Source organism: Paraburkholderia mimosarum LMG 23256 = NBRC 106338 (genome assembly GCF_000739815.1).
Classification (GTDB): domain Bacteria; phylum Pseudomonadota; class Gammaproteobacteria; order Burkholderiales; family Burkholderiaceae; genus Paraburkholderia; species Paraburkholderia mimosarum.
Window position 1 is genome coordinate 1 of record NZ_BBJJ01000001.1, and the last position, 56,002, is coordinate 56,002.

The following is a 56,002-nucleotide window of genomic DNA, read 5'->3' on the forward strand; positions in this document are numbered from 1 at the left end:
CAGCGGCCGCAGCGGTCCCAGCGGGCGCACTGGCCGGCACGCCCACGGAGGCCGGCGCGGCGAGCGCGCCGGCGGCGGCGATGGCGCGCAGCGTATCTTCTACGCGGCTGCGCTGCACAGGGTCGTCGAGAACCTGCAGGGCCGCTTGCGCCTGGCTGGGCGTCAGCGCCACGGGCGCGGCGGCGTTGTCCGGGTGCGCGGCGGGCTGAGCGGGGTGTGCCGCACTCGCGGCGGGCTTGAGCGCTTCGGCGATGGTGGCCGGCGTCGCCGCCGTGACGCTCGACGCGCCGAACGCGAGCGTCGCGCAAGCGAAGACGGTGAGCAGGGCATGTAGCCGCGGCGTTCGTCTGGCGCGCGGCAATCGAAAGGCGAAAGAAAGCAACATCCTTGTCATTGGCATACGGGCCGCGACAGCGGCGACCCATCAGTGGCGTCGGGAGAGAAGACAGCGGGACGAGACGCGCGGCTGGGGAAGCACGCTGGACGCGGCAGTGTCGCCGCCCGATTCGTCGGAACGTTTGACGCGCTACCGCATGTTTTGTGCCCCAGGCTTTGCGGTGCCGGGCAACTGGGCGTTTGCGGTGCCGCCAACGACGCGGCGCGCGAAACGTGAGAGCTGGCTATGCCCGGCAGTATGCCGTCTTTTGACGGCAGACGCGGGCGGGGCGCGCAGGATCCCGCGCTGATAATGGGGACGCTTCACGCATCCCCGATGCCGCTTTAGCCGTTCAGCAAAGGATCAGGAACGCGCTGCGCGCGCCGCCTCGAGATTGGCATTGAGCTGGCGCGCGAGGCCATAGAGCATGCCGAGCGACGGCGCCGCGACGCCCACACGCCGCGCCAGTTCATGCGGCGCACCGAGCAGCGCTTCGACCTCGAGCGAGCGGCCGGCTTCCACGTCTTGCAGCATGGAAGTCTTGAAGGCGCCGAGCTTGCGCGTGATCGCGTTGCGCGCCTCGATCGTCATTTCGATGCGAATGCCGAGCGCTTCGCCTATCTCGCGCGCCTCGGCCATGATCGTGCTCACGAGCCCTGCCGTGAGCGGATCGTCGAGAATCACGTCGGCGGTCGAGCGCGTGAGCGCGCTGATGGGGTTCATCGTCATGTTGCCCCAGAGCTTCGCCCAGATGTCGGCCTGTATGGGCGCGGCTTTGGTGACTTCGAAGCCGGCCCTGGCGAGCAGGTCGCGCGCCTCTTGCGCCCGCGCGGCCATTTGCGGCGCGCCCTCGCCGACGATCAGATGATTGCCGTTGCCCTTGCGGATCACGCCGGGCCCAGCGATCGACGACGACAGATGCACGACGCAGCCCGAGGCCTGCGCGGGCGGCAACGCAGCCGATACGGCGCCGCCGGGATCGACCGCTTCGAGGCGGCCGTCCGCATGGGCGCCGCCGAACGCGTGGAGAAACCACCAGGGCACGCCGTTCATCGCCGAGACGATATGCGTGTGCGGACCGACGAGCGGGGCGAGCGAAGGCGCCGCCTGCACGAGTGCCTGGCCTTTCAGGCAGACGAAGACGAGGTCTTGCGCGCCGAGCGCGGCGGCGTTGTCGGTCGCGTTGATGGCTTGCGTGTAGCGGGTGTCGCTTTCGATGACCGTGAGACCGTCGCGACGGATGGCCTTCAGATGCGCGCCGCGCGCGAGCAGGCTCACCGCGATGCCCGAGCGCGCAAGACGCGCCGCGATCAGGCCGCCGATCGCACCGCCGCCCACGACGGTGATCTTTGGATGCGGGGTACTCAAGCTGGTACTCCTGTTTGATCGTGGTTGGTCAAGGCTAATCCTGGTAAGAAGGATCGATGCGTGCCACGCGCCGGATCAGCGCATCGAGCACGTTCTGTCCCGCGCCGTGCGCGGGCGAGAACTGCAGCGAGTCGCGCGTGGCGCGCTCGGTAATGGCCGGCGCGATGGGCAGCGTCTGGCCGCGCATGGAGTCGGTCACGACCTGCACTTCGCACGCGCGATTGAGCGTCCAGAGCAGCGCAAAAGCATGCGCGAGGCTCACGCCATGCGAGAGCAGCCCGTGATTGCGCAGGATGAGCAGCCGCTTGTCACCCATCGACTGCAGAATGCGCGATTTTTCGTCCGCGTGCACCGTGATGCCCTCGAAATCGTGATAGGCGACCATGTCGTGCAGCTGTGCCGAATAGAAGTTCGTGTACGCGAGGCCGCCCTCCATGCACGCCACCGCGAGCCCCGCCGTGGTGTGCGTGTGCATCACGCAATGGGCGTCTTCCACGTTTGCGTGGATCGCGCTATGAATCACGAAGCCCGCCGGGTTGATCGGATAATCGCTCGGGCTGAGGATGTTGCCGTCGACGTCGACCTTGACGAGATTCGAGGCCTTGACCTCGTCATACGTGAGCCCGAACGGGTTGATGAGGAAGTGCTTGTGCGGCCCTGGCACGCGTAGCGTAATGTGATTGAAGATGAGCTCGGTCCAACCCATGAGATGAAACACGCGATACACGGCAGCAAGCTGCACGCGAGTTTCCCACTCCACGGGATCGCACCATTCGGGGCGCGAGCGCCCGATGTTTTCATTCATGAAAGTCTCCTCGTTTTCAGGCTCTGATTACGCCGATCCTACGCCCAAATAAATGCGTGCGCAAGCATCAAATTGTTCGTAAAAGGCCTGCAAAAAAAGGTCTTCTGACGATGCTATGCTGGCGGCGTTGCCGCACTGCCGCGGCTGGTGAAAAAAGGCGGGAAGACAAATGACGGGGAAGTACGACATCGAAGCGCTGTTCACGTACCGGCTTCATGTGCTCAAGAAGCAAACCGACCGCACGATGAGCGACGCGTTCGAGTCGGCGCTCTCGCTCTCGCTCACGGAGGCGAGGCTGCTGCTCAGCGTGGGTGCGTTCGGACCGTTGTCGGTGTCGGACCTCGGGCGTGTGTCGAATCTCGACCGCAGCCAGGCGAGCCGCGCCACCGACGTGCTCGAACGAAAGGGCCTGCTCGCCAAGACGTCGAACGAGGCGGATGCGCGCGGCGTGCTCGTCGCGCTCACGGCGCAGGGCCGCGGCACCTACCGGCGCGCGGCGACCCTTTCGAAGGCGACGAATGAAGCGATCCTCGCCACGTTGAGCGAACACGAGCGCGAGGTGTTGGCGGCCGTGCTCGCGAAGCTGGTGGCGAGCCGGCAAGATGACGAATAAGAAGCGCGCCGAGTTGAATAGAAGGGGTTCAGCCGCGAGGCGCAGGCTGGCGGAATTTCGCGGCGAGTTCGCTGGCGCTGCGCGCCAGAAGCGAAACATCGCTGCCCACGGCGACGAAAGTCGCGCCCGCTGCGAGATATTCGTTCGCGATTGCGGGGTCCGCCGCGAGTACGCCCGCGCCTTTGCCTTGCGCGCGCACGGTGCGGATGCCTTCGCAGATCGCCTCGCGCACCTGCGGCGCGCCCGGTTGGCCGAGGAGGCCCATCGAAGCGCTCAGGTCCGCGGGGCCGAAGAACACGCCGTCCACGCCTTCCACGTTCGCGATCTCGTCGAGTTGCGCGAGCGCGCCCGTCGTCTCCACCTGCACGAGCACGCATAGTTCGTCGGCGGCGTGGTGCAGATAATCGGGCGAGCCGTTCCAGCGCGAGGCGCGCGCGAGCGCACTGCCCACGCCACGCACGCCGTGCGGCGGATAACGCGTCGCAGCCACGGCGGCGCGCGCCTCGATGCCGTTCTCGATCATCGGTACGAGCAGCGTTTGCGCGCCGATGTCGAGCAGTTGCTTGATGATCGCGGTGTCGTTGCGCACCGGCCGGACGATCGGGTGCGCAGGGTAGGGCGCGACGGCTTGCAACTGCGCGAGCGTGCTGCGCAGATCGTTGGGCGCGTGTTCGCCGTCGATGAGCAGCCAGTCGAAGCCCGTGTTCGCGAGCAGTTCGGTCACGTACGAGTCGGCCAGCGCGGCCCACAGGCCGATCTGCGGGCGGCCTTGCGCGAGCGCGCGCTTGAACGGGTTGGCGGGTGCGGACATGCCTTCCGGACTCCTGATCAGATGAAATTGAAGCCGATGCCGCCAAGCGGGCCGTAGTCGGCATGGAACGTATCGCCGGCGCGCGCCGGAATCGGAGCCGTGAACGAGCCGCTCAGAATGACGTCGCCGGCTTCGAGGCGCTCGTCGTGGCGCGCGATCTTGTTCGCGAGCCACGCCACGCCCGTGGCCGGATGATTCAGCACGGCAGCGGCGAGCCCGCTTTCCTCAACGGCGCCGTTCTTGTAGAGCAGGGCGCCGACCCAGCGCAGGTCCACGTCGAGCGGCTTCACCGGGCGGCCGCCCAGCACCACCCCCGCGTTGGCCGCGAAATCGGAGATCGTATCGAACACCTTGCGCGGCGCCTTGGTCTCGCGGTCGAATTGCTCGATGCGCGCGTCGATGATCTCGATGGCCGGCGTCACGTACGCGGTGGCGTCGAGCACGTCGAAGAGCGTGACATCCGGTCCTTGCAGCGGCCGGTTGAGCACGAACGCCAGTTCCACTTCCACGCGCGGCGCGATGAAACGATCGGCGCGAATATCGCTGCCGGAGGGAATGAACATGCTGTCGAGCAGCGGCGCGTAGTCGGGTTCGTCGATCTGCGAGCTGCGCTGCATGGCGCGCGACGTGAGGCCGATCTTGCGTCCCTTGATCGTGTGCCCGGCGGCGAGCTTGAGCTTGACCCACTCTCGCTGGATCGCGTAGCCGTCGTCGATCGTCATGCCGGGATGCGCGCGCGAAAAGTGGCGCAGCTGCGTGCGCGTGCGTTCCGCTTCGTCGAGCTGCGCAGCCAGTTCGCGGATGGTTTGCTGATCTAGCATCATGAACTCACGTTTTTGATCCGGGCATGCAGGTTGTTATGCTTCCACGTGCCTTCCTCGCTGAACTCGACGATTTCGAGCGAGAGCGCGAGGCCGCGCGTGGCGAAGGCCTGCTCGAAGTGCTGTTTCATCGCTTCGAAGAGCGCGTCGCCGGTCGCCTTGCGCACGGCCTGGGAGCGGCCCGCACCGATCTTCAGGCAACCGTGCACGAAGGCGTTCCCGGGATCGCCATCGGCAACGAAGAACTGGTCGCAGCGCAACGCACGCGTGCGAATGCCGCCACGGGGGTAAACGCGTGCGCCGGCTTCGTCGCGCTGCGCGTCGAGCACGTGGGCAAGCGTTTCGCACAGCTGACCGATGCTCGTGGCATCGGCGAGATTCGCGCTGTATTCGAGGGTGAGATGGGGCATGGCGTTCTCCCGTCCTTCAAGCCGGTAGCGGCGTGACTGGCAGGATCGCATTGATCTGCCCGGTGCCCGAACTGCCGAAATAAGGCGTGACGATTTCCGCGCGGCCTTCATAGCGGTCCCAGCCGAGCGCGCCGAGCAGCATGGCCGTGTCGTGCATGCCGCCTTCGCCCCAGCACTTCTCGCTGTACATCGGCAGCATGGCGCAAAAGGTCTTCCAGTCGCCGCGCTCCCACATCGCCACGACAGTGCGATCGGTGGCTTCGAGAAAAGGATCCCAGACCTTGTGCATGTATTCGTCGGCCGTGCCGTTGTTGGCGAAGTGGTGGCTTAGCGACCCGCTCGCGAGTATCGCGACCGTGCCGTCGTAGCGCTCCTCGATCGCGCGGCGCACGGCAAGACCGAAGCGCGCGCTCGTGGCGAGGTCGTGCCACACGCACCAGCCCGCCACCGATACGGCACGGAAATGCTGGTCTGAATTCATGTAGCGCATCGGCACGAGCGTGCCGTATTCGAGGTCGAGCGTCGTCTCGCTGTGCGCGCGGCTCTTCACGCCCATCTCGTTCGCGACCTCGGCAATCAGATGGCCGAGCTGCGGATTGCCGGGATAGGCGTAAGGCATGTTCTTGATGAAATGCGGCAGTTCGTTGCTCGTGTAGACGCCTTCGAAGCGCGGGGCGCAATTGACGTGATACTCGCTGTTGACGAGCCAGTGCACATCGAAGACGACGATCGTATCGACGCCCAGCTCGCGACAGCGCCGGCCAATCTCAAGATGGCCGTCAATGGCGGATTGACGGCAGCCCTTATGAGGCCCATCGAGTTCGGAAAGGTAGAGGGAAGGCACGTGCGTGACCTTCGCTGCCAGCGCGAGTTTGCCCATTAGACGCCCCAGTGCGGAATGTGATGCGAACCGAGCGAAACACACACGTTCTTCGGTTCGAGAAAAACTTCATAGCTCCACGTGCCGCCCTCGCGGCCCACGCCCGAAGCCTTCGTGCCGCCGAACGGCTGCCGCAGGTCGCGCACGTTCTGGCTGTTCACGAAGCACATGCCCGCTTCGATGGCGGCCGCCACGCGCAACGCCCGGCCCGCGTTCTCCGTCCACACGTAGCTGGACAGACCATAGGCGATGTCGTTGGACAGGCGGATCGCGTCGGCCTCGTCCTCGAAGGGGATGAGGCACGCGACCGGCCCAAAGATCTCTTCCTGCGCAATGCGCATGCGGTTGTCGACATCGACGAACACGGTCGGCTGAACGAAGTTGCCCTTCCTCAGTGCGTCGGGCAGCGCCGGAGCGTCGAGGCCGCCGCACGCGAGCGTCGCGCCCTCGTTGCCTCCAAGCTCGATATAGCTGCGCACCTTCGCGAGATGACCCTGGCTGATCATCGGGCCGACGATGGTCTTCTCGTCGAGCGGATCACCCACGCTGATGCGCTTTGCGCGCTCGACGAAGCGCTCGGCGAACTTCGCATAGATCGAGCGCTGCACCAATATGCGCGAGCCGGCCGTGCAGCGCTCGCCGTTGTTCGAGAAGATCATGAACACGGCGGCGTCGAGCGCGCGCTCGAAATCGGCGTCGTCGAAAATGACGAACGGCGACTTGCCGCCAAGCTCCATCGAGAACTTCTTGAGGCCCGCCGCCTGCACGATGCGATTGCCCGTGGCGGTCGACCCCGTGAACGAGACCGCGCGCACATCGGGATGAGCGACGAGCGGCTCGCCCGCTTCCTTGCCGTAGCCGTGCACGACATTGAGCACGCCGGCCGGAATGCCCGCATCGAGCGCGAGCTGGCCGAGCATCGAGGCCGTGAGCGGCGAAAGCTCGCTCATCTTCAACACGGCGGTGTTGCCGAACGCGAGACAGGGCGCGACCTTCCATGTGGCGGTCATGAACGGCACGTTCCACGGCGAGATGAGCGCGCACACGCCCACCGGATGAAACAGCGTGTAGTTCAGGTGCGTCGGCGTGGGGTAGGTATGGCCGTCCACGGCCGTGCAGACTTCGGCGAAGTAGCTGAAGTTGTCGGCGGCGCGCGGCACGAGCTGCTTGCCCGTTTGCGAAATCGTCTGCCCTGTGTCTTTCGTTTCCGTCTGCGCGATTTCGGGCACGCTCTTCGCAATCAGTTCGCCGAGCTTGCGGATGACCTTCGCACGTTCGGTGGCAGGCTTCGCGGCCCAGGCGGGAAAGGCCTCTTTTGCGGCTCGCACAGCGAGATCGACTTCCCCGGCGCCACCGCGCGCCACTTCCGCGAGCACGTCCTGGTTGGCCGGGTTCACGGTTTCGAAGTAGTCACGCCCGGCATGCGTGCGGCCGTTGATGAGATGTTCAATTCGCATAGCTAACTTACCCTTGATTCGATCCGATCCAGTTCGATGCGTTGGCGCCTCAGCGTCCGTAGTCGGTGTCGCTCGCAATCGTGTTGACGAGGCGGCCCAGGCCGTCGATCTCGCACACCACTTCGTCGCCCGCGTTCACGTTGACGACGCCTTCCGGTGTGCCGGTCAGGATGACGTCGCCGGGGGCGAGCGTCATGAAGCCGCTCAAATATTCGATGAGTTCGGCGATGCCGGTGACGAAATCGCGCGTGTTGCCGTTCTGCCTGAGTTCGCCGTTCACGTACGTGCGCAGGCCGAGCGCGTTGACGTCCGCAATGTCGGCGGCTTCGACGAACCAGGGGCCAAGCACGGTACCGCCGTCGCGGTTCTTCACGCGCAGGTTCGGGCGGTAGTAATTCTCGAGATAGTCGCGGATGGCGTAGTCGTTAGCGATCGTGTACCCCGCCACGTACTGCATGGCGTGCTCGCGCTGCACGTTCTGCGCGGTGCGGCCGATCACGACGGCAAGCTCGCACTCGTAATGCATGAACGTGACGCCGTCCGGGCGGCGCGTGGTGCCGCGATGGCCGATCACGCTGCCCGGCCCCTTGAGGAACACGAGCGGCTCTTCCTGCTTCGAGAACTGCAGTTCCTTTGCGTGCTCGGCGTAATTGAGGCCGAGCGCGAAGATCGTGCCGGGCTCGAACGGCGCGAGCCACACGACCTCGTGCTCTTCGCGCACGCGGCCGTCGGCGAGCCGCACGCGGCTTCCTTCGGGCGTCGCATCGTGTATCGCGCCCGCATAGGCAACGCGTCCGCGCATCATGCTCGTGCTCCCGGCGCCGCGCATGGCGCAACGAATTCGATCTCGAGTGACGCCCAGTCGCCGATCGCAAGCCTTGCGCGTTCGCCGGCCTGCACGACGGGCGCACCGTGCGGCACGCCGAGCGTGATGACGTCGCCGGGGGCGAGCGTCATGAAGTCCGTAACGTCGGCAAGCAGCTGGGCGACGCCGCGCACGCAGCTTGCCGTCGTGGCGCCGAACCCGGCCCGGCCTTCCACGTTGACGGCGATGGCGAGCCGATCGGGATCGGCCACATGACGGCGCGCGACCACGGCCGGACCGATCACGCAGAAATTGTCGCGGGCGCGAAAGCGCACCGAAGGACGATAGACGCTGGCGTGCGGCACGCTGATATCGGCGACGAGCGTATAGCCCGCGATGTAAGCGAACGCATCGTGCGCCGCTACGCGCGCGGCCGTGCGGCCGATCACGATGCCGAGCGACGCACCTACCTCCACGCCCTCGCTGCCCGGCACGGTGACGCGAGCGCGATGGCCCGCGAGCGTATTGCGCGGCTTGAGGTAGAGGATCGGCGCACGCGGCGGCGCCTTGTAAGGGGGCGCGTTCACGGCGTCGCCCAGCGCTTCGAGCGCATTGCGGTCGTTGAGCAGCGTGCCGTAGACGGCGCCGCTCACCGGCGCACGGCATGCCGCGCCCGTGGCGAGCACGGATCGTACCGCGTCGGCGCTCACGTCGCGCGGCAAGGCCTCGCCTTCGACGTGCAGCAGATGATCGGCAACGGAAAACATGGCTTGGACCCACCTACCGGAAACACTAATATGTTAGCGATAGTGCGCTTGCTATCATCGGTCGTCAATCATCGATGAGAATTTCGCGGGTTTCCCCTGGGGCACGGCTTTGTCAGATCTTTTCCCAAAGTTGATGGCCGAACCAGGGGCGACCGGATCCTCGCCTAGCCGAAACCGCCATGTCCGATACTTCGCGTCCGACCACTCGCGTTGCCCACCGCAACCTGCCCATGTTGCTGCTGCGCGCGCGCGAAAAGATGATGGAACGCTTTCGCCCGCTCATCACGTCGCACGGCCTGACCGAACAGCAGTGGCGCGTGATCCGCGCGCTCAACGAAAGCGGCCCGCTCGAGCCAAGGCATATTTCGGATCTGTGCACGATTTCCAGCCCGAGCATGGCGGGCGTGCTCGCGCGCATGGAGGCGCTCGGCCTCGTCACGAAGGAGCGTTTCGCCGACGACCAGCGGCGCGTACTCGTCTCGCTCACGAAGAAGAGCCATCGGCTCGTGACGGCGATTTCGAAGGATCTCGAGGCGCGCTATGAGGCGCTCGAAGCGCAGGTCGGGCCGGAGGTGGTCGAGCGTGTGTACCGCGCGATCGACGATCTGCTTGCCGGGCTGGAGGAGTGAGGGCGGCGCGGCGCATCGGCGCGTAACAACGAGACGCGCCAGCGCTCAAAGGTGAGAGTTTTCGGGAGCGGTCCGCGCAGAGGGTTCGAACCGCATACGAGCCATCAACCGAGCGAAGCAAACGCCTCGTCGAGTTCCGCGGCGTGCTGCGGACGCACCACGCGCGCCACCTCGGCCCCGTCGCGCAGGAAGATGAGCGTGGGCCAGAGCTTCACGCGAAACGAGCGGCCCAGCGCGCGGCCCGGCCCGTCTTCCACCTTGAGGCGGCGCACCTGGGGGTTGCGCTCGAAAGCCGCGCCGATCAGCGGCTGCGCGCCCTGGCAATAGCCGCACCAGTCGGTGCCGAATTCGAGGACGGCGGGCCCGCTGAGCGAGTCGATTTCCTTGCGCGCGGGCGCGTTCGTTGCGTAGCTCATCGTGCTTCCCTGATCGCTGATCACATGGCATCTACGATACCGCATCGCGCGGCATCGTTCAGGCAAGGACTCACGCGAAGACTCACGCTTGGATTCAGGCACATGCGCGCATGGCGATCGTCGCCGTCGATTCGATACGCTCCACGAGGCTGTCGTCGGAGCCGGCATGCGCGGCCACGAGGGCGTCGATGTCGGCGAGCAGCGCGTCGAGCCGTTCGCCGAGGCGCTCGCGCGAGAGGCTCGACATCGAAAGGGGTCGCGCTCGCAGCTGAGCGGCGCTCACGCGCCGGTACTCCACGACCGAGACACGTTCGACCGCCGCAAACGGGGAGCGCGCGAGCACGTCGAGATCGCTTTCCCAGTCCGGCGATTTGCGGTGTGCGCGAGCGGGGTCCGTATTGGCGTAACGGTCGAGCAGGTCGCGATATTCGCGCGCCCAGGGGCGCAGCGGATCGTCGAGGTGCGCGGTATTGAAAAGCGCGAGTGCGCCACGCGGTGCGAGCATCGTGTCGAGGCGCGCGAGCGTGTCGCCGCGGTCCATCCAGTGAAACGCACGGCCGATCACGGCGAGATGGAATGCGCCCATTTCGGGGCCGAGATCGTACGAACTGCCCCGGCGATATTCGATGTTCGGCGCAATGCCCGCGCCGAGTTGCGCGGCGATTTCGAGCATGGCCGGTTCGGGATCGACGGCGACGGCCTGCCCCACCCAACTGGCGAACGCGAGCGAAAGCTGGCCGGGGCCGCAGCCGAGATCGAGCAGACGTTGTGAACCATCGAGACCCGCGTGCTGCGCGACGCGACGAATCAAGGCGGGCGAATACGCGGGGCGCCCGATCAGATAGTGCTGGGCGGCGTGATGAAAACGATCGGCGATGAACGGCGTGACGTGGCTCATGGCACTCGGGACGGTGGACGTGAGGAGACCCCAGTCTGGAGAGGCGCGGCAATGGCGTCAAGGCGGGCGTCAAGGCGCGTTCGAGCCAAAGGTGAGGCTTTTCGGGAGTGATCGTGCTTGCGGGCGGCGACGCACCGTCGATCGACGCGTGCATGCGCGCGGGCCACGCCGCTGCGCGAGAAAATGCCTTGAAAACAAGGGGTAAACACACAAATCGACGATCCGTCCGGTGAGCAGAAATCAATCGGTAAGCGCACTCGAAGTGGCTCGAGCCGACCCCTCGGCGCGCAAAGGTGAGTGTTTTCGGGAGCGGCCGAAGCGTACCCCCGGTGCTCTCGTTCAGCGGCACGCTGCGGCAGCAGATCCAAAGTCCAAAACACCTTCAGCCCTGATTTCAAGGCATTTTTCGTTGTGGTCGGATCAGGGGGCGGCAAGCCGCCGCGCCTGCGGCATCGGCGAGCCGTCGGCAAAGGTGAGAAGATTCGGGAGCGCACTCCGCGATCCCGGCTCGCCACCCGCAGCGCCGTCGGCGTCGAATGGACGACCGTGCGGGATCGGTATATAAATAAAAAGTGCGGGATTCATTGAAAGACAGCTCACCAAGGGAGATCGAGTTCATCATGACGAGCGAAGACACGCAAAAGCAGGACGCTCAAAACCCGGGCGGCGCTACGCCGCGACCGGATCTGGACAATCTGAACGCGGCCCTTACTCACGTCGACGAAGGCGTGAAGTCCGGCAACATCGCGGCGGGCGCGGCCAAGGGCCTCGTCTTCAGCCTCGTTGAAACGCTGGGCGCGCTCGTGGGCGATCCCGATCTGCCGCAGCACGCGCGTTCGGGCTATGAAGGGTTGCTGGAAGCGGCGCGCGAGTTGCGCGCGAAACTGGAGCACTAGCCTCCGTCAATGCGTGCGGATGCGCCTTTCCCTTCAGCGCAGCAGCACGCATCACGATGCCAGCAGGGCGGCCGCGAGGCCGTCCGGCGCCGCGCCGATGCGCAGCTCCGGCGTGCCGTGCCAGTCCGCACAACGCTGCAGCGCGCGGCGCACGTCGGCTACCAGGCGTCCGCTTGTACGCACGCCGGGCTCCAGATACAGCGACTTCACCTCGAACACCGCTTGCGCGCGATGCGCCTTCGCATCGACGCGCCCGATCAGCCGCCCGCGATGCAAAATCGGGAGTACGAAATAACCGTACTTGCGTTTGGCAGCGGGAAGGTAGCATTCGATCGCATAGTCGAAGTCGAATAGCGCGAGTGCCCGCTTGCGGTCCCATACCACCGGATCGAACGGCGAGAGGAGGGTCGTGACGGTGGAGGCGAGCGTACCGCTCGCCGCATCGTCGATGAGCGCGGCGTAGTCGCGGTGCACGAACGCGTCGTGTTTCCAGCCTTCCACGCGCACGGGCAGCAGCTCGCCCGCGTCGGCGAGCGCGTGCAGTGCATCGGCATACGGGCGGCGCGGCAAGCGGAAATAATCGGCGGCCCAGTCCGCGCGGATCACGCCGAGCGCGCGGCAGGAGCGCAAGAGGAGCTCGCGCTCCGCCACGGCGCGCGGCGGCAGATCGCGTGCGTCGTTCCAGTGCGGCAGCACGCGCTCGGTCACGTCGTAGACGCGCTGGAAATTGCGCCGCTCCGCCACCATGAGCGCGCCGGTCGCGAACAGCACTTCCAGATGCCGTTTCTCCGGCTTCCAGTCCCACCAGCCGCTGCCCTTTTTTCCCTCGGCGCGCGCGAAATCGGCCGAGCGCACGGCGCCCTCGGAGCGGATGCGCGCAAGCAGCGCGTCGATCTCGTCGCGGTGTTGGGCGTGCCACCCGGCTGCGTATTTCCAGCCCATGCCGGAGGGGTCGAGCATGCGGTGGCGCAGCAGCCCATAGTCTTCGATCGGCAGAAAGCACGCCTCATGCGACCAGTATTCGAAGAGCCGCCCTTCGGCGAGGTGTGCGTCGAGCCACGCGGGCTCGAAGGCGCCGACGCGGCTGAACAGCACGAAGTAGGGACTGCGCGCGACCACGTGGATGGTGTCGATCTGCAATTGCGCCATGCGCCGGATCGCGTCGAGCAAGTCGTCTTTCGTGGCCTTTTGGCGCGGCGGCGCAAGCAGCCCCTGCGCCGCGAGATGCAGCGTGCGCGCCGCCGCTAGAGGCAGCGTCGGCGTGTGGCCGGAAGTGGCGGCACTGCCTGCGGTGGGCGTGGCGGCAATGTCCGCCGCGCGCTCACGCATGAACGCCCGCGACCACCGTCACCGGCCTTAGCGCGGCGAGCCGCTGATGGATTTGCGCGACCACGGCCGCGCCTTCGCCGACCGCCGCGGCCACGCGCTTGGTCGAGCCCGCGCGCGCGTCGCCGATGGCGTAGACGCCTTCCACCGAAGTCGCCAGGCTGCACGATTCGTTATCGCCGGTCAGCACGAACCCGTGCGGGTCGAGGGCGACGCCGCATGCGCGCAGCCATCCCGTGTTCGGGTCCGCGCCCGTGAACAGGAACAGATGGCGCGCATCGAAATGGTCGATGCCTTCGGGGCAAGGCATCTTGAGGCGCACGCCAGCGAGTCCGCTTGCGTCTTCGCCAAGGGCGCCAATCTCGCTATGCCCGTGCACGTGCACGTTCGGGAGCGAGGCAATGCGGTCGATCAGGTAGCGCGACATCGTCGATTCGAAGCCGGCCTTGCGGATCAGCACGTCGATCTGGCGCGCATGCGTGGAGAGATACACGATGGCCTGCCCCGCCGAGTTGCCGCCACCGACGAGCACGACGTTCTCGTGCTTGCAAAGTTTCGCCTCCACCGGCGAGGCCCAGTAATAGATACCGCGGCCCGTATAGCGGTCGATCCCCTCGATGGCGGGCTTGCGATACACCGCGCCGCTCGCGATCACCACGGTATGCGCACGGACGTCGCCGCTGCAGGTCGTTAGGCGGCGCGGGACTTCATCACAATGCAGCGCGCGCACCGTCACCGGAATCGCGACGTGCGCGCCGAACTTTTGCGCCTGGACGAACGCGCGGCCCGCGAGCGCCTGGCCCGAGATGCCGGTGGGAAACCCAAGATAGTTCTCGATGCGCGAGCTTGCACCCGCCTGGCCGCCCGGCGCGCGGGAATCGAGCACGATCACCGAGAGCCCTTCGGACGCCGCATACACCGCCGTTGCCAGGCCCGCGGGGCCCGCGCCCACCACGGCCACGTCGTAGACACGCTCGCCGTTCAGTTCGGGCAGGATGCCGAGGCACGTGGCCAGTTCGGGCGCAGTGGGATGGCGCAGCACCGAGCCGTCGGGGCAAATCACGAGCGGCAGATCCTCGCAGCGCGCGGCGAAACGCTCGATCAAGCCCAGCATGCTTTCGTCGCGCTCGTCGAGCACGGAATACGGATGGCCGTTGCGCGTGAGGAAACCCTGCAGCGAAACGAGCGCGGGATCGTCGTGCTTGCCCACGAGAATCGGCCCGCCCGCGCCTTTTTCGATGAGCGAGACGCGGCGCAGGATCAGCGCGCGCACGATGCGCTCGCCGAGTTCGGCTTCGGCGACGATGGCCGCGCGCAGTTGATCCGGCGGTATCAGGATCGCATCGGTGGGTTCGAGCGCCATGCCGTCCACGAGCGCCGGGCCACCCGAGAGCTGGCCCACTTCGGCAAGGAAATGCCCGCGCCCGTGCTCGACGATGAGCCGCTCGCGGCCCAGCCCATCGCGCTGGAACACCCGGGCGGAACCGGAGAGCAGCACGAACATGCCGGGGCCGGTTTCGCCCGTGCGAAAGAGCAGTTCGCCCGCCGCCCAGTGGCGCCGCTCGCCGAAGCGCGCGAGGCGCGCGATTTCGTCGTCGGTGAGCTCGGGGAACATCTGGTGGCGCCGCGACGACAGTGTCGAGAACGGCGCTTCGGCCGGTTGCGGTTGAGTGTCGGAGTGGCGGCTCGGTGAAGGAGGCACCGTGGAATCGGGTGCTTCGGCTTCGGTGATCGTGCCCATCTGGCGGTTCTCCTCGTGCGGGCGGCTCGGGAGCGGGCCGCCCGGATCAGACAGCTTTCGGGGTGATGTTGACCGGGACCTCGGCGTGCTCCGCCCTCTGCAGCGACTCGAGCGCGCGCCCTGCATCGCGCCACGCGTCGAGACCGCCGAGGAGCGGCACCACGTCGGTAAAGCCGGCCTCGAAGAGCTTCTTCGCCATCCAGGCCGCGGAAATTTCATTGGGGCACGAGCAGTAGATCACGAGCTTCTGATCGCGCGGATACTTCGAGAGAATCTCATCGAGCTTGCGCTCGTCGGCGAAGAGCGCGCCCGGAATGATGTACGGATCGAGCTTGCGCTTTTCTTCGGAGCGGATGTCGAATACCACGGGCGGCGGCGTGCAGCCCATCGCGCGGTACAGGTCGTCCACCGTGATGCGGGCGTTCGCGAGCTTCTTGATGAGCTGGCGGCGACGCTGCCAGCGGTAGGCCGCGTAAAGCAGCAGGAGCAGGACCACCACGACCGCGGCCATGCGCCCGAGGCGGCTTGCGCCGGCGAGCATCATGTCGATCTGCGGCGCGAACATCACGCCGATGAGCAGCCCGGCGCCTGACCATAGCGCAGCGCCAATGCCATCGAAGCCGACGAACTGCCGGTAGGGCACGCCCATCGCCCCCGCCAACGGCACGGAAACGAGCGATAGCCCCGGCACGAACTTCGCCACGGCAAGCACCCGCACACCCCAGCGGCCGAAAAAGCGCTCCGTCTTCTTCACGCAGGTATCGCGCGAAAGCGAGAGCTTGCAGAGCGTCTTGAGCGTGTTGCCGCCATAGAGGCGACCCGCCAGGAACCACACGCTGTCGCCGATGAGCATGGCGAACACGGAAAGTCCGAGCACCGGCACCACCTGCTGGCCGATCGATCCGGGGTGCATGGCCGCCATCGCGCCGAACAACACGAGCGCGGGCATCGCGGGCACGGGCAGCCCGAGCGATCCGGCGAGCACATTGAGGAATACCAGCGCAGGCCCGTATTGCGCGATGAGGTCATGTAGCATCGGCTTACTTCCGTTGCGCCTTGAGCGGAGAAACGGGAAAGATAGGAGGGTAACGTAAAGATTATGGACGCATTTCGCAGGCGTGCAAGCGAGGCCCCACGCGCGCATGCACGGCTCGCGAAGCGTGCGTCCGCTAAGGACCGGCGCATCACGTCCGGTCGTGCTTGTGCGTGCGCGAGCTTACCTGCCTTGCGTGGCAAGTATGCGAAAAAGCGCCGGATTGAAACCGGCCGAAAGACGGGCGGCAGAAAGCGGCGCAAACAGCGGCACGCCGTCAGGCGCGCGATCTTTCGCACCGCTTCTTTCCCTGCGGTTAGCGCGTGTGCGATTCCCCGGGTAGCTCCGCGCCTTGCGCGCGAATTGCCGCGATCAGCTCGGCCGGTGTGATCTCGTAACGCACTTCGCGATGAATGCCCGGCTTGCGCTCGTCGACTTCGATCAGCAAGAGGCTTTTGCCGTCGGCCGCCGATTCGAGGCGCAGAGAACGCAGTTCGCGTCCGGTCGCGTCGTCATGCTCGGTGAGCAGGGTCATGGTTCCGGAAGACCCGGTCGTGCGCATTGATGTTGTCCTCGTGCGTTGGGTGGTCGAGCCATTGTACGGGGTCGGCTGCGCGGCGTGCTTTGTCGAACGAGTGCTGACGCACACTGCGAGCGCGTCGAGCCGCGACCCTGGCCAGCCAGTTTAACGCGACTCGCCGCCGCCACAACCGATTTTGCGCGCCCCGCAACGGGCGATGCGAAATGCGTTGCGCGTTGCTGGGCTGTCATGGTTGCGAAGCAAAGCAATGCCAGGCGCGCGGGCGGGCGCGCCAGAAAAAACGGCTCACCCGGGCAGGCCGGGCGAGCCGTTGAAACGCCGTTGTTACTCGGATCAGCAATCCGCGGTACGGCTTGCTGACGGTTTCGATGGTGCCGGCCGCCCGCCGCACTGTCGAGATGGGACTAACGCCGATCTCTCAGACCAATCGGCGGACGCGGTTCGCCTGGTCACGCGGCGCGGCGATCACGCCTCGCGATCACGCCGCGATTTCCTCGGCCGCCTCGGCCATTGCAGCCTTCCTGGCGGGCTGGCGACGCGCCGCGTTGCTGGCGGGCTTCGAGCGCGTCGAGGCCTGGGCGCCCGCCACGGTGAAGAGCCGCACGGCTTCATCGAGGACATCCGCCTGTTCGGCGAGCCGCTGCGCGGTGGCGGCGGCCTGCTCGACGAGCGCGGCGTTCTGCTGCGTGGCGCTGTCCAGATGCGCCACGGCCTGGTTGACCTGGCGGATGCCTTCGGCCTGTTCGCCGCTCGCGTTCGCGACCTCGACGATGATCGACGAGACGCGGCTCACGGCTTCGTCGATCGAGCGCATCTGCGCCGTCGTGTTGCCGACGAGCCGCGTGCCTTCGGCGATCTCGTTGACGCTCGCGTCCACGAGCTGCTTGATCTCCTTGGCCGATGCCGCGCAACGCTGCGCGAGCATGCGCACCTCGCCCGCCACCACGGCGAACGAGCGGCCCGCTTCGCCGGCGCGTGCGGCTTCGACGGCGGCGTTGAGCGCGAGGATGTTGGTCTGGAACGCAATACCGTCGATCACGCCGGTGATGTCGCTGATGCGGCGCGACGCTTCGGTGATGCCGGACATCGTGCGCTCCATCTGCGCCGCGATCGAACCGCCTTCGGCTGCCGCCGACTGGGCGTCGCGCGCGAGGTCGAGCGCGCGGGCGCTGGCCTCGGCGTTGGCCTGCACGGTCGTCGTCAGCTGATCCATCGTGGCAGCGGTTTCTTCGAGCGACGCGGCCTGCATTTCGGTGCGCCGCGAGAGATCGAGATTGCCGCTGGAAATTTCGTGGGCCGAGTCGAGCATACCGTCGATCTGCGAACGAACGTCGAGCACGATCGCAGTCAGATTGGCCTGCAACTGGTTGAGCGCCTGGAGCACGTCGCCGAGATCGTCGTTCGCGGCGACCGCGAGCGTGGCGGTGAGGTCGCCGGCGGCCATGCGCGTGGAGGCCGCCGTCATCTGCTCGAGCGGCGCGCCGAGGTGCCGCGTGGTGAGGCGCCAGGCGCCGAGCGCGCAAACGCAGGCCGCGCCGAACGCGCCCCAGAACGGCAGCGGCGGCAGACCTTGCCAGGCGGCGAAACCGGCCGCGGCGAACACGGCGGACACGGCGCCATAGCCGAAGGCAATGCGCGTAGCGATGGGCACGCGCAGCAGCGACTGCAGCGCGCCGACCATGCCCGTGCGGATCACGACGCCGTGACGCAGCCGCACGCCTTGCAGGCGGCCCTCGCGCATTTGCGCATAGAAGGCCTCGGCCTGGCGGATTTCCTCGCGGCTGGGCTTCACGCGCACGCTCAGATAGCCGACCACGGTCCCCTGCTCGGAGACGGGCGTCACGTTCGCGCGCACCCAGTAGTGGTCGCCAGTCTTGCGGCGGTTCTTGACGATCGCGGTCCAGGGGCGACCTTCGCGGACGGTCTCCCAGAGGTCGGCGAACGCTTCGGCCGGCATGTCGGGATGACGAATGATGTTATGCGCCTTGCCGATCAGTTCTTCTTTCGTAAAGCCGGATACCGCGACGAACGCAGGATTGCAGTACTGAATGCGGCCTTTGAGATCGGTGGCCGAGACCAGCATCTGCGAAGTGGGATAGTCGAATTCCTGTTGCGTGACGGGTTGATTGTTGCGCATGTGATTCCCTCGATGGGGCCGCTTGAGACCCAACAACACTGCAAGCCATAACGGCATATTCCTTACGAACTTTAGGGTCTTGTGCTGACGAGGCAATGCACGGGCAGCGGAAGAATCTGTTGTGCTATCAATGGATTGGCGCAGATATTGGGGTGCATATTCACAGACTTGTGCCCATTAACTGTGGACAAGTCCACTGCCTCCAAAACGTGCAACTTCTCTGCTGCGTGGAGCATTGACGTTTGCAATCATGGGCTTAGGCGCGATGTCCAGAACTTGTGCACAGGGCTGTGCCCAAAAACTGTGGAAAACCACGGTGCGCTGCGCGTGGTCTGGAGCGGCATTGCCGCGATTGGGAACGCTGCGGGTTAACCGAACCGCATCAAGGACTTGATGCGGTCTTCCAAGGGTTACGCACAGGGCTGCCAACAAAATTTGTGGAGAACTCGTGGCGCGTGCCAGGACGCGCCGCCGCTCCGCATTCGCTCACTTCGCTTCGGCTTCCTGCCATTCTTCGGTGGCCGCCACATCTCCCGCGACCGAATACAGCACGCGCGTATTGCGCGTCTTGAGAAAATTTTCAAGCGATTCCCCACGCATGGCCGCGGGAAGGTTCGAAGTCCCAACCACCGTCTGTGGCGCGCTTGATCGTCGCGGGTTCGGACGCCGTGTGGATCGTGCCGCAGCGTGTCGCACAAAGCGATATCGATGCAGGACTACTCGTGCAAATCGACCTGCCGGCTCCGCAGGGCGTGGAACCGATCGGCATTCTTCGGCGCAGCACGGTGACGCTCGTCGAGGCGATCGCCGCGCTCGCGCAGCAATTGCGCGAATGTGCGCGGGCGCAGTAGTGGCCCGCATTCGCCATCTGCTCGACCTTGCCGCACCGTTCTTTCGGTGACCGTTGCCGTGGCCGAAGCACCCAATCCGGTTGAAACCGGCTTCAACATGTGAAATGATATCGATTCTCATTTCCGTGAGAGGCTGCGCGACGATGTGTCCCGCACGCTCTTTCTTTCTCGCCGGTCGAACATGACGGCGCCGAACGCGTGATCGAAGGTACGAAGCGCGCGCTGGGCTTCGACATGGACTTCGCCATCGAGCGTCTCGACGCGGGCCGCCGGCGCTCAGGCGCGGCCTGGCAGGCTGCTATCGCAAACTTTCACGACCCTGGAGTCATACATGAGCTTTCCCGATACGGCCGAGATTGACGCGCCGGCAGCGCCGCGCACGCGTCTGGACGCCGGGCAACGCGACGATCGCGCGAGGCGCTCGCGGCGCGCGACCTTCACCAAGTGGCTGCGTAAGGTGCACGGCTGGGTGGGGCTTTGGGGAGCGGCGCTTGGCCTGCTGTTCGGCGCGACCGGTTTCGTACTCAACCATCGCGCCGAGCCGCTGCGCATTTCACCGGGCGCGCCCCAGGTCTCGACGATGCAGCTCGCGGTGCCCGATCCCGCGCCGCAAACGCCGCGCGAGATGATCGAATGGTTGCGCGCGCAACCGGATCTGAAACTGCCTGCGCGCATGGGCCGTGTGCAAAAGGAGCCCGAGCGCAAGGTGGCGTGGGGCGATCGTGAAGTCGTGCAGCCCGAGCATTGGCAGATGACGTTCACCTCGCCGGGCGAGAGCGTGATGGTCGAGTACTGGGCGGGCAACGACACGCTCACGCTCAAGCGCACCGACAACTCGCTCGTCTCGACGATCGCGAATCTGCACAAGGGCACGGGCATGAGTATCGGCTGGGTGCTGTTCATCGACAGCTTTGCGGGCGCGCTCGTTCTACTTTCGCTCACCGGCGTGCTGCTATGGACGGAATTCAACAAGCGCAAGACGGTGGGCGCCGTGCTGCTGTTCGGCTCGATCGTCGTGGCGGTGTGGGCGGGGCTCGCGTAAGCGCCTGCGGTCGACTCGGGCTGGCTCGTCTCGCGACGCTGCGACGATCAGCGCGGCTGCCCGTGCTGCGTCGCCGCCGCATCGACCGCCTCGACTGAGCGCGTCAGCCACGGTCCGATCTCCATCTCCTCGTAGCGCACGAGGCGGCTCTTGCGCGCGCGGCGATACGCCCACCAGATCGCGACAAACAGCGGAATCCAGACGTAGATCGACAGCACTTCCATCCAGTCGATGCGGGACGCAAAGAATGCCTGGTAATCCTGCCCAAGCGAGATCGCGATGCAGATCGCAATCGCAAAGAGCGGCCCGAACGGGAACCACTTCGCGCGGTACGGCAGCTGGTCGAGCCGGTAGCCCTGCCTCAGGAAACCCTTGCGGAACCGGTAATGGCAGGCCGCGATGCCGAGCCACGCTATAAAGCCCGTGATGCCGACCGTATTCAGGAGCCACAGATAGATGCTCTGGTTGTTGGTCAGCGAGGTGAGAAAGCACAACCCGCCCACGGCCATCGTCGCGTACAGCGCGTTGCGCGGCACCCCGCCCGGCGACAGCCTCGCGAACAGCGCGGGCGCGCGCCCTTCCGACGCGAGGTTGTACAGCATCCGCGTGGCCGCGTAGGTGCCGGAATTGCCGGCCGACAACACGGCGGTGAGGATCACGAGATTCATCGCGCTGGCGGCAAGCCGGAAGCCTGCGTGGCTGAATACCAACGTGAACGGACTCACGCCGATGTCGGTCACGTCGCTCTTGAGCAGATTCGGGTCCGTGTACGGAACCAGCAGGCCGATCACGAAGATCGCGAGCACGTAGAACAACGTGATCCGCCAGAAGATCTGCTTCACTGCGCGCGGGATCGTCTTGCGCGGATTTTCCGATTCGCCGGCTGTGATCCCGACCAGCTCGGTGCCGAGAAACGAGAATCCCGCGATCAGCGCGACGCTCATCATCGCGTGTACGCCGCCGACGAATGGCGCGTCGCCCGTCGTGAAATTGCGCCAGCCGACCGTGTGCCCGTTCCCCAGCACGCCCGCCGCGATCAGCAGCCCGGCCGCGATGAACGCAATGACCGTGACGACCTTGATCAGCGAGAACCAGTACTCGGATTCGCCAAAGCCGCGCACGGACAGCGTGTTCAGCAGGAAGATCAGCACGAGGAAGCCTGCGCCCCACAAGATGCCCGGCACGTCCGGAAACCAGTACCGCATCACGATCTGCCCGGCGACCAGTTCGATCGCGATCGTGACGGCCCAGCTATACCAGTAGGTCCAGCCGAGCGCGACGCCGAAGCCTTCGTCGACGTACTTCTCGCCGTAGATCGCGAACGATCCCGACACCGGCATCAGCGCGGCCATCTCGCCCAGGCCCGTGACGACGAAATAGACCATCAACCCGATCGCGATATACGCGGCGATCGCGCCTCCCGGCCCCGCCTGCGCGACCGACGCGCCCGACGCGACGAACAGCCCCGTGCCGATCGAACCGCCGATCGCGATCATGGCGATGTGGCGGCTCTGCAGCCGGCGCTTGAGCGCCGGTCCGGACGGCTCAGCCGTTTCCTCTGCCGCTTGCAAGACATCCATTGTGTTCACCCGGAATGAATTGGGATCTGTCAATTTGATTCGGCATACGAATTTATTGGCCGATTGCTGGAGCCGGGTTTTCGAGCCGAAACCGGTGCAGCCCGTCCGGCCGCGCGCCCGCTGCCGCCGTATCGAGCCCGCGCCTGCGCGTCAGTCGACGCCGCGCTTGATCGCCTGCAGCTCGGCTGTGGTCACGATTTTCTCGATCCTGAAGCGCGGGCTTTCCAGCCAGACGTTCGCGATTCGCCGGTATTCGTCGAGATCCTCGCAGGTGAGCCGCACGAGAAAATCGAACGTGCCGCTGACGAGCCAGCAATCGAGCACGGCCGGGTTCGCGCGCATCTCCTCTTCGAACGGCGCTTGAGAACGCCCGTGATCGGCCAGCACGATCTGCGCGATCACGATGATCGGCTTGGTCGCGCGCGGCGCCTTGATCACCGCGCGGTAGCCTTCGATGATCCCCAGCGCCTCGAGCCGTTCCACGCGCGCCTGGCAGGGGCGCGGCGTGAGGTTCACGAGTTCCGAGAGCTTGCGGTACGAGATGCGGCCGTCGTTGCGCAGGATGTCGAGGATCCGGAGATCGATCTTGTCGAGCTGCATTTTCTTGTCGGTCATTCGCGTTCGCTCCGGTCGGGTCATGGCTCGGGCGCGGAACGTCTCCTTTGCCGCGCGGGGCCAACATTATCCGGCCGAAGGTAGCCGCGCGCCAGCCGGCTAGAACCGCAGCGACAGGCAGGTCAGGCCGCCGTCCATCTTGCGGAACTCGCTCGTATCGATCACGTGCAGCGGCAGGCCGAGCGTGGCGATCGCGTCTTGCACGCGCGGATAGCCGGCCGGCGTGATCAGCGCGCCATTCACGCGCAGCGTGTTGCCCGCGTATTCGTCGGCAGCCGGGATCGCAATCCGGCGATACCCGGCGAACGCCGGATGCGCGGCCAGCGCCTCGCTGACGAGCAGCAGGTCGTCGCCGAGTGCGTTGACGACCGACTTCAAATGCAGCCCCGCGCCCACCGGCACCGCGACGACGGTATAGCCGTAGCGCGACACGAGCGACTCGAACGCCGCAACGCCGTCGGCGTCGGTGCGGCCGGACAGGCCGATGTAGAAGCGCTTGCCGACCAGCATGACGTCGCCGCCGTCGAGGCGCCCGTCGCGCATCGGCAGCAGCTCGCGATGAGCGGCGAGCGCCGGTTCGATATGCCCGGTTTCGCCGCGCCGTGCGGGTGCGCCGGGGCGCGTGATCACCGCGAATTAAGGCGTCACGACGGCAACGTCCTCGACGAAATGCGAATCCGGAAAGCCGTCCAGCGGCGGGAGCTCGGTCAGCTCGACGCCGAGCTGGCGCAGCGTCGCGCAGTATGTGTGGAACTGCGTGAGCGTCTTGTCGTAATCGGGCGTGCCGAGCGCGGCGGTGGTCAGGCCCGCGCCGCAGGACGGTGCGGGACGGCGAACGATGGCTTGCGTGAATTGCATGGACTCCTCTCATTGCCGTGCCCGTGCGGAGCACGGGGCAACTCCGTTGTGTACGGACCATTATCAGAGGTCAAATTGCGCAATCCGCGTCGAATTGGGCAGCACCGACAGCTGATTGCGTCGAATTTCATGCGGCACGCAGCGGATTCGGCGGCCGGCCAATCGCTACCCGACTTGCTCGCTCGTTTGCTGGAACCGGTTCAACCGGGCGGAGTCAAGTTTTTGAACTGGCCTCTCAGTCCTTCACACCGCGCTTGCGCAGCAGATAGGTATCCATGATCCAGCCATTCGCTTCGCGCGCTTCTGCGCGCACGCGCACGATCTCGTCTTTCACGTCTTCCAGACGGCCCGACATCAGGATTTCGTCGGGCGTACCCACATACGCGCCCCAGTAGATATCGAGTTCCTCGCCCGCGAGTTGCGCATACGCGTTTTGTGCGTCGAGCATGACCACGGCGCTTTGCGCATCCTGCGGAAAGCCGTCTTCCGCGAGCCGCCTGCCCGTCGTGATGCTGACCGGCTTGCCGATGAAGTTGAGCGGCACACGATGCTTCGCCGCGAGCGCCTGCACGCTGCTGATGCCGGGAATCACTTCGAAGTCGAACGGCAGCCGTCCCTCGGCGAGGATCGAATCGAGAATGCGGATCGTGCTGTCGTAGAGCGACGGATCGCCCCAGACGAGAAACGCCCCGCATTGACCGTCGCTCAATTCCTCTTCGATCAGCCGCTCGAACACGCGCTGCTTGTCGCGGTTGAGCTCGTCCACGGCCTCCTTGTAATCGAGGCCTTCGTCGCGGCGGCGCTCGGGGCTCGTCGCTTCCACGATGCGATAGTCGTCGTGCTTGATGAAGCGCGCGCAGATTTCCTTGCGCAGCGCGACGAGCTTGTCCTTGGCCGGGCCCTTGTCCATCACGAAGAACACGTCGGCCGCGTTGAGCGCGTCGATCGCCTGCACGGTCAGGTAGTTCGGGTCGCCCGCGCCGATGCCGATGATGAGGATCTTTTTCACGTTGCTGGTCCGGAATGGGAGTCGTCGGTGCGGCGCAATGATAGCGCGAGTCCGGCGCGGCACCCTGCTCGTCGTCATGGGCAATTTTCTTCAATACGCACACGCGGCGCACGTCTACGCTCTACGCCTATTGATCGCCAATGGGCGTAGCGAGGAAACCGTGAGCACTGCCTTGTCGATGGCCGCCTTCGCGCTGGCCACTTCCATCACCCCTGGACCCGTGAACATCGTTGCGCTGAGCGCGGGCGCACGCTTTGGGCTGCGCGCGAGCCTGCGCCACGTGACCGGCGCGACGGTGGGCTTCGCGCTGCTCCTGCTGCTGATCGGCCTCGGCATGCACGAGTTGCTCGCGCGCTGGCCGTTCCTCACGCGTGCAATCGAATGGGCGGGCGTGGCCTTCCTGCTGTACGTCGCATACCGTCTTGCCGCCGACGATGGCCGCATCGATTCCGCGAGCGCGTCGCGCGGCCCGTCGCTCGTGATCGGCGCGACGATGCAATGGCTCAACCCCAAGGCGTGGCTCGCCTCGGTGGCGGGCATGGGCTTGTATGCGGCTTCCGGCGAGAAGGCGCTCGTCTGGCAATTCGCCGCGATCTATTTTGTCGTGTGTTATCTGTCGATTGCGTGCTGGGCCTGGGCGGGCGCTTCGCTGCGGCAGGCCTTGCGCGAGCCGGCGCGCGTGCGTTTCGTGAACCGCACGATGGCAGCGCTGCTCGCGGGGAGTGCGATCTGGTTGTTGTTTGCCTGAAGCCGCTGCGTGCGCGGTATTCGCGCTAGCCCCGATATTGCCCGGGCGTGGCAGCGACGAACTGGCGAAACGCGCGCTGCAAATGCGCCTGATCGGCGAAGCCGGCCTGCGCCGCGACATCCGCAATGGCGTGCCCGCGACGCAGTTGCGCGCGGCTGAACTCGATGCGCCGGTTCACCACATACGCGTGCGGCGTCATGCCGTACTGCTCGCGAAACGCACGGATCAGGTAGGAAGGCGAGAGATCGGCGGCTGCGCAGATCTCTTCGAGCTTGAGCGCGCGCGTGTAGTTGCCGTCGATGAATTCGGCTGCGCGCGCAAGGCGCTGGTTCGGTTCGCGCACGCTGACCGGTGCGGGATTGAGGCACTGCTGAAGCTTCGTGAAATACGTCACGACGGCGCATTCCTTGCGCAACGCCGGCTCATCCGCATCGACAAGCAGTTCGTATAGCGCGTTGAGGCCTTCGAACAGGTCGGGCCGCCACGTCAAGGTTTGTGCGAACGGGCGAAACCCTTCTTCCGCTCCGAAACCGAGATCGTGCTGCAGTTTCGCGAGCCACGCAGTGTCGAGATAAAACATGCGATAGGCCCAGGGCTCGTCCGCGGCCGGATTGCACGCGTGCACGACTTCCGGATTGATGACCACCACCGCGCCCGCGCTCACGTGCGAGAGCGTGCTCCCATTGAGGTAGGTGCTGCGGCCGCCCGTGACCGCGCCGATCGAGAACGTGCTGTGTGCGTGACGGCCGTAGCGGACCTTGCGGCCGTCCGAGATCGCGCGCACTTCGATGAACGGCAGGTCTGCATCGCGCCAGAAGTACGGTTGCGTGTCGGGCGTTGCGGCTGGTGGCATGGGAAACCTCGGGAATCATGCGGCGCGGGGTGTTCCATATTAGCGTATGGCGGGAAAGTCCCCGTTCAGCGCAAAACCGCGTATGCCTGTCAAGTGTGGTGTAACGCACAGCGCCTCCCGCCGATTTATGGATGGTCATCATTTCGTCATACCTGAGCGCCGATAATCCACCGCGAATAAATTAGCCGACGTGTCCCGAGCCGCGCAGCCATAGCGCGACCGGGTGACGAAGGCTCGGGGATTCCTACATGACCATTCGTCACCGCATCACGCTACTCATCGTCCTGATGTTCGTCGCGTTGTCCGCCATCGGCGGTTACGCGGCCTACCAGGCCCGCCGCAGCGCCACCGATGTCCGCCAGGTCACCCAGGGCGTCGTGCCTAGCGCACTCGCTTCCTCCGACCTCGTGTCGCTCGTCAAGGACGTGCAGCTCGCCACCATGACGCTCGTCTATGCACCCGACGCCACGGTTGCGTCGCTCGCGCAAAACGAGCTCAAGGAGAAGGAAGCCGCGTTGCGCGCCGCGCTCGACGTGCAGCGCAAGGCCGCCGCGAGCCACGCGCAGGAAGGCCTGGTCTCGCAGGCGCAGGAAAGTATCGCGAACTACTTCTCGGCCATCGACGACACCGCGAAGATGAAGGCGAGCGGCAAGAACGAACTTGCCCAGGCCTATCTCTTCGCGAACGTCGCGCAATACCGCGACGAACTCGAAGGCATCGTCACGACGATGCGCGTGGAAAAGAACCGCCAGAAGGATGACGCGATCCGCACGCTCAACGAGACGCTCGACACCACGACGAGCGCCATCGCGGCCGTGACGGGCGGCGCGGTGCTGCTGCTCACGCTGATCGGCGCGCTGCTCTATCGCCAGATCACGCGGCCGCTCTCGCGCATGCAAGCCATGATGAGCGAGATCGCGTCGAACCAGGACTTCACGCGCCGCGTGCCCGTGGGCCGCATGGACGAGATCGGCCATTCGATCGTCGCCTTCAACGGCATGATCGAGAAGATCCAGCAGAGCTCCGCGCAGCTCAAGCGCAAGACCGCCGATATCCAGGCAATGCTGCAGAACATGCAGCAGGGCATTCTCACGGTGGTGGAAGGCGCGACGATTCACAACGAATATTCGGCGTATCTGGAGGCAATCTTCGAGACGAACGAGATTGCGGGGCGTCCGCTCATGGACCTCGTGTTCTCGCATTCGGATCTCGACGCCGACACCCTCGCGCAAATCGACGCGGCCGTGCACGCGTGCCTTGGCGAAGACGACGTGAACTTCGCGTTCAACCAGCACCTGCTCGTGAACGAGATCACGCGCACGCTGCCCGATGGCCGCGCGAAGGTGCTCGACCTGAGCTGGTCGGCGATCACCGACGAAAACGACGTGGTCGTGCGCCTCATGCTGTGCGTGCGCGACGTGACCGAACTGCGCGAACTCGCCGCCGAAGCCGGCGAGCAAAAGCGCCGCCTCGAAATGATCGGCGAGATTCTCGCGGTCAGCGAAGAGAAGTTCCACCACTTCGTGGAAAGCTCGACGAGCTTCATCCACGAGAACGAGCACATCATTCGCCAGCACGACTGCGCGGACATGGGCGCGATCGCCGCGCTGTTCCGCAACATGCACACGATCAAGGGCAACGCGCGCACGTACAGCCTTCAGCATCTCACGGGCGTCGTGCACGAAGTCGAGCAGCGCTACGACGCGCTGCGCCGCGAAGACGCCGATCACTCGTGGGACCAGCAGGCGCTCATCGCCGATCTGGAGCGCGTGAAGTCGGCGCTCGAGCACTATGCGAACATCAACGAAGTCAGTCTCGGGCGCGGCGCGCGTGCGGCTGGCGCGCAGAACGGCGCCGCGAGCCTCACCGTCGCGCGCGAAGCGATAGAACAGACGCTGCGCATCGTCGATCAACCCGACGACGACGATTTGCCCGCGCTGCGTGCGATGCGCGCCGAACTGCGCAACACGCTGCGCGCCATCGGCACCGAGCGCGTAGCCGATGCGCTCGCGGGCGTGGTTGCCTCGCTGCCCTCGCTTGCGCAGGAGCTCGGCAAGGCCGAGCCGGCAGTGCAGATCGAGGACAACGGCTATCGCCTGCGTAGCGAGGCCGCCGGCACGGTGAAGAACGTGTTCATGCATTTGCTGCGCAACTCGCTCGATCACGGCATTGAAATGCCGGCGCAACGCCGCGCGATCGGCAAGGACGAGTCGGGCCACATCGACATCGATGTGACCATGCAAGACGGCGCGATGCAGATCACGCTCGCCGACGACGGCCGCGGTCTCGCGCTCGCGCGCATTCGCAGCATCGCCGTGGAGCGCGGCTGGCTTCAGGCGTACGAACCGGCCAGCGACGAGACGATCGCGGCGTTCATCTTCCGCCCCGGCTTTTCGACGGCAACGGACGTGACCGAGGTATCGGGCCGCGGCGTGGGCATGGACGCCGTGCGCGATTTCCTCGAACGCGAGGGCGGCACAATCGAACTGCGTTTCACCGACGACCGTGCGGGCGCCGACTACCGGCATTTCCAGACCCTCGTGCGTCTGCCCGGGCAGTGGGCGGTGAAAACGGCAGATGCAACGCAGGCAAAGCAAGAGGAAGCGCTGGCAAGCTAGCGCATGGCGGGGGTTGCAGTGGTCTTACCGTATTTGATTGAAGGCGCGGCGCTGATTGTGCCGATTGCGCTCGCAGCTGGTGCGGCCGCGGTGTGGCACAAGCGCACGCAAACGCAGGCGCGAGACGCGGCGCTCGCGCGGGACGCGGCGCACGCCGTTGCGCTCGCACAGGCCGAAGCGCGCCACGCGGCGCAGCAGCAAGAAGCCGCGCGCGAACAGGGCACGCTGGCCGCGCAGATCGAATCGCTGCGCGCGGAGCTCGCCCAGCGCAAGTCCGTGGCGGACGCGCTCGAAGCGGCGCTCGAAGGCGAACGCGCGCTTCGCGACGAAGCCATGCAGCGCGCGGGGCGTATCGCGAGCGAGGCTTCGCGGCTCAAGCTCATGTCCTCGACGTTCGAGCGCTGGCACGAACAGATGATCTCGCTGATGGCGCAGAACAGCGACATGCACAAGAAGAACCATGAGCTCTCGTCGATCGTGAGCCACGTGCTGATCGTTTCGCTGAACGCGTCCATCGAAGCGGCGCGCGCGGGCGCGGCGGGCCGCGGGTTCTCGATCGTGGCCGGTGAAGTGCGCACGCTCGCCACGCGTTCTCAGGAGCTTTCGAAGAGCTATCGCGACAGCCTGAACCGCAACGACCTCATCACGGCCGCGACGTTCCAGGACATCCAGGCGGGGGGCAAGATGATTTCCGCGACGCTCGCGAGCGTCGAGGCCTCGTCGCAACAGCTTCATGCGCAGCTCGAAGCGACGCGCGCCGGGGCCCAGGCATGATCGGCCCGCACGCCAGGGACAGCATCGAGCGCATATTTTTCGCGGCGGCGCGCACGCGGCTCGTGACCGACTCGCAGCACAGCTGCGAGATCGTGCCGCGCGCGGGCGAAGGGCCCCAGGGCGAGCGCCTGGTGGTACTGACGATTTCGTCGATGCAGTTCCGCCTGCTGCTGCTCCTGCATTTCGAAGATGACGAACGCACGCAGCGCTACTACGTGGGCGACGCGACGCGCGAGCTCACCGAATGCTTCATGGAGTTCGGCAACCTGTGCTGCGGGTCGATGAACCAGCAATTGGTCGAGCACTTCCCAGACCTCGGCATGTCCACGCCCTACGCGCTCAGCAGCGGATGCTTGCCGTATCTGCGTGAACTGAAGCCGGATTATGTGCAGTCCTATGCGCTGACGATCGATCATGACATTCGGCTCGGCGCGACGCTTTGCGTGTGCACGCAGGCGCCGATCGATTTCGTGGCGAGCAGCACCGCCATCGAGGCGCACGACAGTGCGGGCGAACTCGAATTGTTTTGAGCGCGCACCGCGCGCGGCAATGAAAACAGGCAGTCGAAAGCAGAGAAGGGAAACATGAACGCGAACAAGCCAGTCAGCAAGCTGCTGCTGCTGGAAAGCGACACGGCGCGCGCCGAGGCGATTGCGCACATTGGGGCCGCGCATGAGTGTGCGTGCGTGCCGGTGCGGCGAGAAGCGCTCACCGCGGCATTGAAGACGCACTACGACCTGGGCGGTGTGCTGCTCGGCGAAGACTTCGGCGGCTCGCGCGAAGCCGCGGCGGCCGTGGCCGTCGCGCTCGAAGCCGAGCGCCCGGAGTTGCCGATCGTGTTGCGGCGCGCATCGACCGGGCGCGTCGACGAACTGCCCGAACCGCTGCGCCGGGTGCCGTGCGGAAGCTGGTTCGAGAGCGAACCGGAAGCGTTGAGTTCGGCGCTCGAAGCGCACGTGTTCTCGCACGACTACCCGGACCCGCTCGTGGACGGTATCACCGACATGACGCTCGGGCGCCTGCGAGGCCTCTTTCCCGATCTCGAGTTGAACTGGGACACGCCGGGCATCGTGCGCGACCGCATCATTTTCGGCGAAGTGCTCACGCTCATTCCGATCGAGACTGCGTGGTGCCGCGGCTGGCTGCTGATGCAAACCGAGGAGATGCCGCTGATCGAGCTGCTGCCGCCGCGAGCGGGGCGCGACGAATCCAGCGACTTCCGCGACGTGAACGGCGTCCTCGCCGAACTTACGAATCTCGTGTGGGGCGCGTTTCGCAACCGTTATCTGGGCAACGCGCGCGCCGCCGACGAAGCGGGCTGGGGCCGTGCGCAGGTGCAGGTGCCGCTGCTCATCAATCATCGGCGGCGCTATTTGTCGTTTGGCTCCGACAATCCGCAGCTGTGCATCAAGTACCGGCTCACGTGTCCGGCTACGGGCCGCGAAGTGGTGATCGACCAGCGGTTCGTGTTCAGCCTCGGCTGGTCGCGCGAAGGGTTTGACGAGACGGCCGCGCAGGCCGCGGCCGCAGCCGTTGAAGAACAGGCCAGCGGCGAGCTCGAATTATTTTGATCAAGTACGCGCCAAATGCGGCGCGATGGAGATGAACGAGATGGCAAAGATCCTGGTGGTGGACGATTCGAGCACGGTGCGCGACGAAGTGGCCGGCTTTCTGCGCAAGAACGGGCTGGACGTGGACACGGCGGTGGACGGCAAGGACGGCCTTGCGAAGCTGCGCTCGAACCCGGGCGTCAAGCTCGTGGTGAGCGACGTGAACATGCCGAACATGGACGGTCTTACGATGGTCGAGAAGATTCGCAGCGAGCTGGCAAATACGGCCGTGAACGTGGTGATGCTGACCACGGAAAGCAGCCCGGCGATGAAGGAGCGCGGCAAGGCAGCCGGCGTGCGTGGGTGGATCGTGAAGCCTTTCAAGGGCGAAGCGGTGCTGGAGACGTTTCGCAAGCTTGCTAGCTGATCAGCTTCGCTGGGAGCTTCTGGTTTCGCGTTTTCTTGTTTTCGCGGCGGTATGCAGGCGTTGCCCCTGTGCGGGGCGGCACCTACTTTCTTTGCCGCGGCAAAGAAAGTAGGCAAAGAAAGCCGCTCAAACCGCCAGCGCCTGCCACCATTCACCTCTCGCCGTAGATGGTGAATGGCTCCGGAGCGTCCGTCACCACTCGCCCACAAACGGAGTGACAAGGCGCTCATCCTTCCGGCGGCGCTCCGCGCCCCGAAGGGCATAACGAAATACTTGGGCGCGTGCGTTCTCGTGACACTAGCCATGCCCCTCTGTTTCCCATGCAGACCCTTCCGCAGCGCGCGTAGCGAGCAGCGGGATGAATGAGCGCCTTGTCACTGGCTTTGAAGGTGCGAGGTGACAGACGCTCCGGAGCCATTCACCCTGAATGGTGCGAGGTGAATGGTGGCAGGCGCTGGCGGTGTGAGCGGCTTTCTTTTGCCTACTTTTCTTTGCCGCGGCAAAGAAAAGTAGGTGCCGCCCCGCACAGGGGCAACGCCTGCATACCGCCGCGAAATCAAGAAACGGCCAAAGCGAAAAAAACCAGAAGGCCAACGAATCAACCGGCGACGGCCACCCCCATAGCCGCGCTCAGCAAAACCGGAATCGACTTCGAAGTAGGCGTCCCGGCGCCATCGGCGATGGACGAAAGCGGCACGAGCGGATTCGTTTCCGGATAGTACGCGCCGAGACAGCCGCGAGGAATGTCGTACTCCACGAGCATGAAGTCGTCGACTCGGCGTTCAACACCATCGTCCCACACGCTCGTGATATCCACGCGCTGGCCCGGCTCGAAGCCGAGCATCGTGATGTCCTCGCGGTTCGCGAACAATACGCGGCGCAAGCCATACACGCCGCGATAGCGGTCGTCGAGGCCGTAGATCGTTGTGTTGTACTGATCGTGCGAGCGCGTGGTCATGAGCGTCATCAGGCGCGGGCCGTGCTCGGCGCGCGCGCGGTGAATCGGCGTATCGAGTGCGATGGCATGCACGACGAACTGCGCCTTCCCGCTGGGCGTTTTCCACACGCGTTCGCGCGAGGCCACACCCAGGTGAAAGCCGCCCGGCTGCTTCAGGCGCTCGTTGTAGTTCTCGAAACCGTCGAAGACCTTCTCGATCCCGTCGCGAATCTTCGCGTAATCGGCGGCGAGGGCGAGCCAGTCCACCTTCTCGCTGCCGAGCGTCGCGTGCGCCATGCGCCCGACGATCGCGATCTCCGAAAGCAGGTTCGTCGAAGCGGGCCGGTTCATACCGTACGAGATGTGCACCATGCTCATCGAGTCCTCGACGCTCACACCTTGCGGCACGCCGTTCTGCACATCGATTTCCGTGCGACCGAGCGTGGGCAGAATCAGCGCGTCGCGGCCGTGGACCAGATGGCTGCGATTGAGCTTCGTGGTCACGTGCACCGTCAGCGCGCAGGCGCGCATGGCCTCCCACGTGCGCGGCGTGTCGGGCGTGGCGATCGAGAAGTTGCCGCCCAGGCCGATGAACACCTTCACGCGGCCTTCGAGCATCGCATGGATCGTTTCCACGACGTCGTAGCCGTGCTCGCGCGGCGGCTCGAAATCGTAGGCCTTGCCGAGACGGTCGAGAAACGCCTGCGTCGGCTTTTCCTCGATGCCCACCGTGCGGTCGCCCTGCACGTTCGAATGGCCGCGCACCGGGCACAGACCCGCACCACGGCGGCCGATGTTCCCGCGCATCATCATGAGGTTCGAGAGCAGCTGGATCGTCGCCACCGAATTCTTGTGCTGCGTGAGACCCATGCCCCACGTCGAGATCACGGCGCGGCCCTTCGCATAGATGTCTGCGAGCTTGAGCACGTCTTCGATCGGCACGCCCGCTTCGGCCACGATCGTGTCCCACGATTCGGCGCGCAGATCGGCGGCGAAGGCCTCGAAGCCAACCGTGTGCCGAGCGATGAAATCGACATCGAGCACGCGTTCCGTGCCGTTGGCGAGCGCAGCATCGTCGAGTTCGATCACGCGCTTTGCCACGCCCTTGATGAGCGCGAAGTCGCCGCCCACGCGCGGGCGGATGAATACGGAGCTGATCTGCACGCCGTTCGGCGAGAGCATGTCGAGCGTATGCTGCGGGCTCGCGAAGCGTTCGAGCCCGCGTTCCTTGAGCGGGTTGATCGAGACGATGGTCGCGCCGCGCTTCGCGCATTCGCGCAGCTCGCCGAGCATGCGCGGGTGGTTCGTCGCCGGGTTCTGGCCGAAGATCAGGAGCGTATCCGCGTGCTCGAAATCGTCGAGCGTGACCGTCCCCTTGCCGATGCCCACCGTGCCCGGCAGGCCACGGCTCGTGGCCTCGTGGCACATGTTCGAGCAGTCGGGGAAGTTATTCGTGCCGTACATGCGCACGAAGAGCTGATACAGGAATGCCGCCTCGTTGCTCGCGCGGCCCGACGTATAGAACGCGGCGCGGTTCGGATCGTCGAGCGCCTTGAGGTGCCTCGCGATCAGCTTGAACGCATCGTCCCATTCGATCGGCACGTAGCGGTCCTGCTGCGCGTCGTAGACGAGCGGATCGGTCAGGCGGCCATGCTGCTCCAGTTCGTAGTCCGATTGCGCCATCAGCTCGCTGACCGTGTGCTCCTGGAAAAACCGGGGTGTCACGCGCTTGCTCGTCGCCTCCGCCGCCACGGCCTTGACGCCGTTTTCGCAGAACTCGAATGTCGAAGCGTGCTCGCGGTCGGGCCACGCGCAGCCGGGGCAGTCGAAGCCGTCGGGCTGGTTCTGCTTGAGCAGCGTGCGGTAATTGCCGCCCGTCACCTTTTCCTTGATGAGGTTGATGGCGACCTGCTTGAGCGCGCCCCAGCCGGCGGCGGGATGGTGGTACGGCTCGATGCGACCTTGCGGCTTCTTCATGATGCGGTGGTTTTTTCGATTGGCGAGGGCGGTCTGCCCGATGAGTCAAGGCTACTGTGTTCCTGTACTCCGGGAGATCACAGAAAAACCGAAAGACAAGGGGTACAGTTGCGGCGTTTTGCCATAGACTTGCGAGGATCGCCAACGCTTGCGTGGCCTCCTTTTCCGCCTGATGAACGCAACCCGGACATGAACCGCTACGAGCAACTCGCAGACGACATCGAAGCCGCCGTTCGGCGCGGCGTGTTCGGCCCCGGCGAGCGCGTGCTCTCGGTGCGTCGCGCGAGCCAGCAGCACGGCGTGAGCATCAAGACGGTGCTGCGCGCCTATGCGTTGCTGGAGAGCCGCAGCGTGATCGAATCGCGCCCGCAATCGGGCTATTTCGTGCGTGCGCGCGTGGGCGCGCCGCAAGGCCGCGGTGCGAGCGATGCGCAACACACGTCCGGCGCCACCGTCGCCAAGCCGCGCCGCGCGAGCGCACCGAGGCAGCCGGTGCCCGCCAACGTCGACGTGAGCCGCCTCGTCCTCTCCACGCTGCGCAGCATCGGCGCGCAGGACGCCGTGCCGCTCGGCTCGCCGTACCCGGACCCGGCGTTGTTCCCCTGGCGGCGCATCAACCAGTACGCGAACGCCATTGCCCGCCGCCATGCGAGCTGGAACCTCATCGACGACCTGCCGCCCGGCAACCCGGAGCTGATCCGCCAGATCGCGAGGCGTTACGCGGAAAACGGAGTGAGCGTCGACCCCGAGGAGATCGTCGTTACCGTGGGTGCAACCGAGGCGATCAACCTGAGCCTGCAGGCCGTGGCGAAGCCCGGCGACACGGTGGCCGTGGAGTCGCCCACCTACTACGCGATGCTGCACGCCATCGAGCGTCTGGGCATGCGCGCCATCGAAGTCAGCACGCACGCGGACACCGGCATCGACCTCGACGCACTCGAGCGCGTGCTCGCGCGCCAGAAGGTGGCGGCCTGCATGGTGATGCCGAACTTCCAGAATCCGCTGGGCTTTCGCATGCCCGATGCGCACAAGGCGCGGCTCGTGGCGATTGCCGAGGCGCACGACCTGCCCGTGATCGAAAACGACGTCTATCAGGAGCTGTATTTCGGTCAGACGCGGCCTTCCACGCTCAAGCAGTTCGATACGCGCGGGCTCGTGCTGCACTGCGCCTCGTTTTCGAAGAGTCTTTCGGCGTCGTACCGTATTGGCTGGGCGTTGCCGGGGCGTTACCGCGCGCAGGTCGAGAAGCTCAAGTTCCTCAACACGCTCACGACGCCCTCCGTTCCCCAGGTGGCGCTCGCCGATTACCTGCGCCACGATGGCTACGACCGGCATCTGCGCCGCGTGCGGCGCTTCTACCGGCAACAGGCGCGCCTCATGCGGGCGATGGTGGAGCGCTTCTTCCCGGCGGGCACGCGCACATCGGAGCCCCAGGGCGGCTACGTGCTGTGGGTGGAATTGCCGCCGCGCGTCGATTCGATGCGGCTCTATCATGCGGCGCTCGCGCAAGGCATCACCATCGGGCCCGGCTACATGTTCTCGATGCGCAACGAGTATCACCATTACATCCGGCTGAATTACAGCTACCCATGGAATGCGCAGACCGAAGCCGCGCTCAAGACGCTAGGCGAGATGGTCGCGAAGATGGCATGAGGAGACAGACGATGAACGCAGACAAACCGCACGACGGCGAAGCGGACGACGCAGGCGTCGATCCGGTGCTGGTTGCGGTGCTCGAGCAGTTGTGGCGTGCTGAGTGCGAGAAGCACGGCCAGCCTGAACGCCAGGGGCGGGCATGGTCCTTCGCGAAACTCTCGAAGCAGGCCGGCGTGCCGATGAGCGGACTGCGCAGGCAACTCACCGCGCTCGTGGACAGCGGTCTCGTCGTGACGACCCAAGCTGAGGATGGGACGGGCAGGGCGAGTTTGTCGGATGAAGGCCGCGCGTTTTGTGCGGAGGTGTTTGGGGCGGGCGAGGGCGAGGCGTAGTGCGAGGCTTTGCTTGCTCAAAACCTGACGCTGCCGTTGTGCGCTCACCACACGATTCATGCGGAATGCGTCAGTTTCATTCGGACAATTCCTAAAGTTTCTCTGTAATCCTCACTTTGACAATTTTTGACGTGTATTGAGATACGCGTCTGGCCAGAATCGCCCGACCGAATGCAATGTTGGGCGAAGATGAACAAGAACTACAGACTGGTGTTCAGCCGAGTGCGCAACATGCTCGTCGCGGTCGAAGAGCGCGCGACGGTATGCGGCAAACGGGGAAGCGGCGAAGCCGCCGTGGCGGCGACCGCGTTGTTGCTGGGCGGGGCACCGCTGTCGGCGCTCGCGCAGATCGTGCCTTCGGGCGCACATGCGCCCGGCGTCATCAGCAGCGCGAATGGCTTGCCGCAGGTGAACGTCAACCGGCCCAGCGGCGCCGGCGTGTCTATGAACACCTATTCGCAATTCGACGTCCAGCAACGCGGCGCCATTCTCAACAATTCGCCGACGATCACCGGCACGCAGCTCGGCGGTCAGATCAACGGCAATCCTAACTATGCACCGGGCCAGTCGGCGCGGATCATCGTCAACCAGGTCAACGGCGCCAACCCCTCGCAGCTCAACGGCTTTCTCGAGGTCGCGGGTCAGCGGGCGACGGTCGTGCTCGCGAATCCGTCCGGAATTTCCGTCAATGGCGGCGGATTCATCAATACGTCGCGCGCCGTCCTGACGACGGGCGTGCCGCTTCTCGACGCCAGCGGCGCGCTCACCGGCTACAACGTCACGGGCGGCAACATCACCGTGCAGGGCGCGGGGTTCAATGCGTCGAACGTGGATCAGGTGGACCTGATCGCCAGAGCCGTGAGGGTCAACGCCGCGATCTACGCGAACAGCCTGCATGTCGTTGCCGGTGCGAACAGCGTCAACCACGACACGCTCGCGGCCACTCCGATCGCCGGGGACGGCGTGCCGTCTTCTGTGTCGATCGACGTGAGCCAGCTGGGCGGCATGTACGCCGGGAAAATCCTTCTGGCCAGTAACGAGCATGGGGTGGGTGTTTCGAATGAAGGCGTGATTGCCGCGCAGGCGGGCGACTTCACGCTTGACGCCGACGGCCGGATCACGCTCTCGGGCAAGACTACCGCGAGCGGCAACGTCATTCTCAACTCGAATACGGGTATCACGAACAACGGGACGACCTACGCCCACGCTCCCCGATTCTGCACGCAAACACGGCGCGTCCGCATTGCCACAAGACCCGTTCGCCTTCGCGCTCGAATGGCTCGACCACTACAAGGGCCAATGCATCGGCAAGGCGGGGATCGACGTGCTCGTAAAGGGCCTGCAACAGGCAATCCTCTCACGCGGCTATATCACCACGCGTGCGCTACTACCCGAGCAGGACCTGTCATCGGGTACGCTGCGGCTCGCGCTCGTTCCTGGCGTCGTCCGTCAGGTGAAGCTTGCCGATCCGTCGATGTGGGGGACGTGGAAGTCCGCCTTTCCGACGCGCAGCGGCGACCTGTTGACCCTGCGCGATCTCGAGCAGGGTTTGGAGCAGATGAAGCGCATCGCCAGCCAGGACGCCGACATGCAGATCGAGCCAACGGACACGCCTGGCGAGAGTGACGTGGTGGTGACCGTAAAGCGCAGGAAGCCGTGGACGTTCGTTGCCTCGGTAGACAACGCCGGCGCCGACGCCACCGGCAAGTGGCAAGGCAATGTGAGCCTGGGCATCGACAACCCGCTCGGGCTGAACGATATCTTCACGGTCGGCGCGAACCAGGACCTCTCGTTCGGCAACAAGTCGCTCGGCTCGCACGGCTTCAACGGCTCGTACTCGATCCCCTGGGGCTACTGGACCGCCACGCTGTCGGGTAACACGAACACCTACTACCAACCCATTGCGGGAACGGGGGGCGATCTATTCGTTGCCAGCGGCAATTCGCAAACGGCGGCGTTGCGTCTTGCGCGCGTGATCTCCCGCGGCCAGAACGACGTGAGCGGTGTCTGGTTCCAGTTATCGAAGCGCTTCGGCGACAGCTTCATGGATGATGCGGCGATCCCGACGCAGGCGCGCAACAACACGTTCATCGAGCTTGGCCTGACCAACCGCCACTACTTTGCCGCGGCGCAGTTCGACGGCACGCTCGCCTACCGCCAGGGCGTTGGCGGTTTCGGCGCGACGCCGGACCCGTACCCGAACGGCCCCACCTACCGCTTCCACATGGCGGTGCTCGACGCGAACCTCTCGGTGCCGTTCGCCATCGGCGGGCAGCGTTTCGCCTACGTGGGAACCGCCCACGGCCAGTTCACCAACGACACGCTGTTCTTTATCGATGACCTGAGCATTGGCAGTCGCTACACCGTGCGCGGCTTCGACGGCAACACGATGCTCGCGGCCGAGCGAGGCTTTTACTGGCGCAACGAGCTCCATTGGCCCGTGTTCCAGACGGGGCAGACGCTCTACGCGGGCATCGACTACGGCCATGTGTTCGGGCCGGGCACGGCGTTCCTCGCAGACACCCAGCTCGCCGGCGCGGTGATCGGCATCCGTGGGGGCGTACCGGCGAAGTATGCGGGCTTCAGCTATGACCTGTTCGTCGGGACGCCCATCTACAAGCCCGGCGGATTCCCGACCGCGCGATTCACGGTCGGCGTACAGGCCACCGCGCAGTTCTGACGATACGGCCGGGCAACAGCATGACGCGGTTGCCGCGGCGCATGTCGGCATCGCGCCGGTGTTTCATCGTGCAGCGCGATGCCGCTGCGCAGGGGCATCGAGCAAAACGCCGTCGATTGTCGTGCACGGGCCGGTCTCATTTCGCGGTGTTAAGCTACACGAACCCCATTCGCCCTCAGGACCATGGACTACATCGACAGCCTGCGGATCTTCCGCTCCGTCGTCGAGGCGCGCAGCTTCACACGCGCCGCGGACATGCACAGCGTCACCACGCCCGTGGTATCCCGCGCGATCGCGCGGCTCGAAAAACGTTTCGGCAACCGGCTCTTTCATCGCAGCACGCGCGCGGTGTCGCTCACCGAGGCCGCCGAGCGCTTCTATGAAGGCTGCTGCCGCGTGCTCGACGACCTCGACGCACTAGAGGCCGATGCCACCGTGCAAACCCGCGAAGCGAGCGGCGTGCTGCGTCTGGTCGCGCACACCACGGCCACCGTCAACCGTCTCGTGCCGCTCATCGCGAGTTTCAAGCGCGCGCATCCGAAGGTGACGCTCGACGTGACGCTCACCGAGCGCCCCGTCGACCTGATCGCGGACGGCTACGACCTCGGCCTCGTGCTGCCGTTCATGCTCAACAACGAGTCCACGGTCACGCGCCTGCTCGAGCGCATTCCGCTCGCGCTCGTCACGACGCCCGCCTGGCTCGCCACGCATCCCATGCCGAAGCATCCCGCCGATCTCGCCGGGCATATGTTCGTCCCGACGCTGGTGTCCATGCGCAAGCCCTCCATCACGTTTCGCGCGGGCGACGAGGAAATCGTCGTACCAATGCGCCACGAGATCACCTCGAACAACCCCGAGTTCAATCTCGCGATGGTGCTGGAAGGCTTCGGCATCGGCATCGTGCCCACAGCGCTCGCGCGGGACGAACTCAAATCGGGTAGGCTCGTGACGCTGCTCGACGACTACCCCATCGTCGACATGAAGATCGAGATTCGGCTCGCCTACACCACACGCACACTTTTGCCGGCGAAGGTCCGCGCGTTCATCGACCACGCAACCGCGTTCTTCGACAACGTGGCGCATGAAGCGCCCGTCAAATCGAAGGTGAAATGAAAGGAATGGGGTGATTGTTGTCGGTTCGGCCATAATGTGATGCCACGCATGAGCCTTGTTCGAAGTTCGATTGCCGTCTAGTCTGTGCATATGCACAGCTACCAGTCACCCGAACACGACGATTGCTTTGCCGTTCGCCAGGCCGCGCGGCATCTGTCGCAGCTATACGAGCGGCATCTGAGCGCGGCGGGGCTCACGCCCACGCAGTACAGCATTCTGGGCGCGCTCGGCCGGGCATCGAATCTCACGATGGCGGAGCTGGCGCGCTCGATGGTGATGGAGCGGACCACGCTCGTGCGCGCTTTGCGGCCCCTTCTGCGCGGCGAGCTCGTGGCCGATTCGCCGGACAGCGGCGAGCGGCGCCGCCGCCTCGCGCTCACGCAGGCGGGCCGCGCGCGGCTCGATGCGGCGCACGGGCACTGGCGCGCGGCGCAGGACGAGTTCGAGCGCCGCTTCGGGTCGCAACGCGCCGCGTGGCTGCGCCGCGAGCTGTTTCGCATCACACGGGCCGTCTAGCTTTTTGCAGGTTGCGTCGCGAATTCGATACTGCGGCGTTTTTTTGTCTTAATCAGTGCATATACACAGGTAAACGACATGTCGAGTCCTTCCACTCCCGTTGCGGGCGAACCGGCTCAGGCGCGCGAGCGCTCGCGCATTTCGCGCATGCAACTCGCGCTGGGCGCGGTTGCGCTCGTTCTGGCCGCCGCGGCCGGCTACTGGTTTTTCGTGCTGCGTTTCGTCGAAAGCACCGACGACGCCTACGTGGGCGGCAACGTCACGGTCATGGCGCCGCGGGTGAGCGGCTTCGTCTCCGATATTCCCGTGCAGGACAACCAGCGCGTGCACGCGGGCCAGGTGTTGCTGAGGCTCGATTCGCGCGACTACGACGCGAAGCTTGCTCAGGCCAATGCCGAGCTGGCGAGCGCGCGCGCCGCCGTCGACGAGTTGCGGGCGAAGCGCGCCCTGCAGGAAGCCGTGATCAACCAGCACCAGGCCGAAGTGCGCGCCTCGAATGCCGAACTCACGCGCAGCGGCCAGGACCAGACGCGCTACCGCGCGCTGGTGAAGGACGACGCGGTGTCGAGCCAGCTGGTCGAGCGCGCGGACTCCGACTACGCGAAGGCCCAGGCGTCGGTCGCGCAAAGCGGAGCGGCGGTGCTGGCGGCGCAGCGCCAGCTCGACGTGCTCGCCGCGCAGGTCAACGATGCGCAGGCGCGTGTCGCGACAGCAGAGGCCAACCAGCGCCTGGCACAGCTAAACGTCGAATACACGACGCTGACTGCGCCGGTGGACGGCTATATCGGCAACCGGACGGCGCGTGTCGGCACGCTTGCCAACGTGGGCGCACCGCTGCTTACCGTGGTGCCCGCGACGGGTCTCTGGGTGGATGCGAACTTCAAGGAAGACCAGTTGAAGAAGATGCATGCGGGCGACCGCGCCGACGTCACGCTCGACGCGGCCGCCGGCACGCTGCACGGCACCGTGGAGAGCCTGGCGCCGGCCACGGGCGCGACCTTCAGCGTGCTGCCGCCCGAGAACGCCACGGGCAACTTCACGAAGATCGTGCAGCGCGTGCCGGTGCGCATTCGTCTTGACGCCCCGGTGCCGCCGGGCCTGGAAGACGCGCTGCGGCCCGGTCTTTCGGCGACCGTGAAAGTGCATCTCGCGCCAGCGCATTGATGAGGCCACTGCGATGAACACCACCGCGATGAACGCGACCACGACGAGCGCAATATCGAACGCCGACGAGCCGCTCGCTCCGCATCTGCAGCCGATCGCGCAACGCGCCTTCGCGTTCGCGCTGATGTGCATCGGCTTTTTCATGGCTACGCTGGACATCCAGATCGTCGCTTCGTCGCTGCGTGACATCGGCGGGGGGCTTTCCGCGAGCCAGGACGAACTTTCGTGGGTGCAGACCGCCTACCTGATCGCCGAGATCATGGTGATTCCCATGTCGGGCTGGCTCTCCAAGGTGTTCTCCACGCGCTGGCTCTTCGTCGCCTCCGCGGTGGGCTTCACGGTGACGAGCATGCTGTGCGGTCTCGCCTGGGACATCAACTCGATGATCGTGTTTCGCGGCCTCCAGGGGGCGCTCGGCGCGGCGATGATCCCCACCGTTTTCACCACCGCTTTCGTGCTGTTTCCGGGCAAGCAACGTCTCGTTGCGTCGACGACGATCGGCGCGCTCGCTTCGCTCGCGCCCACGCTCGGTCCCGTGATCGGCGGGTGGATCACCGATCAATGGTCGTGGCACTGGCTCTTCTATCTGAATCTCGTGCCGGGCATCGCGGTGGCGGCGCTGGTGCCGAAGTACGTGAATATCGACAAGCCTGATCTCTCCCTGCTCAAGCGTGGCGATTATCTCGGCATCGCGCTGATGTGCGGCTTTCTCGGCTGCCTCGAATACGTGCTGGAGGAAGGTCCGCGCAAGAACTGGTTCGGCGACGACGTGATCGTCGCGTGTACCTGGATTTCGGCGATCTGCGGCTTTCTCTTCATCGTGCATGCGCTCACGGCGAAGGAACCCATCGTCGATCTGCGCGCGCTGCTCGTGCGCAATTTCGGCATTGGCAGCCTGCTCTCGTTCGTAACCGGCATCGGCATTTTCGTGGCCGTCTATCTCACGCCGCTCTTTCTCGCCGAAGTGCGCGGCTACAGCTCGCTGCAAATCGGCTTGTCGCTGCTTTCGGTGGGCGTGTTCCAGTTGCTCGCGCTCGGCGTCTATGCCTTCGCCACGCGCTATTTCAGCATGCGCGCGCTGCTGCTGTTCGGCCTCGTCTGCTTTGGCCTTGGCTGCTATCTGTACGTGCCGCTCACGCACGACTGGGGCTGGCAGCAATTCCTCGTGCCGCAGGCGCTGCGCGGCATTGGCCAGCAGTTCGCCATTCCGCCCATCGTGACGATGTCGCTAGGCTCGCTGCCGCCCTCGCGGCTCAGGTCGGCCAGCGGCCTCTTCAACCTCATGCGCAATCTGGGCGGCGCGATCGGCATTGCGGTGAGCGCGACGATGCTCAACGACCGGCTCAACTTCCACTATCTGCGCCTGAACGAAAGCGTGACCCAAGGCGTGCCGCAGGTGCAGTTGCTGCTCGCGGGCCGCACCGCGTACTGGTCGTCAGTGGCGGGCAACGCGGTCGATGCCGCCGAAGCCGGGCTCGCGCAACTGCATGCGCTGGTGCTGCGCGAGGCGCTCGTGATGACGTTTTCCGACACGTTCTACCTGCTCTCGCTTTGCTTCGTGGTCGCCATTGCGTGCGTGGCGTTTTCGAAACCGATCTCGCTCGGCGGCCCGCCGCCCGACGCACATTGAGGTGCTTCATGCAAACCCCGCACACCCCTGAACGCTCGTCGAACCCCATGCGCCTCGTACTCTCGATGCTTTCTGCCGCCGTGCTGGCGGCCTGCGCGGTGCAGCCCGCGCAGCACCCGGATCTGCCCGCCACGGTCCACGAAACGGCGCCAGCGGCGTGGCGCATCGACGCGCCGCGCAACGCCATCGAAGCGCGCGCCTGGTGGGCGCAGTTCGGCGATCCGACGCTCGACGCGCTGCTCGCCACGGTGCTCGAAGGCAACCTCGATCTGCAGGCCGCCGCCGAGCGCGTGAAGCAGGCGCAATCGATCACCACGCAAAAGCATGCGGCGTTGCTGCCGCAACTCGATTTCACGGCACAAGCCACCTACAGGCGGCAGAACACGCCGCCGCCGCTCGGCTACGTGAAGGAAGCAGGCGCGGGGCTCGCGCTGAGCTGGTCGCCGGACGTGTTCGGCGGCGAGCGGCTCGACCTGCTGGCGGCGCAGGCGAACCTCGTCGGCCAGAAGCATGCGCTCGATGCGGTGCGCCTCGCGCTGGCCGCGGATACGGCCTCGGCGTATGTCGATCTGCGCTATGCCCAGGCGGAACTGAAGATCCTTCAGGACAACCTGGAGATTCGCAAGCGCACCTTACTGCTCACGCAAGACCGCCTGAAATACGGTCTTTCCACGCAACTCGACGTGGCGCGCGCCCAAACACAGCTGAGCGAACTGCAAGCGCGCATCCCGCGTGCGCAGTCGAGCATCGATCATCAGTTGAATCTGATCGCGGTATACACCGGGCGCACGCCGGAGAACGTCGCCCAGCTCGCGCTCGCGCAGGCCGCGCCCATTCCCGGCGTGCCTGCGAGCGTGCCGCAGACGCTGCCCTCGGAAGCGCTGCTGCGCCGCCCCGACGTGCAGGCCGCTTACGCCACTGTCCAGCAGCGCGCGGCGGAAGTGGGCGTGGCGCGCGCGGAGCGCTATCCGAAGTTCACGCTCAATCTCACGGACGGCATTCTCGCGGCGTCGTATCTCGGCATGCCCACGCTCACGGACAACCTCTTCAGCGCGGCGATCGGTGCGACGAGCCCGATCTTCAACGCGGGCCGCATCACGGCCGAGATCGACCAGAGCGAGAGCCGCATGCGCGAATCGCAGCTGAATCTTCAGCAGACGATGCTGCAGGCGTTGCGCGAAGTGGAGGACAGCCGCAGCGACCTCGTGAGCACGGCGGGGCAGACGCAGCAGCTCAACGACGCGCTGGCTTCGTCGGCGCAATCGCTCAAGCTCGCCAACCAGCTCTACAAGGGCGGGGCCACGGACTTTCTCGACGTGCTGAGCGCGCAGCAAACCTTGCTCGCCGATCAGGACCTGCTCAACGACGCGCAGCGCGAGCATGCGCTCGCGGCGGTCGCGCTCTACCGGTCGCTGGGCGGCGGATGGAGCCAGAGCGGCGACGTGGTGCTGGCGCAAGACGCGCCCGCGCATGGGGGCTGACCGCCATGCTGGAAGCGACGACCTTGGCTTCAGGCGCCCGGCGCCGTCTCGCGCGCAAGCGAGCGCCACTGCGCGGGCGTCATGCCGACATGGCGCTTAAAGCCGCGCTGGAACGCGGCGTCCGACTGGTAGCCCACGAATTCGCCGATCTCGGCCACGCTCTGGTTGCCTTGCGCGAGCATGCGGCCCGCGAGCGTCATGCGGATATCGGTGAGCACTTCGGCGGCGGAGCGCCCGATGGCGTCGTCGAAATGCCGCGCGAAAGTGGCGCGCGACATGTGGCAAAGCTGCGCCAGCTCGGGCAGCGTCCACGGCTTGCCGGGCGCTTCGAACATGGCGTCGATGGCGGGTTGCAGGCGCGGGCGCTGCGCGAGCGCGAGCAGGCCGCGCGGCGGGGCGTCGCTGGCGCTCGCATAGCGCAGCGTGAGGCCAAAGAGCGCGCCCGAGAGATGGTTCACGAGCGACTCGCTGCCCGGCGCCGCCTCATACGCTTCGTCGCGCAGAAGCGCGATCAGGCGCACGAGCCGCTCGGGGGCTTGCGCGCCGTCGCGCGCGCTGTGTACGACGAGGCGCTCGGGCAGGTTCTCGCGCAACAGGCGTTGCGGCACGGCGGGCAGCAGGAAGCTGCCGCACAGCACGTCGGCGCTTGCGCCGTCGCCCGTATTGGTATCCAGGGCGACGCCGTTCTCCATGCGCCGATCGACGGCCGCAGGCGCCGCGCCGCTGCCGTCGTGCAGCACGTGCGCGCTGCCGGAAGGAAACAGCACGATGTCGCCGGCATGCAGCGCGAGGGGCGGCCCATGGGCGTCTTCCACGATCGCGCGCCCCTCGAGCAGCACGTGGTAGCGGATCTCGCGCGGCCCCGTGCCGGGCTGGTCGATGCGCCAGGGCGCGCCGAAATGGCAGCGCACGTCGAGGCGCCCGGCAACGGGCATCAGCGCGAGAAGACGACTCAGCAGATCCATGATGGGCAGGTGAGACGATCGAGCATGAAGACGCGCCATTCTGGCATTAAAAGCGCAGCGATGCGCGACTAGACTGCGTCCATGCCATCGACGATGGCACCGCGATGCCGACACCCATACGCGAACCCACGCAACGTTCAAAGGAGCAGAACATGTCCCGTCTTTCCGCCATCAAGCCTGAAGCCGCCACCGGCGCCGCCGCCGAGATCTTCGCGAAGATCCACAAGGCCGTGGGCAAGGTCCCCAACGCGTACGCCACCATCGGCACGCATAGCCCCGAAGCGCTCGGCGCGTTGCTTTCCGTCGAGGCCGTGATCGGCGCGGGCACACTTTCGAAGTCCGACCTCGAAGCGATCAAGCTCGCGGTGAGCGAAGCGGCCGGCTGTGACTACTGTGTTGCCGCGCACACCCTGATGGGCAAGTTCGCGGGCCTGACGCCGGAAGCCATGAAGGCGGTTCGCGCGGGCGAGCCGAGCGGCGATGCGAAGCGCGACGCGCTCGTGCGTTTCGTGCGCGTGCTCGTGACCACGCAGGGCACGCTGCTGGAAGGGGAGGTGAACGCGATTCGCGAGGCGGGCTACACGGAACGCCAGATCGTCGAAATCGCGCTCGCGGTGACGTCGATCACGTTCACGAATCTCGTGAACCGCATCAACGACACGGAAGTCGATTTCCCGGCCGCCCCGGCAATTTGATGGTTTTTCAACGCGCCCGGCGTGCGCCGACGACATCGATCGTGCCAGCGCACGCGAGCGCCTCTTCCACAAAACCGGTTGAAAGTGTGCATATGCATACATAGAATCGAATCGTGGACATCAAAGGAGAAGTGACGATGACTAAACTGAGCACGCGCGAAATCGTTCTATGCCAGCCGGTGCGCACGGCGATCGGCGGTTACAACGGCGGGTTCAAGGGCATTCCCGCCACGGAGCTTGGCGCGGCGGCGGTGCGCGAAACGCTCGCGCGCGCGAAGCTCGATCCGGCCCGGCTCGGCTCCGTGGTGCTCGGCAACGTGATCCAGGCGGGCAACAAGATGAATCCCGCGCGCCAGGCGGAACTGGGCGGCGGCGTGCCGGTGCAGGTGCCCGCGCTCACCGTCAATCGCGTGTGCGGCTCGGGCGCGCAGGCGGTCGCGAGCGCGGCGCAGGAAGTGATGCTGGGCCTCGCCGACGTCGCGCTCGCGGGCGGCATGGAGAACATGGACCGCGCGCCTTACCTGCTGGACGGCGGCCGCTGGGGCTACCGCATGGGCAACGCCGAGATTCACGACAGCATGCTGCGTGACGGTCTCGTCGATGCCTTTTCGGGCCAGCATTCGGGCTGGCATACCGAAGACCTCGTGACGCAGGCCGCGCTCACGCGCGAGGAGCAGGACAGCTGGGCCGCGCGTTCGCAGCAGCGCTTTGCGGCCGCGCAAGCGGCGGGGCGTTTCAAGGAAGAAATCGTCGCGGTGGAGGTGAAGGGCAAGAAGGGCATGGAGCGCATCGACACCGACGAAGCGCCGCGCCCCGACACGACGCTCGAAGGGCTCGCCAGGCTGCGTCCCGCGTTTCGCCCGGACGGCACGATCACGGCGGGCAATGCGCCGGGCCTGAACAGCGCGGCGAGCGCGATGCTCGTGGCCGAGCGCGGCTTCGCCGAAGCCGAGGGCCTGGCGCCGATGGTGAAGCTCGTGGCGTGGGGCGTGGCGGCCGTGGAGCCGGGCCTGTTCGGCCTCGGTCCCGTGCCCGCCGTGCAGCTCGCGTTGCGGCGCGCGGGCTGGTCCCTCGGCGACGTGGATCGCTTCGAGATCAACGAGGCCTTCGCGGCGGTGCCCCTCGCGGTCATGAAGCAACTGGGCATCCCCGACGACATCGTGAACGTGGAGGGCGGCGCGATCGCGCATGGCCATCCGATCGGCGCGACGGGCGCGATCCTGACGACGCGCCTTGCGTGGTCGATGCAGCGCGACGGGCTGCGCCGCGGCGTCGTGACGCTTTGCATCGGCGGCGGCCAGGGTATCGCGCTCGCCCTCGAGAAAGTATGATGCGCGAGCCGCCTCTGGCGGCTCGAACGAGGAGCGAAGCGGAAATGACGACGATGACGAAGCGCATAACGCGCGAGGAATGCAACTGTTTTGCGCTGCGCCAGGCGGCGCGCTTCGTCACGCAGCTCTACGAGCGCCACCTTTCGCAGGCCGACGTGACCGCCGCGCAGTTCACGATCCTCTCGCGCCTCGCGAACCGGCCCGACGCCACGGCCGCCGAACTCTCCGACGACCTCGTGATGGACCGCACCACGCTCGTGCGTGCGTTGCAGCCGCTGCAGCGCGATGGCCTCGTGCTCACGGCGGCGGCCGAACACGACACGCGCACGCTCGTTTACCGGCTGTCGGCGGCGGGCGCGCGCCGCTACGAGAAGGCGCATGCGCTGTGGCTCGACGCGCAGGCCGAGTTCGAGCAGCACATGAAGCGCGACCGCGCGAAGGCGCTGCGCGCCGAACTGTTCGCGCTCACGAAGGCCGCAGGCGGCTGAAGCCGGCCACCAGACGACCTGCGTCCATCGGGCGTTCACCAGTCCACCACAGAAGCTCACCACACAAGCTCCCTACAGAAGCTCACCAGACAAGGCGGCCAGATCAGTCATCAGATCTGTCGCGAAAATGGCATCATGGGATCTCCAGCAGTCTGACTGAATGCCGCCCCATGAGACGACATCGACCGCCGCCGCCCAATTTCCTGCGAGACCACGCGCACCCGGCCTGGCGCGATATCGTCATGACTGCGCTGCCGGTGGCGGCGTTCTGCGCGGCGGTCATCGGCGTGGTGTTCTGGCTCGTCGACCCGGCGCCGCCCCATACGATCACGATCAGCGCCGGGCCCGCCGACAGCTCGTTCATGCAAATGGCCGAGGCCTACCGCACGATCCTCGCGCGCAACGGCGTGAAGCTCAGGATCCTCGAATCGGACGGCTCGGTGCAGAACCTGCAGCGCCTGCTCGATCCCAAGGAACACGTGGACCTCGCGTTCGTGCAGGGCGGCGTGGCCGAGGGCATGGACACGCGCTCGCTCATGTCGCTCGGCAGCGTGGCCTATGTGCCCATCGTCGTGTTCTATCACGGCTCGGGTCTCACGCGGCTTGCCCAGCTCGACGGCATGCGCATCGCCATTGGGCGCGTCGGCAGCGGCACGCGCGAACTCGCGCTCAAGCTGCTCGCGGCGAACGGCCTCGACCCGGGCGGCGACTCCACCTTCCTCCCGCTCGACGGCATGGAAGCCGCCACGGCGCTCGTCTCAGGCAGGGTGGAAGCCGCCATGCTGAGCGGCGACTCCACGACGCGCGGGCTGATGCTGCGTCTGCTCGACATCCCCGGCATCTCGGTGATGAGCTTCGATGAAGCGTCCGCCTATACACGGCTCTTTCCCTTTCTCGAGAACATCGACCTGCCGCCCGGCGTGCTCGACCTGCGCCGGCGCCAGCCGCCCGAAACGGTGCATCTGATCGGTCCGACCGTGCAACTGGTGGCGCGCGACACGCTGCATCCGGCGCTTTCCGATTTGCTCATCGAGGCGGCGGGCGAGGTGAACGGCAAGCCCGGACTCATGCAGCGCGAGGGCGAGTTTCCGAGCCCGGCCGTGCACGACTTTCGCATCAGCGAGGACGCCACGCGCTACTACAAGTCGGGCAAGAGCTTTCTTTATCGCGCGCTGCCGTTCTGGCTCGCGAGCGTGACGGACCGCCTTCTCGTGCTGCTGTTGCCGCTGGCGGTGCTGGTAATTCCGGCATTGCGCGCCATACCCGCGCTGTATCGATGGCGCGTGCGTTCGCGCATCTATCGCTACTACGGCGCGCTCATCGCCATCGAGCGCGACGCGCTCAAGCACAAGAGCGAAGAACAGCGGCGCGCACTCCTCGAAGAGCTCGACGAGATCGAACGCTCGCTCAACACCTTGCGCATGCCGCTCGCCTATGCCGATGCGTTCTACGTGCTGCGCGAGCACGTGGGATTCGTGCGCATGCATTTGAGCGCGAACCCTTCGCACGTACCCTGACCGTCGTCAATGACCTCCGTTGTTATCTAACGAACGCGTCACACCTTATTCGGGCACAATCAGGCCACGGCGACGGGGCTGTCTCGCCCGAAGCGGGCTTCGCCAACGGACGCGGAGAGGTCGGGCATGGGATTTGCTGCGACTTCCCCGCACTCTCACTCGTGTGGAGATAACCAAATGCAACGACGCAACTTCATGCTTACGGCAGCGGTGACCCTCGCCTCGGGCGGTCTCACGCTCGCAGGCTGCAGCACGACGACAAGTTCCAAACCGACGGCCGCGACGAATATGTCCAAGCGGCAGTCGATCGACGCGTCGGTGGACGGCACGCTGTCGCGGCTCTTCTCGACCGTGAAGGGCTCGCACGAACTCATCGCGAAGTCGCGCGGCGTGCTGGTGTTCCCGGAGGTGCTCCAGGCCGGCTTCATCGTCGGCGGCCAGTATGGCGAGGGCGCGCTGCGCGTGGGAGGCGCAACGGTGGGCTACTACAGCACCGTCTCCGGCTCGCTCGGGCTGACGGCCGGCGCCCAGTCGAAGGCGCTGATTTTCGCCTTCATGACGCAGGACTCGCTCGACAAATTCCGCGCGACGGATGGCTGGGCGGCAGGCGCCGACGCTTCGGTCGCGCTCGTGACCGTGGGCGCGAACGGCGTGGTCGACACCAATACGGCCACGCACCCGGTGGAAGTCTTCGTGCTCACCAACGCGGGGCTGATGGCCGATGTTTCGCTGGAGGGCACCAAGGTCTCGCGCCTGAACATCTAGGCCACCGACGGCGTTCGGAGTCAAAAGCGCCGGATCGCGCCGGTTCGTGTAGAAAGGGCAAGGCGCAACGCCTTGCCCTTTGCCGAAAGCCGTACTGCAAGGCCCCGTTCGAAGCTGCCCACGACGCGACGACGCGCCGGGCCTCGCCTGCCAAGCCTCTCCATCAAGTGCTTTTATCGGGTCCGTGCCGGATATCGAAGGCCTGCCTCGCTTTCTCGATCGCGGGAAGATGCTCGAACGCCCACATGCCAAGCGCTTCGACAGGCGACCTCAATGACTGACCCAGTTCAGTCAGCGAATAATCGACCCTCGGCGGCACGGTTTCGAATACGGTGCGCGTAATCATTCCGTCACGCTCCAGTCCGCGCAAAGTTAGCGTCAGCATGCGCTGCGAGATGCCGCCGATCGCTCTTTTCAACTCATTGAAGCGACGAGGCCCGTCAGCCAGCTGCATGACGACGAGCACGCTCCACTTGTCGCCGATACGCGAGAGCACCGCGCCCACTGCCTGGCAATCCGAACTTTCCAGCGAGCCCGCGTGCTGCTGAGTCAGCGCCGGCAGGGATCTGCCACGCTGCGTGGCCTGCTTTGCGGCTGGCTGCTTGCCCGAGCGAATTTTCCGGGTCGGTAACATTCATGTGCCTTCTTGTCAGTGTCCTGCCCAGTACTGTACCGTTACCAGGTTACCAAAAGTGACCAACACGTGTACAGAGCGCCGCCTTGCAGTCGGCGCGCGTGCCCATTGGCAATAGAGGATCTCCCATGTCGCTTTCTTCCAGAACCGTTGTCATCTTCGGCGGCGGGGTCGCTGGCGCGACGCTGGCTCGCCGGCTTGGCCGGGATTATCAGGTTACGCTCGTGGACCCGCTCGACTACTTCGAAGTGCCCATGTCGGCGCCGCGCAGCCTCGTTGCCCCGGACTTCGCCGAGCCGGCGACCATCCCGTTTTCGGCTGCGCTGCCGACGGTCAGGCATGTTCGCGGGCGGCTGATCGAGTGGTCCCCTGATGGCGCAAAAGTGCAAGAGCTGGATGGCCGCACGTCGGTATTGTCGGGCGACGTGAGCGTTCTGGCGACCGGCAGCCGCTTTTCGAATCCGCTGATGCGCTCTGAAGGGGGCACGCTCGATGAGCGCAAGGCCTTCTATCGCCGCTTCCATCTCCGCCTGCTGCAGGCACGTAACGTCTTGATCGTCGGCGGTGGCCCGATCGGGATCGAGGTCGCGGGGGAAATCAGCGAGACGTTTCCTGACAAACGGCTAACCGTGCTGGAGGCAGGGCCGCGAATTCTTGGGGGGACCTCGCCGAAGCTGGCCGCGCACGCGCAACGGGTGTTGGCCGGACGAGGCGTAGCGGTCATCGTCAATGAGCGCCTGGTGGGACGCCAGCCTGCCGACGACTTGTTCGGTCCTGGGGGAGAAGCCACAACCGATCGCGGTCGCACGCTTTCCTATGATCTTCTCTTGTGGTGCATCGGCGGGCAGCCCAACACTGCGTTTATGCGGGCGCAGCATCCCGAATTGCTGGATTCCGCGGGACGAATCAAGGTCGATCGGTCCTTGCGCGTTAGCGGGCAAAGCAGCGTGTTCGCTATCGGCGATATCACCGACCTTGCGGAAAACAAGATGGCCTGGCACGTGCAAGGTCAGGTCAAAGTGGCTGAAGCCAACATCCGGTCGGTGCTCGAAGGGCGTTCGGATCGGCTCAAGCAGTACAAGCCGAAAACAAACGATCCCACGATGGTCGTCACGCTCGGAAGCCGGGCGGGCGTGGCGCATTTGCCGGGACTGGGATTGGTCACGGCCGGATGGCTCAACCGGTTGGCCAAATCCGCGCATATGCTGGTACCTAAGTTTCGTAAGGCGCTGGGTGTGCCGAAAGCCGATGTTCTCACGCACGAGACCGGCAACGGGCAGGCGGCCGCGGCAGGAGACAGGTGAACCGTGTTGCTGATCGATCGAGTCGAAACAGCAGGCGCGAGGCAAGTGCGTGGCCGCAACCATGCCGCACGCCTTGTCATCGACCCCTGCCATGTCACTGCGAACGGTCCGTTTCTATTGATGGCTGAGTGCGCCGATCGATGAGCCCGTCGCCTTCGGCGGCCCGTTCGTGATGAATACCGATAGCGAAATAGCCGAAGCGTTCGCTGACCTTCAGGCAGGGCGCCTGGTCTAGTTGGGCTGGGCTTCCAGGGTTCGGGATCGAAGCAGTGCGAGGCGACTCCGTGCTCGTCGACCTCTGATGCCGTGCGACCCCGTTGCGCCCTGTTGCCTTCGCCGAGTATCGCGCCGCCAGGTCTCTCGCCAGCGCGCCCGCAAGCGTTCTTCAATATTCGTGAGCTGTTCTATGCGCCGGCGGCCGGCCGTGCGCGCCATTGCCATCACCTGGCCGGGTCGGTTCCCGTTCCGGGCCTGAATTACGGGCTCCTCTCAAGTTTTTCGCCGTATGGCCGATAGCAAGCTGACCACCCAAAAGTGGCCGCTTACGATGCGGCTTTGAAAATCGAACTGCGAAAACGGCCTGCAACGGCTTAGGAGCGCAGCGGGTATCGAGCCGAGACGATAGTTGTGCAACATAGCATCATCAGGAAGAGCCAATAGCCAGAACGCACCGCACGGGGAAAGCAGGTGAGCAGAAAATATAACGTGCTGTTTCTCTGCCGGGAGAATTCAGCACGTAGCATCATGGCTGAGGCGTTTTTGCGCGAGCTTGCGGGCGATCGCTTCAACGCATTCAGTGCCGGCGACAGGCCCGATGAGCGAGTGCATCCGTTGGCGGTTGCCCAGCTTCGACATGGCGTGTCCCATCTGAATGTGCTCGGCCCGAAAAGCTGGCTTGAATTTACCGGGAAGTGGGCTCCTCAGATGGACATCATCGTCGCACTCGATCACCGTCTCGACGAGTACCATGCGCCAGCCTTCCCCGGTACTCCCTTGTTCTGCAAATGGGACTTCCCCGATCCGCTCGCCGAAGGCATGAGTCAGGCCGAGCGTGAGCGCTCGTTCGAGCAGGTGTTCTGGCAGATACTCCGCCGCGTGAGCTTGTTCGCGGAGCTTCCCCGTTATGTCCCGGATGTCCCGGATGTTCCGGCGGCAACCCACCCCGAGTGTTATCAGGTTTGAACGACCGCTCTGGCGCTCCCCGCGCGTATCGAGAGCGAGTGCCACCCGAACCCGCGTAGCCCTCGGCGTCATGGATTCTCCCTATGCGGCGGCGCCCGCCGTTTGCCGATAGCCGAAACGAGGTGCGAAGTTGCGACGCGCCGCGCAGGCCGGGCCGCGTAGGTCGGGCCGCGTAGGTCGCGCCGCGCCGGTTCGCATCGGCTGAAGAACAAAAACGCTACGGAGACGTCATGCTCGGAAACATCACCATTCGCCGTGGGCTTACGCTCGTCATCGGCATCTTCGTCGCGTTTCTGCTGACGGTGATCGGCGTGTCGTATGGTGCGCTCAAGCTCACCAACGACAGCCTGCACGACGCCCAGCGCGGCGCGCAGTCGATCGATGCGCTCAAGTCCAGCTCCGAGCGGCTGCTCCAGGTGCGCCTGGCGCTCGGCGGCTACGAGACACTCTTCAGCGTCGGCAAATCCACCGACGGCTTGCTCGAAGCCGCGCACAAGGTGCTCGTGGATTCGAACAAGGAGTTCGCGCGTTACAGCGCCGGTCCATTCGACGATCCCGAAGAGGCGCGCCTCGCGCAGGCCGTGAGCAGCGCCCGCGAAGCGCTCGTATCGCAGGCGATCGAGCCCGAGTACAAGGCGCTCGTCGACAACGACTTCAACACCTTCCGCACGATCCAGGGCGAAACCGCCGACCGCTACTACGGTGTCTACGCGAAGGCGATCGACGCGCTCGAGGCCTGGCAGGGCGCGCGTCAGCAGCGCGACGCCGACACCGCCACGCAGCGCTTTCGCCTTTCGCTCATCGTGTTCGGCGTGATCGCCGTGGTGGGCGTGGCGATCGGCGTGATCGCGCGCGTGGGGCTTGCCGCGGCCGTGGTCAAGCCGGTCAACCATGCGATTCGCCACTTCGAGCGCATTGCCGCGGGAGACCTGACCGTGGAGGTGAAGGTGCGCTCGAACAACGAAATGGGCCAGCTGCTGGGCGCGCTGCAAACGATGCGCGACGGCCTCGTGAACACCGTCGCGCGCGTGCGCGGCAGCACGCACGAAATCACGCAGGGCGCGAAACAGATCGCCTCGGGCAACGTCGATCTCTCGGACCGCACGGCGCAACAGGCTGCGGCGCTGGAGGAAACGGCGGCGAGCATCGAGGAGCTGTCGGCGGCGGTGCGCCAGAACACGGATGGCGCGAAGGAGGCCAGCGGACTCGCCCAGACCGCGCTCGAAACGGTCACGCGCGGCGCCGACGTCGTGGCCCGCGTGAACGCGACGATGAGCGACATCACGGCCTCGTCGCAGAAGGTGGAGGAGATCACCGGCATCATCGAGGGCATTGCCTTCCAGACCAACATCCTCGCGCTCAACGCGGCCGTGGAGGCGGCCCGCGCGGGCGAACAGGGGCGCGGCTTCGCGGTGGTGGCGAGCGAGGTGCGCAGCCTCGCGCAGCGCTCGGGCACGGCGGCCAAGGAGATCAAGGAGTTGATCGCCGCCTCGGCGGCGACGGTTGGCGCGGGAGCCCGCCTCGTGGAGGACGCGCGCCGCACGATGGACGAGGCGCGCAGTGCCGTGGCGCGCGTGAGCGGGATCATGAGCGATATCGAGACCGCCACGCACGAGCAGAGCGACGGCATCGAGCAGGTGAACCGCGCGATCGCGCAGATCGACGAGGTCACGCAGCGCAACGCGGCGCTCGTGGAGGAAGCGGCGGCGGCTGCGCAATCGCTCGAATCGCAGGCCGATGTGCTGCGCGACGCCGTGGCGGTGTTCAACCTCGGCAGCGCGGGGCAGGCGGCCGGGCGTGCTGCGCATACCGTTGCCGGCGCGAAGGCCGTCCGCGCGAGCGCACCGGCGCTGGCCTGAGCCGCGCGGCTCTCGCCGTTTCATCTCGTTGCGAACACAACTTTCCTTTCGCCAGCCGCTCGCCGACTGCCAGGACGCGCCAGCGCAACGCAAGCGAACGCACCAAAAGAAAATGACGCAG

49 protein-coding genes and 5 pseudogenes are annotated in these 56,002 nt (G+C 65.7%); 29 read left to right on the top strand and 25 right to left on the bottom strand.

The window, feature by feature from the left end:
• The 3 genes and pseudogenes from BMI01S_RS00005 to BMI01S_RS00015 form a co-directional block, all read right to left on the bottom strand.
• Nucleotides 1-385: pseudogene (locus BMI01S_RS00005) on the bottom strand (mechanosensitive ion channel protein); the annotation flags it as partial.
• 354 nt (nt 386-739) lie between these two features.
• Entirely contained in the window at nt 740-1,744 is a 1,005-nt protein-coding gene (locus BMI01S_RS00010; protein ID WP_028229735.1) for a 2-dehydropantoate 2-reductase, read from the bottom strand.
• 34 nt (nt 1,745-1,778) lie between these two features.
• Complete coding sequence (locus BMI01S_RS00015; protein WP_042287890.1) at nt 1,779-2,549, bottom strand: class II aldolase/adducin family protein; 771 nt, start codon at nt 2,547-2,549, stop codon at nt 1,779-1,781.
• 169 nt (nt 2,550-2,718) lie between these two features.
• Here BMI01S_RS00015 and BMI01S_RS00020 point away from each other — a divergent pair, with 169 nt between their 5' ends.
• Nucleotides 2,719-3,162: a MarR family winged helix-turn-helix transcriptional regulator gene (locus BMI01S_RS00020; RefSeq protein ID WP_028209874.1), complete on the top strand. Its 444-nt coding sequence runs from the start codon at nt 2,719-2,721 to the stop codon at nt 3,160-3,162.
• A 28-nt stretch (nt 3,163-3,190) separates the two neighbouring features.
• Here the strand turns inward: BMI01S_RS00020 and hpaI are convergent, their stop codons facing one another.
• Genes hpaI through BMI01S_RS00055 form a run of 7 tightly spaced genes read right to left on the bottom strand, consistent with a single transcriptional unit; the run spans nt 3,191 to nt 9,113 of the window.
• Nucleotides 3,191-3,973, bottom strand: coding sequence for a 4-hydroxy-2-oxoheptanedioate aldolase (hpaI, locus tag BMI01S_RS00025; protein WP_028229737.1), 783 nt, complete (start codon nt 3,971-3,973; stop codon nt 3,191-3,193).
• Between the two features lie 17 nt (nt 3,974-3,990).
• Entirely contained in the window at nt 3,991-4,794 is an 804-nt protein-coding gene (gene hpaH / locus BMI01S_RS00030) for a 2-oxo-hept-4-ene-1,7-dioate hydratase (protein WP_028209876.1), read from the bottom strand.
• Nucleotides 4,794-5,204 (bottom strand): 5-carboxymethyl-2-hydroxymuconate Delta-isomerase, encoded by a 411-nt coding sequence (locus BMI01S_RS00035; protein WP_028229738.1) that lies wholly within the window; start codon nt 5,202-5,204, stop codon nt 4,794-4,796. Before BMI01S_RS00035 ends, hpaH begins: the two co-directional genes overlap by 1 nt.
• A gap of 16 nt (nt 5,205-5,220) precedes the next feature.
• A complete protein-coding gene (gene hpaD / locus BMI01S_RS00040) occupies nt 5,221-6,084 on the bottom strand; it encodes a 3,4-dihydroxyphenylacetate 2,3-dioxygenase (RefSeq protein WP_028209878.1) in 864 nt (287 codons plus the stop codon).
• A complete protein-coding gene (hpaE, locus tag BMI01S_RS00045; RefSeq protein WP_028229739.1) occupies nt 6,084-7,541 on the bottom strand; it encodes a 5-carboxymethyl-2-hydroxymuconate semialdehyde dehydrogenase in 1,458 nt (485 codons plus the stop codon). The genes hpaD and hpaE overlap by 1 nt, the downstream gene beginning before the upstream one ends.
• 49 nt (nt 7,542-7,590) lie before the next feature.
• Nucleotides 7,591-8,346, bottom strand: a complete 756-nt coding sequence (locus BMI01S_RS00050) for a fumarylacetoacetate hydrolase family protein (protein ID WP_028209880.1) — start codon at nt 8,344-8,346, stop codon at nt 7,591-7,593.
• Nucleotides 8,343-9,113, bottom strand: coding sequence for a fumarylacetoacetate hydrolase family protein (locus BMI01S_RS00055; protein WP_028209881.1), 771 nt, complete (start codon nt 9,111-9,113; stop codon nt 8,343-8,345). Before BMI01S_RS00055 ends, BMI01S_RS00050 begins: the two co-directional genes overlap by 4 nt.
• A gap of 230 nt (nt 9,114-9,343) precedes the next feature.
• Here BMI01S_RS00055 and hpaR point away from each other — a divergent pair, with 230 nt between their 5' ends.
• Nucleotides 9,344-9,742: a homoprotocatechuate degradation operon regulator HpaR gene (gene hpaR, locus BMI01S_RS00060; RefSeq protein WP_028209882.1), complete on the top strand. Its 399-nt coding sequence runs from the start codon at nt 9,344-9,346 to the stop codon at nt 9,740-9,742.
• Nucleotides 9,743-9,846: 104 nt separating this feature from the next.
• Here hpaR and BMI01S_RS00065 read toward each other — a convergent pair whose 3' ends face one another.
• Both BMI01S_RS00065 and BMI01S_RS00070 read right to left on the bottom strand, forming a co-directional pair.
• Nucleotides 9,847-10,158: a thioredoxin family protein gene (locus tag BMI01S_RS00065; RefSeq protein WP_028209883.1), complete on the bottom strand. Its 312-nt coding sequence runs from the start codon at nt 10,156-10,158 to the stop codon at nt 9,847-9,849.
• 94 nt (nt 10,159-10,252) lie between these two features.
• The gene (locus BMI01S_RS00070) at nt 10,253-11,056 is read right to left on the bottom strand and encodes a class I SAM-dependent methyltransferase (RefSeq protein ID WP_042287894.1); all 804 of its coding nucleotides are present in this window, start codon (nt 11,054-11,056) and stop codon (nt 10,253-10,255) included.
• A gap of 620 nt (nt 11,057-11,676) precedes the next feature.
• Between BMI01S_RS00070 and BMI01S_RS00075 the strand changes: the two genes are divergently transcribed.
• On the top strand, nt 11,677-11,952 hold the full coding sequence (locus tag BMI01S_RS00075; RefSeq protein WP_028209884.1) for a hypothetical protein: 276 nt from the start codon (nt 11,677-11,679) through the stop codon (nt 11,950-11,952).
• 51 nt (nt 11,953-12,003) lie between these two features.
• On the opposite strand, the gene BMI01S_RS00080 is transcribed toward BMI01S_RS00075, so the two are convergent.
• From BMI01S_RS00080 to BMI01S_RS00100, 5 genes are all read right to left on the bottom strand, one after another.
• Nucleotides 12,004-13,281, bottom strand: coding sequence for a winged helix-turn-helix domain-containing protein (locus tag BMI01S_RS00080; protein ID WP_081715811.1), 1,278 nt, complete (start codon nt 13,279-13,281; stop codon nt 12,004-12,006).
• Nucleotides 13,274-15,019 carry an FAD-dependent oxidoreductase gene (locus BMI01S_RS00085; protein WP_081715812.1) on the bottom strand — a complete coding sequence of 582 codons (1,746 nt, stop codon included), beginning with the start codon at nt 15,017-15,019 and terminating at the stop codon, nt 13,274-13,276. Before BMI01S_RS00085 ends, BMI01S_RS00080 begins: the two co-directional genes overlap by 8 nt.
• A 46-nt stretch (nt 15,020-15,065) precedes the next feature.
• Nucleotides 15,066-16,055, bottom strand: a complete 990-nt coding sequence (locus BMI01S_RS00090; RefSeq protein WP_028209886.1) for a DedA family protein/thiosulfate sulfurtransferase GlpE — start codon at nt 16,053-16,055, stop codon at nt 15,066-15,068.
• Between the two features lie 313 nt (nt 16,056-16,368).
• A complete protein-coding gene (locus tag BMI01S_RS00095) occupies nt 16,369-16,614 on the bottom strand; it encodes a hypothetical protein (RefSeq protein WP_028209887.1) in 246 nt (81 codons plus the stop codon).
• A 457-nt stretch (nt 16,615-17,071) separates the two neighbouring features.
• Entirely contained in the window at nt 17,072-18,730 is a 1,659-nt protein-coding gene (locus BMI01S_RS00100; protein WP_028209888.1) for a methyl-accepting chemotaxis protein, read from the bottom strand.
• 635 nt (nt 18,731-19,365) lie between these two features.
• Here BMI01S_RS00100 and BMI01S_RS00105 point away from each other — a divergent pair.
• A complete protein-coding gene (locus tag BMI01S_RS00105; protein ID WP_028209889.1) occupies nt 19,366-19,581 on the top strand; it encodes a type 2 periplasmic-binding domain-containing protein in 216 nt (71 codons plus the stop codon).
• 331 nt (nt 19,582-19,912) lie between these two features.
• Nucleotides 19,913-20,623 carry a PepSY-associated TM helix domain-containing protein gene (locus BMI01S_RS00110; RefSeq protein ID WP_028209890.1) on the top strand — a complete coding sequence of 237 codons (711 nt, stop codon included), beginning with the start codon at nt 19,913-19,915 and terminating at the stop codon, nt 20,621-20,623.
• A gap of 47 nt (nt 20,624-20,670) precedes the next feature.
• Here the strand turns inward: BMI01S_RS00110 and BMI01S_RS00115 are convergent, their stop codons facing one another.
• From BMI01S_RS00115 to cobF, 4 genes and pseudogenes are all read right to left on the bottom strand, one after another.
• The gene (locus BMI01S_RS00115) at nt 20,671-22,203 is read right to left on the bottom strand and encodes an amino acid permease (RefSeq protein WP_028209891.1); all 1,533 of its coding nucleotides are present in this window, start codon (nt 22,201-22,203) and stop codon (nt 20,671-20,673) included.
• A gap of 150 nt (nt 22,204-22,353) precedes the next feature.
• Nucleotides 22,354-22,818: an Lrp/AsnC family transcriptional regulator gene (locus BMI01S_RS00120; RefSeq protein ID WP_028209892.1), complete on the bottom strand. Its 465-nt coding sequence runs from the start codon at nt 22,816-22,818 to the stop codon at nt 22,354-22,356.
• Between the two features lie 99 nt (nt 22,819-22,917).
• Nucleotides 22,918-23,676: pseudogene (locus BMI01S_RS00125) on the bottom strand (dimethylarginine dimethylaminohydrolase family protein).
• A 235-nt stretch (nt 23,677-23,911) separates the two neighbouring features.
• On the bottom strand, nt 23,912-24,685 hold the full coding sequence (gene cobF, locus BMI01S_RS00130) for a precorrin-6A synthase (deacetylating) (protein ID WP_028229740.1): 774 nt from the start codon (nt 24,683-24,685) through the stop codon (nt 23,912-23,914).
• Nucleotides 24,686-24,845: 160 nt separating this feature from the next.
• On the opposite strand from cobF, the gene BMI01S_RS00135 reads away from it, so the two are divergent.
• The gene (locus tag BMI01S_RS00135) at nt 24,846-25,433 is read left to right on the top strand and encodes a LysE family translocator (RefSeq protein WP_028209895.1); all 588 of its coding nucleotides are present in this window, start codon (nt 24,846-24,848) and stop codon (nt 25,431-25,433) included.
• Between the two features lie 25 nt (nt 25,434-25,458).
• Here BMI01S_RS00135 and BMI01S_RS00140 read toward each other — a convergent pair whose 3' ends face one another.
• Nucleotides 25,459-26,286, bottom strand: a complete 828-nt coding sequence (locus tag BMI01S_RS00140; protein ID WP_028209896.1) for a helix-turn-helix transcriptional regulator — start codon at nt 26,284-26,286, stop codon at nt 25,459-25,461.
• Nucleotides 26,287-26,534: 248 nt separating this feature from the next.
• Between BMI01S_RS00140 and BMI01S_RS00145 the strand changes: the two genes are divergently transcribed.
• From BMI01S_RS00145 to BMI01S_RS00165, 5 genes are read left to right on the top strand one after another with little or no spacing between them, the layout of a single operon-like run.
• Complete coding sequence (locus tag BMI01S_RS00145) at nt 26,535-28,904, top strand: HAMP domain-containing protein (protein WP_028229741.1); 2,370 nt, start codon at nt 26,535-26,537, stop codon at nt 28,902-28,904.
• 3 nt (nt 28,905-28,907) lie between these two features.
• On the top strand, nt 28,908-29,678 hold the full coding sequence (locus BMI01S_RS00150; protein ID WP_036044045.1) for a methyl-accepting chemotaxis protein: 771 nt from the start codon (nt 28,908-28,910) through the stop codon (nt 29,676-29,678).
• Nucleotides 29,675-30,208, top strand: a complete 534-nt coding sequence (locus BMI01S_RS00155) for a hypothetical protein (RefSeq protein WP_028209899.1) — start codon at nt 29,675-29,677, stop codon at nt 30,206-30,208. The genes BMI01S_RS00150 and BMI01S_RS00155 overlap by 4 nt, the downstream gene beginning before the upstream one ends.
• Before the next feature lie 54 nt (nt 30,209-30,262).
• Entirely contained in the window at nt 30,263-31,249 is a 987-nt protein-coding gene (locus BMI01S_RS00160) for a chemotaxis protein CheX (protein WP_028209900.1), read from the top strand.
• Between the two features lie 40 nt (nt 31,250-31,289).
• Complete coding sequence (locus BMI01S_RS00165) at nt 31,290-31,655, top strand: response regulator (protein ID WP_028229743.1); 366 nt, start codon at nt 31,290-31,292, stop codon at nt 31,653-31,655.
• 598 nt (nt 31,656-32,253) lie between these two features.
• Here the strand turns inward: BMI01S_RS00165 and BMI01S_RS00170 are convergent.
• Complete coding sequence (locus BMI01S_RS00170; RefSeq protein WP_028211180.1) at nt 32,254-34,569, bottom strand: FdhF/YdeP family oxidoreductase; 2,316 nt, start codon at nt 34,567-34,569, stop codon at nt 32,254-32,256.
• Nucleotides 34,570-34,758: 189 nt separating this feature from the next.
• On the opposite strand from BMI01S_RS00170, the gene BMI01S_RS00175 reads away from it, so the two are divergent.
• From BMI01S_RS00175 to BMI01S_RS00215, 9 genes and pseudogenes are all read left to right on the top strand, one after another.
• Nucleotides 34,759-36,222 carry an aminotransferase-like domain-containing protein gene (locus tag BMI01S_RS00175; protein ID WP_028211179.1) on the top strand — a complete coding sequence of 488 codons (1,464 nt, stop codon included), beginning with the start codon at nt 34,759-34,761 and terminating at the stop codon, nt 36,220-36,222.
• Nucleotides 36,223-36,233: 11 nt separating this feature from the next.
• Nucleotides 36,234-36,557, top strand: coding sequence for a helix-turn-helix transcriptional regulator (locus BMI01S_RS00180; RefSeq protein ID WP_036044047.1), 324 nt, complete (start codon nt 36,234-36,236; stop codon nt 36,555-36,557).
• A 189-nt stretch (nt 36,558-36,746) separates the two neighbouring features.
• A pseudogene (locus BMI01S_RS43960) lies at nt 36,747-37,622 on the top strand (two-partner secretion domain-containing protein); the annotation flags it as partial.
• 139 nt (nt 37,623-37,761) lie between these two features.
• Nucleotides 37,762-39,237: pseudogene (locus BMI01S_RS00190) on the top strand (ShlB/FhaC/HecB family hemolysin secretion/activation protein); the annotation flags it as partial.
• A 183-nt stretch (nt 39,238-39,420) separates the two neighbouring features.
• Nucleotides 39,421-40,350: a LysR family transcriptional regulator gene (locus BMI01S_RS00195; protein ID WP_028211176.1), complete on the top strand. Its 930-nt coding sequence runs from the start codon at nt 39,421-39,423 to the stop codon at nt 40,348-40,350.
• Between the two features lie 90 nt (nt 40,351-40,440).
• The gene (locus BMI01S_RS00200) at nt 40,441-40,866 is read left to right on the top strand and encodes a MarR family winged helix-turn-helix transcriptional regulator (protein ID WP_028211175.1); all 426 of its coding nucleotides are present in this window, start codon (nt 40,441-40,443) and stop codon (nt 40,864-40,866) included.
• Nucleotides 40,867-40,944: 78 nt separating this feature from the next.
• Nucleotides 40,945-42,030, top strand: coding sequence for an HlyD family secretion protein (locus tag BMI01S_RS00205; RefSeq protein WP_028229746.1), 1,086 nt, complete (start codon nt 40,945-40,947; stop codon nt 42,028-42,030).
• A 28-nt stretch (nt 42,031-42,058) separates the two neighbouring features.
• Entirely contained in the window at nt 42,059-43,660 is a 1,602-nt protein-coding gene (locus tag BMI01S_RS00210; protein WP_042288070.1) for a DHA2 family efflux MFS transporter permease subunit, read from the top strand.
• Between the two features lie 47 nt (nt 43,661-43,707).
• A complete protein-coding gene (locus BMI01S_RS00215; RefSeq protein WP_028211172.1) occupies nt 43,708-45,141 on the top strand; it encodes an efflux transporter outer membrane subunit in 1,434 nt (477 codons plus the stop codon).
• 29 nt (nt 45,142-45,170) lie between these two features.
• Here the strand turns inward: BMI01S_RS00215 and BMI01S_RS00220 are convergent, their stop codons facing one another.
• Complete coding sequence (locus tag BMI01S_RS00220; protein WP_028211171.1) at nt 45,171-46,106, bottom strand: AraC family transcriptional regulator; 936 nt, start codon at nt 46,104-46,106, stop codon at nt 45,171-45,173.
• A 152-nt stretch (nt 46,107-46,258) separates the two neighbouring features.
• Here BMI01S_RS00220 and BMI01S_RS00225 point away from each other — a divergent pair, with 152 nt between their 5' ends.
• From BMI01S_RS00225 to BMI01S_RS00245, 5 genes are all read left to right on the top strand, one after another.
• A complete protein-coding gene (locus BMI01S_RS00225; RefSeq protein ID WP_028229748.1) occupies nt 46,259-46,801 on the top strand; it encodes a carboxymuconolactone decarboxylase family protein in 543 nt (180 codons plus the stop codon).
• 146 nt (nt 46,802-46,947) lie between these two features.
• Nucleotides 46,948-48,132, top strand: coding sequence for a thiolase family protein (locus BMI01S_RS00230; RefSeq protein ID WP_028229749.1), 1,185 nt, complete (start codon nt 46,948-46,950; stop codon nt 48,130-48,132).
• Nucleotides 48,133-48,185: 53 nt separating this feature from the next.
• Nucleotides 48,186-48,620 carry a MarR family winged helix-turn-helix transcriptional regulator gene (locus BMI01S_RS00235; protein ID WP_028229750.1) on the top strand — a complete coding sequence of 145 codons (435 nt, stop codon included), beginning with the start codon at nt 48,186-48,188 and terminating at the stop codon, nt 48,618-48,620.
• A 170-nt stretch (nt 48,621-48,790) separates the two neighbouring features.
• A complete protein-coding gene (locus BMI01S_RS00240) occupies nt 48,791-50,137 on the top strand; it encodes a TAXI family TRAP transporter solute-binding subunit (protein ID WP_028229751.1) in 1,347 nt (448 codons plus the stop codon).
• A 177-nt stretch (nt 50,138-50,314) separates the two neighbouring features.
• Nucleotides 50,315-50,902 (top strand): BPSL1445 family SYLF domain-containing lipoprotein, encoded by a 588-nt coding sequence (locus BMI01S_RS00245; protein ID WP_028229752.1) that lies wholly within the window; start codon nt 50,315-50,317, stop codon nt 50,900-50,902.
• A gap of 163 nt (nt 50,903-51,065) precedes the next feature.
• On the opposite strand, the gene BMI01S_RS00250 is transcribed toward BMI01S_RS00245, so the two are convergent.
• Nucleotides 51,066-51,407: a winged helix-turn-helix transcriptional regulator gene (locus BMI01S_RS00250; RefSeq protein WP_306303673.1), complete on the bottom strand. Its 342-nt coding sequence runs from the start codon at nt 51,405-51,407 to the stop codon at nt 51,066-51,068.
• 257 nt (nt 51,408-51,664) lie between these two features.
• Here BMI01S_RS00250 and BMI01S_RS00255 point away from each other — a divergent pair, with 257 nt between their 5' ends.
• From BMI01S_RS00255 to BMI01S_RS00265, 4 genes and pseudogenes are all read left to right on the top strand, one after another.
• The gene (locus BMI01S_RS00255) at nt 51,665-52,840 is read left to right on the top strand and encodes an NAD(P)/FAD-dependent oxidoreductase (RefSeq protein ID WP_042287903.1); all 1,176 of its coding nucleotides are present in this window, start codon (nt 51,665-51,667) and stop codon (nt 52,838-52,840) included.
• Between the two features lie 121 nt (nt 52,841-52,961).
• Nucleotides 52,962-53,075: pseudogene (locus BMI01S_RS40550) on the top strand (pirin-like C-terminal cupin domain-containing protein); the annotation flags it as partial.
• A gap of 452 nt (nt 53,076-53,527) precedes the next feature.
• Nucleotides 53,528-54,022: an arsenate-mycothiol transferase ArsC gene (locus tag BMI01S_RS38700; RefSeq protein ID WP_081715929.1), complete on the top strand. Its 495-nt coding sequence runs from the start codon at nt 53,528-53,530 to the stop codon at nt 54,020-54,022.
• A 230-nt stretch (nt 54,023-54,252) separates the two neighbouring features.
• On the top strand, nt 54,253-55,881 hold the full coding sequence (locus BMI01S_RS00265; RefSeq protein ID WP_028229753.1) for a methyl-accepting chemotaxis protein: 1,629 nt from the start codon (nt 54,253-54,255) through the stop codon (nt 55,879-55,881).
• Nucleotides 55,882-56,002: the final 121 nt, after the last annotated feature.

Excerpts from the sequence above, each read along its gene's own strand:
- BMI01S_RS00015 (WP_042287890.1), bottom strand. The coding sequence starts at position 2,549 with ATGAATGAAAACATCGGGCGCTCGCGCCCCGAATGGTGCGATCCCGTG.
- BMI01S_RS00020 (WP_028209874.1), top strand. The coding sequence starts at position 2,719 with ATGACGGGGAAGTACGACATCGAAGCGCTGTTCACGTACCGGCTTCAT.
- hpaI (WP_028229737.1), bottom strand. The coding sequence starts at position 3,973 with ATGTCCGCACCCGCCAACCCGTTCAAGCGCGCGCTCGCGCAAGGCCGC.
- hpaH (WP_028209876.1), bottom strand. The coding sequence starts at position 4,794 with ATGCTAGATCAGCAAACCATCCGCGAACTGGCTGCGCAGCTCGACGAA.
- BMI01S_RS00035 (WP_028229738.1), bottom strand. The coding sequence starts at position 5,204 with ATGCCCCATCTCACCCTCGAATACAGCGCGAATCTCGCCGATGCCACG.
- hpaD (WP_028209878.1), bottom strand. The coding sequence starts at position 6,084 with ATGGGCAAACTCGCGCTGGCAGCGAAGGTCACGCACGTGCCTTCCCTC.
- hpaE (WP_028229739.1), bottom strand. The coding sequence starts at position 7,541 with ATGCGAATTGAACATCTCATCAACGGCCGCACGCATGCCGGGCGTGAC.
- BMI01S_RS00050 (WP_028209880.1), bottom strand. The coding sequence starts at position 8,346 with ATGATGCGCGGACGCGTTGCCTATGCGGGCGCGATACACGATGCGACG.
- BMI01S_RS00055 (WP_028209881.1), bottom strand. The coding sequence starts at position 9,113 with ATGTTTTCCGTTGCCGATCATCTGCTGCACGTCGAAGGCGAGGCCTTG.
- hpaR (WP_028209882.1), top strand. The coding sequence starts at position 9,344 with ATGTTGCTGCTGCGCGCGCGCGAAAAGATGATGGAACGCTTTCGCCCG.
- BMI01S_RS00065 (WP_028209883.1), bottom strand. The coding sequence starts at position 10,158 with ATGAGCTACGCAACGAACGCGCCCGCGCGCAAGGAAATCGACTCGCTC.
- BMI01S_RS00070 (WP_042287894.1), bottom strand. The coding sequence starts at position 11,056 with ATGAGCCACGTCACGCCGTTCATCGCCGATCGTTTTCATCACGCCGCC.
- BMI01S_RS00075 (WP_028209884.1), top strand. The coding sequence starts at position 11,677 with ATGACGAGCGAAGACACGCAAAAGCAGGACGCTCAAAACCCGGGCGGC.
- BMI01S_RS00080 (WP_081715811.1), bottom strand. The coding sequence starts at position 13,281 with ATGCGTGAGCGCGCGGCGGACATTGCCGCCACGCCCACCGCAGGCAGT.
- BMI01S_RS00085 (WP_081715812.1), bottom strand. The coding sequence starts at position 15,019 with ATGGGCACGATCACCGAAGCCGAAGCACCCGATTCCACGGTGCCTCCT.
- BMI01S_RS00090 (WP_028209886.1), bottom strand. The coding sequence starts at position 16,055 with ATGCTACATGACCTCATCGCGCAATACGGGCCTGCGCTGGTATTCCTC.
- BMI01S_RS00095 (WP_028209887.1), bottom strand. The coding sequence starts at position 16,614 with ATGCGCACGACCGGGTCTTCCGGAACCATGACCCTGCTCACCGAGCAT.
- BMI01S_RS00100 (WP_028209888.1), bottom strand. The coding sequence starts at position 18,730 with ATGCGCAACAATCAACCCGTCACGCAACAGGAATTCGACTATCCCACT.
- BMI01S_RS00110 (WP_028209890.1), top strand. The coding sequence starts at position 19,913 with ATGAGCTTTCCCGATACGGCCGAGATTGACGCGCCGGCAGCGCCGCGC.
- BMI01S_RS00115 (WP_028209891.1), bottom strand. The coding sequence starts at position 22,203 with ATGGATGTCTTGCAAGCGGCAGAGGAAACGGCTGAGCCGTCCGGACCG.
- BMI01S_RS00120 (WP_028209892.1), bottom strand. The coding sequence starts at position 22,818 with ATGACCGACAAGAAAATGCAGCTCGACAAGATCGATCTCCGGATCCTC.
- BMI01S_RS00140 (WP_028209896.1), bottom strand. The coding sequence starts at position 26,286 with ATGCCACCAGCCGCAACGCCCGACACGCAACCGTACTTCTGGCGCGAT.
- BMI01S_RS00145 (WP_028229741.1), top strand. The coding sequence starts at position 26,535 with ATGACCATTCGTCACCGCATCACGCTACTCATCGTCCTGATGTTCGTC.
- BMI01S_RS00150 (WP_036044045.1), top strand. The coding sequence starts at position 28,908 with ATGGCGGGGGTTGCAGTGGTCTTACCGTATTTGATTGAAGGCGCGGCG.
- BMI01S_RS00155 (WP_028209899.1), top strand. The coding sequence starts at position 29,675 with ATGATCGGCCCGCACGCCAGGGACAGCATCGAGCGCATATTTTTCGCG.
- BMI01S_RS00160 (WP_028209900.1), top strand. The coding sequence starts at position 30,263 with ATGAACGCGAACAAGCCAGTCAGCAAGCTGCTGCTGCTGGAAAGCGAC.
- BMI01S_RS00165 (WP_028229743.1), top strand. The coding sequence starts at position 31,290 with ATGGCAAAGATCCTGGTGGTGGACGATTCGAGCACGGTGCGCGACGAA.
- BMI01S_RS00170 (WP_028211180.1), bottom strand. The coding sequence starts at position 34,569 with ATGAAGAAGCCGCAAGGTCGCATCGAGCCGTACCACCATCCCGCCGCC.
- BMI01S_RS00175 (WP_028211179.1), top strand. The coding sequence starts at position 34,759 with ATGAACCGCTACGAGCAACTCGCAGACGACATCGAAGCCGCCGTTCGG.
- BMI01S_RS00180 (WP_036044047.1), top strand. The coding sequence starts at position 36,234 with ATGAACGCAGACAAACCGCACGACGGCGAAGCGGACGACGCAGGCGTC.
- BMI01S_RS00195 (WP_028211176.1), top strand. The coding sequence starts at position 39,421 with ATGGACTACATCGACAGCCTGCGGATCTTCCGCTCCGTCGTCGAGGCG.
- BMI01S_RS00200 (WP_028211175.1), top strand. The coding sequence starts at position 40,441 with ATGCACAGCTACCAGTCACCCGAACACGACGATTGCTTTGCCGTTCGC.
- BMI01S_RS00205 (WP_028229746.1), top strand. The coding sequence starts at position 40,945 with ATGTCGAGTCCTTCCACTCCCGTTGCGGGCGAACCGGCTCAGGCGCGC.
- BMI01S_RS00210 (WP_042288070.1), top strand. The coding sequence starts at position 42,059 with ATGAACGCGACCACGACGAGCGCAATATCGAACGCCGACGAGCCGCTC.
- BMI01S_RS00215 (WP_028211172.1), top strand. The coding sequence starts at position 43,708 with ATGCGCCTCGTACTCTCGATGCTTTCTGCCGCCGTGCTGGCGGCCTGC.
- BMI01S_RS00220 (WP_028211171.1), bottom strand. The coding sequence starts at position 46,106 with ATGGATCTGCTGAGTCGTCTTCTCGCGCTGATGCCCGTTGCCGGGCGC.
- BMI01S_RS00225 (WP_028229748.1), top strand. The coding sequence starts at position 46,259 with ATGTCCCGTCTTTCCGCCATCAAGCCTGAAGCCGCCACCGGCGCCGCC.
- BMI01S_RS00235 (WP_028229750.1), top strand. The coding sequence starts at position 48,186 with ATGACGAAGCGCATAACGCGCGAGGAATGCAACTGTTTTGCGCTGCGC.
- BMI01S_RS00240 (WP_028229751.1), top strand. The coding sequence starts at position 48,791 with ATGAGACGACATCGACCGCCGCCGCCCAATTTCCTGCGAGACCACGCG.
- BMI01S_RS00245 (WP_028229752.1), top strand. The coding sequence starts at position 50,315 with ATGCAACGACGCAACTTCATGCTTACGGCAGCGGTGACCCTCGCCTCG.
- BMI01S_RS00255 (WP_042287903.1), top strand. The coding sequence starts at position 51,665 with ATGTCGCTTTCTTCCAGAACCGTTGTCATCTTCGGCGGCGGGGTCGCT.
- BMI01S_RS00265 (WP_028229753.1), top strand. The coding sequence starts at position 54,253 with ATGCTCGGAAACATCACCATTCGCCGTGGGCTTACGCTCGTCATCGGC.